Source organism: Raineya orbicola, assembly GCF_002843425.1.
GTDB lineage: Bacteria > Bacteroidota > Bacteroidia > Cytophagales > Thermonemataceae > Raineya > Raineya orbicola.
On record NZ_NKXO01000014.1, the window covers coordinates 1 to 57,671 of the forward strand.

Sequence of the window (57,671 nt, forward strand, 5' to 3'; positions counted from 1 at the left end):
AGAGGTAATTGACTCATATGATTAAATATTTAAAAAGTACAACTCAAAGTTAATCATTTTTTCAATTACCCTAAGTTTTTTTATTTAAATCCCTTGAAAACAATAAGTTAGACTTATAATTCACGTTAAGGAATTTCTGATATCTCATTTGATTTGTAGATTTTCATTATCTTATTTCCTAATTTTGAACCTTTGAGTATAAAACTATTTTCTCCATTAGGAATAGCCACTAATTCATTTCTGTTTTCATATACAAAAATGTAGCTACCATCTATTGTTTGAGTAATTTCCTTTATTCCATATTTTTCTTTTAACATCAAAGATATTTTTTTATCCATATTTTTTTCTGAACTACTCATATCTGGCTGTATTTCAGATTTGTTACAAGCGATCAGAATCGTTACTAGAAAAATGACAAAAACCAAATTTTTCATTTTTTTGAAATTTTAAGGTGAAACATAAAACTCGAAATTTTGAGCTCAAAAATTTCTTGGTGCAATGATATAGCAAGCCTAAACTTTTTTCAAACTTTTTTCAAACTTTTTTCAAACTTTTTTCAAACTTTTTTCAAACGTTGCACTTTTTTAATAAATGTGTGGTATTTTTCAATGAATTACCATTGCGATTGTGTAAATTTGTCTTTTGCAGAGCATTTTTATTTTGAAAAAGGTTATTTTTGTGCTTAATATCAAGATTTACACAGGTTCAAAACTATATGAAAATAGCTCTTATTGTAGCGGGCGGAAGCGGAAAGCGAATGGGAAGCTCTATTCCGAAACAATTTTTAGAAATAGCAGAAAAGCCTATTTTATTGCACACACTTGCAGTTTTTGAAAAAATTTGTGAGCAAATTGTACTTGTATTGCCCCAAAGTGAGTTTGAGGCTTGGCAGAACATTTGCGAAAAGCATCAGTATAGATTGAAGGGGCATTTGGTAACAGGGGGCGAAACACGCTATCAATCCGTGAAAAACGGATTAAAATTTTTAGTGGAAAATAAGTTTCCGCAGGAAAGTTTAGTAGCCATTCACGATGGGGTGCGTCCATTTGTAAAGCCTGAAGTCATTGAAAAAAGTTTTGAAATAGCACAGAAAAATGGTTCTGCGGTGGCTTCGGTGCCGCTCAAAGACTCTATTCGCAGGCTAAAAAACACATTAGAACAAAGCGAAAGCCTACCTCGTGAGCAGTTCCGACTTATCCAAACGCCCCAAACTTTTGTGCTTGCCAAAATTTGGCAGGCGTTTCAGCAAGTCCCTGATACTTCCTTGATTACAGATGATGCTTCTGTGTTTGAACAAGCAGGGTTTTCGGTTACCCTGATAGAGGGAAACTATGAAAATATAAAAATCACCACCCCCGAAGATTTGCAATGGGCAGAAATTTTAGTAAAAAAGTAAAGTTTTTTTTGGATAATAATTTTCTTTTCCGTATATTTGCACTCCATTTGTAAAAGTGTCTTTTTACGGGTGTAGTTCAAGGGTAGAATAGCGGTCTCCAAAACCGTTGATGGGAGTTCGAATCTCTCCACCCGTGCAAACATAGAAAAAAATGGCAAATTTTGTAGCAAAAGTAAGAAATTTTTTAGCCGAATCGTATGATGAGCTGGTGCATAAAGTTACTTGGCTCAAATATAGCACTTTGCAAAATCAGACGATTTTGGTATTAGTGGCGTCTTTGATTTTTGCCTTGATTATTGGTTTTGTGATAGATAAGGGGCTTGAAGAAGGGCTTAAAATGTGGTACAAGAGTACCAAGTAATTTTAGCAGTTAGGTTCTATAAACTGAATTGGCAATGAGTAGCAAGCTAAATTGGTATGTATTGCGAGCAGTAGCAGGGCAGGAAAAGAAAGTAAAAAGCTATATTGATAACGAAATTGCTCGCCAAAAATTACAGGAATACGTACCACAGGTGCTTATCCCCACTGAAAAAGTGTATGAGGTTCGCAATGGTAAAAAGAGAGTAAGAGAAAAAACTTTCTTTCCCGGATATATTTTAGTGTATGCCGATCTTTCTCACGGAGAGGCTTTGCATACGCTTAAAAATGTTCCCGGTGTTTTAGGATTTTTGGAAGGTACTGCACGCGAAGATGAAACAGATACACAAGGCAAAAAAGGTTATACCAAACTGCCAACCCCTTTGCGTCAGTCGGAAGTAAATAGAATTTTAGGTAGAGTTGATGAAGAAGAGGAAAGTGCAGTAAAAACCGAAGCCTCTTTCATTGTGGGCGAACACGTACGTGTAATAGACGGACCTTTCAGCGGTTTTGATGCCGTAGTAGAGCAAGTTTATGATGAAAGAAAGAAATTAGACGTAATGGTGAAAGTTTTTGGTAGAAGTACCCCTTTGGAGTTGAGTTATACGCAGGTAGAAAAGTTGGATTAGAAAGGGGAAAAATCTTTAATATTCAAAAGCCTCTCGCTTCCATAAATATAAATGTTACGCACAGCTTGTTGAGGTTAGCTTCCAAACCATTTAGCAACAAGCCCGAAACAAAAACAAAAAAATATAAAAACAATGGCAAAAGAAGTAGCAGGATACCTCAAACTGCAAGTAAAAGGCGGACAGGCAAACCCTTCGCCTCCAATCGGACCTGCTTTGGGTTCAAAGGGTATCAATATTATGGAGTTCTGCAAGCAGTTCAACGCCCGTACCCAAGACAAGCAAGGTCAGGTATTACCTGTACTCATTACGTATTATACCGATAAGTCTTTTGATTTTGTCGTAAAAACGCCTCCTACGGCTGTTTTACTCAAAGACTTACTCAAGAAGCAAACAGGTTCGGCAGAGCCTAATCGTAAAAAAATCGGTTCGGTTACTTGGGACCAAATCAAGCAAGTAGCCGAAATTAAAATGCCCGATTTGAATTGCTTCACCATTGAATCGGCTATGCGTATGGTAGCAGGTACAGCCCGCAGTTTAGGAATTACCGTAACAGGCAAAGCTCCTTGGGACAACAACTAAAACCGCAAACACAATGGGAAAACTCACGAAAAATAGAAAGGCGGCACTCGCTAAATACGATAATACTAAAAGCTACTCTTTGGTGGATGCGGCAAAAATCTTAAAAGACATCACTTTCACCAAGTTTGATGCTTCTGTGGATATTGATATTCGCCTTGGCGTAGATCCTCGTAAGTCAGACCAAATGGTGAGAGGGGTTGTTGCCTTGCCTCACGGAGTAGGAAAAGATGTACGCGTACTTGTACTCTGCCCGCCTGATAAGGAAGAAGAAGCCAAAGCCGCTGGTGCCGACTATGTTGGTATGGACGAATATATCACCAAAATTGAAGGTGGTTGGACGGATATTGATGTAATTATCACCACCCCTACGGCTATGGCAAAAGTTGGACGTTTGGGAAAAATCTTAGGTCCTCGCGGACTGATGCCTAATCCCAAGTCTGGTACCGTAACTATGGAGATTGGTAAGGCTGTCAAGGAAGTAAAAGCAGGTAAAATTGATTTCAAAGTGGATAAAACAGGTATCATTCACACTTCCATTGGCAAAATCTCTTTTTCTCCTGAAAAAATTGCTGAAAATGCAATGGAACTCATCAATGTAGTGCAAAAGCTCAAGCCTGCTTCTGCAAAAGGTACTTACATTAAGTCTATATCGCTTTCTTCTACGATGAGTCCGGGTGTTAGTATTGATAAAACTACTGTAATCTAATGACAAGAGAGGAAAAAACAGCTATCATTGAGGAGTTGAAAGAAAAATTTGCTAATACTCCTTATTTCTATATCGTTGATGCCAGCGGATTTTCAGTAGCAAAGGACAACGACTTGCGTAGAGCCTGCTTCAATGCTCAAATTGAGTACCGAGTAGTGAAAAACTCGCTTATCAAGAAAGCATTAGAGGCTTTGGATACAGACTATCAGCCTTTTGTAGATGAAAAAGTTTTGAAAGGTTATTCAGGTGTAATGTTTTCTGATACAGGTAATAAGCCTGCTCGCCTAATCAAGGATTTCAGAAAGAAAAATAACACTGAAAAACCTATCATCAAAGGTGCTTCTATTGATACTTCGCTTTATATCGGCGACCACCAATTAGAGGCTCTTTGCAATGTCAAATCTAAGGCTGAACTTTTGGGAGAAGTTATCGGCTTGTTGCAATCACCTATGGCAAATCTTATTGGGGCTTTGCAAGGTCAGGGCGGCAAAATTGCTGGTATTCTCAAAACATTGGAAGAAAAGAAATCCTAATTTTTTACAAAAACCCTTGTACTTGTTTTTCAAATTAAATTCATACAAATTATGGCAGACGTTAAAGCATTAGCAGAACAACTTGTAAATCTAACTGTAAAAGAAGTTACTGAACTTGCTAAAATTTTGAAAGAAGAATATGGCATTGAACCTGCCGCAGGTGCTCCTGTAATGGTTGCCGCCGCTGCGGGTGGTGATGCTGGTGCCGCCAAAGCAGAAGAGAAAACTTCTTTTGATGTAATCTTGAAAGCCGCTGGTCCTAACAAACTGAATGTAGTGAAACTTGTAAAAGACCTTGCTGGTTTGCCTCTAACAGAAGCTAAAGCTTTGGTAGATGCGGCTCCTAAAGCTATCAAAGAAGGAGTACCCAAAGATGAAGCTGAGGCTCTCAAAACAAAATTAACTGAAGCAGGTGCCGAAGTAGAAATTAAGTAATTCTCTCGGTGATGCGGGGCAATCAGACCTGAAATTTCCGCTATTCGGAAATCAGGTCTATTGCCATTTGTAGCTAATAAAAATTCTTTTTTTACAATAACCGAAGGCTTAAAAGTTCAAATTCCAACTTTAAACTTGTATTTTCAAAACCAAACCTTCAACTTCAAACCTCAAACTTTTAACTTTAACTTATTTCGCTTTACAGCATTTTCCTAACCCAAACTTCTTGAACAATGGCTGAAAGAATTAGTTTTGCTTCTGTTAAGAACCTTGTTGATTATCCCGATTTTCTAGACATCCAGCTACAATCTTTTCGCGACTTTTTCCAACTGGAAACCCCCGCTGAAAACCGTGCCAAAGAAGGGCTTTACAAAGTCTTTATGGAAAATTTCCCAATCAGCGACTCTCGCGAAAATTTTGTATTAGAGTTTATTGATTACACCATAGATCCTCCCAAATATTCTGTTGAGGAGTGTATTGATAGAGGACTCACCTATTCTGTTCCTTTGAAGGCAAAATTAAGGCTTTCTTGCAACGATGAAGACAACGAAGATTTTGAACCCATTGACCAAGAAGTATTTTTGGGTAATATCCCTTATATGACTGAAAAAGGCTCTTTCATCATCAATGGTGCTGAAAGAGTGATTGTTTCGCAGTTGCATCGTTCGCCGGGTGTATTTTTTGCAATGAGCAAACATACCAACGGCACCAAACTCTATTCAGCTCGTATTATTCCTTTCAAAGGCTCTTGGATTGAGTTTGCGACTGATGTCAATAATGTAATGTATGCTTACATTGATAGAAAAAAGAAATTTCCCGTTACTACGCTTTTGCGTGCTATTGGTTATGGAACGGATAAAGAAATTTTAGATATTTTTGGACTTTCCGAAGAAATACAAGTTAATAACAAAACCCTTAAAAAAGCTGTTGGCAGACGCCTTGCCGCTCGTGTATTACGTTCTTGGACAGAAGACTTTGTAGATGAGGATACAGGAGAAGTTGTTTCTATTGACCGCAATGAGGTGCTTTTGGAGCGTGATTCCGTAATTCGCGAGGAAGATATTGATGTAATTATGAGTTCGGGAGCGACTTCCATTATCTTGCATCGCGAAGAAATCAATATTGCAGACTATCAAATTATTTACAATACACTACAAAAAGATAATTGTAACTCTGAAAAAGAGGCTGTTGAGCAAATTTATCGTCAGTTGCGTAATACAGAAGCTCCTGATGAGCAAACTGCTCGCGAAATTATACATAATTTGTTCTTTTCGGATAAACGTTATGATTTGGGTGATGTGGGTAGATACCGAATGAACAAAAAACTTTCATTAGATATTCCTATGGAGACTCGCGTGCTTACACGCGAAGATATTATCAGTATTGTGAAATATCTCATTGGGCTTATCAACTCCAAAGCCGTAGTTGATGATATTGACCACCTTTCTAATCGTCGTGTGCGTACCGTAGGTGAGCAATTGTATGCTCAATTTGGGGTAGGACTTGCCCGTATGGCTCGTACTATCAAAGAAAGAATGAACGTAAGAGATAATGAAGACTTTAAGCCTGTGGATTTAATCAATGCACGTACTTTGTCTTCGGTTATCAATTCTTTCTTTGGAACAAACCAACTTTCTCAATTTATGGACCAAACCAACCCGTTGGCAGAAATTACACACAAACGCAGAATGTCTGCTTTGGGTCCAGGTGGTCTTTCCCGAGAAAGAGCAGGATTTGAAGTCCGCGACGTACATTACACACACTACGGAAGGCTTTGTACCATTGAAACCCCTGAAGGTCCAAACATTGGTCTGATTTCCTCGCTTTGCGTACACGCCAAAGTCAATTCAATGGGCTTTATTGAAACGCCCTATTTCAGAGTAAAAGGAGGCAAATTAGATATTAAAGATGTTGTATTCCTTTCAGCAGAAGAAGAAGATGGACAGCACATTGCCCAAGCCAATGCCAAAATAGATGATGAAGGTAATTTCTTGGTGGATGCTGTAAAAGTTCGTTATGAGGGTGATTTCCCTATGGTTGCTCCCGAAGAAGTAGCTTATATGGACGTTGCTCCTAACCAAATTGTTTCGGTTGCCGCTTCGCTTATTCCTTTCCTTGAGCACGATGATGCCAACCGTGCCTTGATGGGTTCTAATATGCAACGTCAGGCAGTGCCTTTACTCAAACCCCAAGCTCCTATCGTAGGAACGGGTTTAGAAAAGCGTGTAGCTTTGGATTCGCGTACGCTTATTCTTGCCGAAAAAGATGGTGTGGTAGAATATGTTGATGCCACTAAAATTGTTATTCGCTACGAATTTACCGAAGATGAATTGCTTACATCTTTCGATGGCGATACAAGAACTTACTATCTGACTAAATTCAGACGCACTAACCAAGATACTTGTATCAATCTCGTACCTACCGTGCGTGTAGGCGAAAAAGTAACCAAAGGACAACCTCTCTGCGAAGGATATGCTACACAAGGCGGGGAATTGGCTTTGGGTAGAAACCTCAAAGTGGCTTTTATGCCTTGGCAAGGGTACAACTTTGAGGACGCTATTGTGATTTCTGAAAAAGTAGTAAAAGAAGATTGGTTTACTTCTATCCATATCGAAGAGTTTGAAATGGAGGTACGCGATACCAAACGTGGCGAAGAAGAACTTACTTCTGAAATTCCGAATGTAAGCGAAGATGCGATTCGCCACCTTGATGAAAACGGTATCGTAGCAGTAGGTACAGAAGTGCGTGAGGGTGATATTCTAGTAGGAAAAATCACTCCCAAAGGTGAAACTGACCCTACTCCCGAAGAGAAACTTTTGCGTGCTATTTTCGGTGATAAAGCAGGAGATGTAAAAGATGCTTCTTTGCGTGTTCCTCCTTCGGTAAAAGGTGTTGTAATTGATACCAAACTCTTTTCACGCCCTCGCAAAGATAAAGACTTACGCAAGCGTTCCAAAGATGATGTCAAAACGCTTATGCAAAACTATGGCAAAGAGTTGAAAAAATTGCGTGAGGAAATGATTAACAAACTTGCCACTATTTTGGAAGGTAAAACTTCGCAAGGGGTAAAACATAAATTTGGTGATGAACTAATATCCAAAGGTACAAAGTTCAACAGAACTAACATTGAAAAAAACTTATTCCCCGATAATAACCCTTATCGCGACGAGAGCAGTTACAACGTTCCTGAAGAAGTAAACCTGATTGCTGATGTAGTAATTGAAAATTGGACAAATGATGCCAAAATAAATGCTTTAGTGGCAGATTTGGTGAAAAATTACCTCAAAAAACGCAATGAAATTTCGGGCAACTTCAAGCGTGAGCGTTTTGCAATGGAGGTCGGCGATGAATTGCCAGCGGGTATTGTGAAACTTGCCAAAGTGTATATTGCCAAAAAACGCAAACTGAAAGTAGGGGATAAAATGGCAGGTCGCCACGGAAATAAAGGGGTGGTGGCTAAAATCGTTGCCGAAGAAGATATGCCTTTCTTGGAAGATGGTACGCCTGTGGATATTGTACTCAATCCTTTGGGAGTACCTTCGCGTATGAACATTGGACAAATCTATGAAACCATTTTGGGCTGGGCAGGTGAAAAACTTGGTGTAAAATACGCAACCCCTATTTTTGACGGAGCAAAAGAAGAAAATGTTTTGAATGAGCTTAAAAAAGCAGGCTTACCCGAGTATGGTAGAACATACCTTTACGATGGCTTAACGGGTGAAAGATTTACCCAGCCTGTAACCGTAGGAGTGATTTATATGCTCAAACTCGGACACCTTGTTGATGATAAGATGCACGCTCGTTCTATTGGACCTTATTCACTCATTACCCAACAGCCTTTGGGCGGTAAGGCTCAATTTGGTGGTCAGCGTTTCGGTGAAATGGAGGTTTGGGCAATTGAGGCATTTGGTGCTTCGCACATATTGCAAGAAATCCTTACCGTGAAGTCCGATGATGTAATTGGTAGAGCAAAAACTTATGAAGCTATTGTAAAAGGAGAACTCTTACCCAAACCCAACATTCCTGAATCTTTCAATGTGCTTGTTCACGAATTGCGTGGTTTGGCATTAGAAATTACTTTGAACTAATCAGGGTTTGAGGCTTTCATTAAACCTCAAACCTTCAAATCTTGAACCCTTGAACTTCTAAAAGCATACATCTATGTCTTTGAAAAAAAACAAAAAACTTTCCAGTGATTTCAATTCAATCACTATCAGTTTGGCTTCGCCAGAGTCTATTTTGGAAAGTTCTTATGGGGAAGTTACCCAACCCGAAACTATCAATTACAGAAGCTATAAACCCGAAATGGGAGGGCTTTTCTGTGAGCGTATTTTCGGACCCGTGAAGGACTATGAGTGTCATTGTGGTAAATATAAGCGTATTCGTTACAAGGGAATTATTTGCGACCGCTGTGGTGTAGAAGTAACAGAAAAGAAAGTTCGCCGTGAGCGTATGGGACATATTGAGTTGGTAGTACCTGTGGCTCACATCTGGTATTTTCGCTCATTACCCAATAAAATAGGTTATCTTTTAGGGCTTCCTGCCAAAAAACTTGACCAAATCATTTACTACGAGCGTTATGTAGTGGTTCAGCCCGGTATTGTTGCCGAGGAAAATAGAAATGGTAGCAATTATTTAGACTTCCTTACCGAGGACGAATATCTGGATATTTTAGATAAATTGCCCCGCGAAAATCAGCTTTTGCCTGATGAAGACCCTAATAAGTTTATTGCCAAAATGGGAGCAGAGGCTTTGGAAATGCTTCTGAAGCGTCTTTCTGAAAGAGAAAAAGATGCACAAGGCAATGAAATACCCGGTAGCCCTACGGGTTTAGATAAACTTGCTTACGAACTTCGTCATCAAGCCGCTACTGATAACTCTCAACAACGCAAAGCAGAGGCTTTGAAGCGTTTGAAAGTAGTACGTGCTTTTCAAGAATCTAAAATTGAAAACAAGCCCGAATGGATGATTATTCGTATGGTGCCTGTGATTCCACCCGAATTACGTCCATTAGTGCCTTTGGATGGCGGTCGCTTTGCTACCTCTGACCTCAACGACCTCTACCGCCGAGTGATTATTCGTAACAATCGTTTGAAGCGTTTAATGGAGATTAAAGCTCCTGAGGTGATTCTTCGCAACGAAAAGCGTATGCTCCAAGAAGCCGTAGATAGCCTCTTTGATAACTCTCGTAAAGTGAATGCGGTACGTGCTGATGGAAACCGTGCTTTGAAATCGCTTTCAGATATGCTCAAAGGAAAGCAAGGGCGTTTCCGTCAGAACCTTTTGGGTAAGCGTGTGGATTATTCAGGACGTTCTGTAATTGTGGTAGGTCCTGAGCTAAAACTTCACGAGTGCGGGCTTCCCAAAGATATGGCGGCAGAGCTATTCAAACCCTTTATTATTCGCAAGCTCATTGAAAGAGGTATCGTAAAGACCGTTAAGTCGGCTAAAAAAATTGTTGATAGAAAAGACCCCGTTATTTGGGATATTTTAGAAAATGTTCTCAAAGGACACCCCGTTCTTTTGAACCGTGCTCCTACGCTTCACCGCTTGGGTATTCAGGCTTTCCAGCCCAAACTTATAGAGGGTAAAGCTATTCAGTTGCACCCTTTGGTTTGTACGGCATTCAACGCTGACTTTGATGGAGACCAAATGGCGGTACACGTTCCATTGGGGCAAGAAGCTATTTTGGAAGCCTCTTTACTTATGCTTGCTTCGCATAACATCTTGAACCCTGCCAATGGGGCTCCTATTACCGTACCTTCACAAGATATGGTTTTGGGACTATACTACATAACCAAAGGTAGAAAAGGCGATAAAGGTGAAGGTAAAGTGTTTTATAGTGCCGAAGAAGTTGTAATTGCCGTTGATGAAGGACAACTATCGCCTCACGCTTTCATCAAGGTGAAAACCAAAGTACGTGAAGGTGATGAACTAGTGGAAAAAATCATTGATACCGTAGCAGGTAGAGTGCTTTTCAATCATTGGTGCGTACCCGAAGAAGTAGGTTTTATCAACGAATTGCTCACCAAAAAGAAAATCCAGCAAGCTATTGGCTTGGTATTCAAAATCGCAGGAATGGCAAAAACTGCGAAATTCCTTGACGATATTAAAGACTTGGGCTTCCGTTCGGCTTTCAAAGGTGGGCTTTCTATCGGTTTGAACGATATTCTTATCCCCAAAGATAAAGATAAACTCATTGCCAAAGCCAAAGGCGAAATTGAGGAAATTCGCAATAACTATATGATGGGCTTCATTACGGACAATGAACGCTATAACCAAGTGATTGATACTTGGACGCGTGTCAATAATGAACTCACTCGCAAGCTCATTGAAGATATGACCAACGACAAAGAGGGTTTCAACTCTGTGTTTATGATGATGGATTCAGGAGCGAGAGGTTCAAAAGAGCAAATCCGTCAGCTTGGTGGTATGCGGGGACTTATGGCAAAGCCTCAAAAAAACGTACAAGGTTCAGCAGGAGAAATTATTGAAAACCCTATTCTTTCTAATTTCAAAGAAGGTCTGGACGTTCTGGAATACTTTATTTCAACACACGGTGCAAGAAAAGGTCTGGCAGATACTGCTCTTAAAACCGCTGATGCGGGTTACCTCACTCGTCGTTTGGTAGATGTTGCCCAAGACGTGATTATTACCGAAGAGGATTGCGGTACTTTGAGAGGCATTACGGTTTCAGCACTCAAAGATAACGAGGATATTGTAGAACCTCTTGCAGAGCGTATTTTGGGAAGGGTATCGCTTCACGATGTCTATGACCCGCTTACCGATGAACTCATTGTAGCATCGGGAGAGGAAATTACCGAAGCCATTGCAGAGCGTATCTCTCAAACCAGTATTGAAGAAGTAGAAATTCGTTCAGTGCTTACTTGTGAAACACGTAAAGGGGTTTGTCAGAAATGTTATGGTAGAAATCTTGCCACAGGACGCTTGGTAGATAATGGTGAAGCCGTAGGGGTTATTGCCGCTCAATCTATCGGTGAGCCCGGAACACAGCTTACTTTGCGTACTTTCCACGTGGGGGGTGCGGCATCTAATATTGCGGTTGATGCTTCTGTAAAAGCTAAGTTTGCAGGTGAAATAGATTTTGAGAACCTACGTACCGTGAAATCTACTGATAACGACGGTAATCCTATTGAAATCGTTATTACACGTTCATCAGAGGTGAAGGTGATTGAACCTAAATCGGGCAAAGTGCTTATTTCTAACCATATGCCTTATGGAGCAGTGCTGAAAGTGAAAAAAGGGGATATGGTAGAAAAAGGGCAGGTACTTTGCGAATGGGATCCTTACAATGCGGTAATAATTTCGGAAGTAGCGGGTACCGTAGAGTATGAAGCTATTGAAGAAGGCATTACGTACAAAGAAGAAGCTGATGAGCAAACAGGTTTCCGTGAAAAGGTTATTATTGAAACCAAAGATAAAACCAAAAACCCTGCTTTGGTGATTAAGCCAAGCAAAGGTGAGCCCAAAACTTACAATATTCCCGTAGGTGCAAGACTTGCCGTAGAAGAAGGAAAAACTATCAAGGCAGGACAGGTGCTTGCTAAAATTCCAAGAGCAATTGGTAAAACACGTGATATTACAGGTGGTTTGCCACGTGTAACAGAACTCTTTGAAGCTCGCAATCCTTCTAATCCTGCTATTGTAAGTGCTATTGATGGAGTAGTTACCTATGGAGCAGTGAAACGTGGTAATCGTGAGATTATCATTGAGTCCAAAGATGGGGTCATTAAGAAATATATGGTGCCTCTTTCAAAGCATATTTTAGTTCAAGATGGCGATTTTGTGCGTGCAGGTATGCCTCTCTCTGATGGGGCTATCACGCCAAGCGATATTTTGGCTATCAAAGGACCTACCGCAGTGCAAGAATATTTGGTAAACGAAATTCAAGAAGTGTATCGTTTGCAAGGGGTGAAAATCAATGATAAGCATATTGAAGTGATTGTAAGGCAAATGATGCAAAAAGTAGAAGTCATTGACCCCGGAGATACTGATTTCTTGCCCGGACAAGTGGTAGATAAATGGGCTTTCCGTGAAGAAAACGACAGAATTATGGATCTGAAAATTGTAGAAGATGCAGGAGCATCGGCTAAATTCCGTCCTGGACAACCTATTACGGCTCGTGAATTGCGAGACGAAAATTCCATACTTCGCCGTCAGGATAAAAAACTTGTAAAAGTTCGTGATGCCCAACCTGCGGTATCGCAACCTACACTACAAGGTATTACACAAGCCTCTTTGGATACTGATAGCTTCATTTCTGCGGCTTCATTCCAAGAAACTACCAAAGTGCTTAGCGAAGCGGCTATCCGTGGTAAAAAAGATGATTTACTTGGTTTGAAAGAAAATGTGATAGTAGGTCATCTGATTCCTGCGGGTACGGGCTTTAGAAAGTATCAAAAACTAATGGTAGGGTTGAAAGAAGAAATGGAAGAAAATAACAACAATAGCCGTAAAAAAACCAAAAAGGAAAAAGAGAAAGTTAAATAAAAATTCTCATAAAGGCGGGTTTTTGCTCGCCTTTATGTTTGTTTGATTACATTTGCATAAAGTTTCTGTATCAATGTCGAAAAAACTTATTCGTTTTGATTGGGCAATTAAACGCTTGCTACGCAACAAAGCCAATTTTGTTGTGCTGGAAGGTTTTTTATCCGAACTTCTGTTTGAAGACATCAAAATCAAAGAAATTTTAGAAAGCGAGGGTAATCAGGAAAGTTGGGAGGATAAATACAACCGAGTGGATATTCTTACAGAAAACTCTAAAAACGAACTCATTATCATTGAAATTCAGAACACTTACGAAATTGACTACTTCCACCGAATGGTCTATGGCACAAGCAAAGCTGTTGCCGAGCATTTACGTTTGGGGCAAGCCTACTGGGAAGTCAAAAAAGTGATTTCTATAAATATCGTCTATTTTGATTTAGGGCAGGGGCAAGATTACATCTACAAAGGCACTACTACATTTCAAGGTTTGCACTTCAACGATACTTTGCAACTTTCCGAAAAACAAAGAAATACTTTTGCCAAAACTTTGGTTTCCGATATTTTTCCCGAGTATTATCTTATCAAGGTCAATCAGTTCAATGATGTAGCCAAAGATACACTTGATGAGTGGATTTATTTCTTAAAAAATAGTGAAGTGAAAGATGAATTTCGGGCAAAAGGCTTGAAAGAAGCAAGAGAAGCCTTGGATATTATGCGTTTGGATAAAGAAAATCAGTACAGCTATAACCGATATTTAGATTATTTACACTGGAAAGCCAGCGAAGCGATGAATGCCCAATTAGCGATAGAAGAAAAAGCCCTGCAAATGGAGAACGAAATTAGATTGGACGAGAAAATGAAAAATATGGTGGAAATTGCTAAAAGTGCTATCAGAGAGGGTTTGACCGATGATTTGATTATGAAACTTACTAATTTGACCATTGAGCATATCCAACAAATTCGTAAAGAATTGTCAAAATGATACAAATTGCCAGCTTTGTATTCAGTCCTTTTGCTGAAAATACTTTTGTGCTTTATGATGAAACCCGAGAGGCTGTAATTATAGACCCCGGTTGCTACAATAGTGTTGAAAGAAAAACTTTGCAAGATTTTATACAAGAAAATAACTTGCAGGTTGTTAAACTTTTGAATACACATTGCCATTTAGACCACGTTTTTGGGAATGAGTTTGTAAAGCAAACTTTTGCAGTGCAGTCATACGCACACGCAAGCGAGGATTTTAATTTGGGTATATTAGAGGCATCGGCACGAATGTTCGGCATAGCTCGTGTAGAAAGCACTCGTACCGATGTTTATTTGCAGGAAAATGAAATTATTGAATTCGGAAATTCTGCCCTGAAAGTTCTTTTTACACCTGGACATTCACCAGGGCACGTGGTTTTTTACAACGAAAAGCAGGGCTTTTGCATCAATGGTGATGTGTTATTTAGAACCAGTATTGGTAGAACTGATTTGCCCGGTGGCAACTATCAAACTCTTATCCATTCCATACGAAATGTGATGTTCGCTTTACCTGATGATACCACTATTTTCACAGGACACGGCGAACCTACTACCATTGCTTTTGAAAAAAAGCATAATCCATTTTTATGAAAATTACTTTGTATATTTGAATAAATCTTGTTCTTTGAATTTTACTTTTTGCAAGGCTCTTGTCATAAAGCCTTCTATTTCATAAGGGAAAAAAGAGGCTCGCCAAGAACCTGTATTGGTAATGACTACCCAAGCGTATCCATCATTTCGGCGTGAAAGTGAAATATTACTACTTGCCAAATTGCCTGTTCGCCACCATTTTTCAGGAGAAATACGTTTCCAGCCCAAAGCCCGCTGAATTTGCGTACTATCGGCATCTTGCAAAGTCATTTCGTTGATGCTTTCTTTGGAGAGAAAGTCTTTGGGGGTGTCCCAATTATCAATGTAGCTTAAAAAGCGAAGCATATCTACCGAGCTGGCAATCCAACCGCCTGCCGCTCCTAAACCTTGTATGTATGTGCCTTCATAGGCTCGCGAGGCTGAATCGTGAGGAGGATAAATAGAAAGATTTTGAGGAGTATTGTCGGCTACGTAATATTTTACTTCATTGGAGAAACGCTCCTCATAACGACTTTTCCCTATACGCATACGCCTAATTCCCATAGGAGCTAAAATATTTTCTCGCATAAATGTTTCATAGTCTTTGCCTGAAACTTCCTCAATCACTTTCCCCAAAACACAATACCCAAAATTGGAATAATCATAGAAAGAACCGGGCGTAAAAACCTTTTTTTGCGAAAGCATAAAACGCATTACACTATCAAAAGGCGGTGGAGAAGGAGTTTGCATAATTTGGGCTATTTGTACAGGCACAAACATAGGGTCGGTGAGCAGATAGTTCCACCAGCCCGCCGTATGCGTGAGCAAGTGCCGAATGGTGATGCCATACATAGTTTTATCGGCAATCCAAGCATTGTAACGCTTCAAAATCCCATTTTCGCCAAAAACTTTGCTATCCAAAGTGAATTTGCCTTGCTCAATAAGGTGCATAATGCCCACGGCTGTAACGAGCTTTGAAGCACTTGCTATGCGAAAAAGATGATGCGGTTTGACAGGAATTTTACGCTCTTCATCTGCCCAACCAAAACCTTTGGCATAAACAAGTTTGCCATAGTACGAAACGGCTATACTCATACCTTTAATTTCCCACTGGCGAATAAAGTCTTTCGCCATACTATCCAGCAAGGCTGTTTCAGGGGTAGAGGAAAGCACAGCGAGTGTATCGTAATTTATGCCTTCGGCTTGGTCTTTATCGGGAATGATTTTAGAAAAGTCTAACTTTAATTCGGATTTATCTGATTGGCTTTCGCAAGAAAGTAAGATAAAAAGAAACGCAAATAGCAAAAGCGAACTCTTTTTTTTCATAAATTTACCCTTGTAAAAGCTACAAAAATAAAAAAGATTTATGTTAAAACGTTATTTTAACCTGCTGAAAAATATTCGGAACTGGCAAGTATATTTCAAAGTAAAACGTAATCCTGACGTTTTTTTCTTGATGAAAGGTAAAAATAAAATACAATTTTGGTTAGTAGAGGAAATTATACCGATTTTCAAGGAGATTTATATGCAAGATATCTACCAAATAAAATTCTTGCGAAAGGAACTATCTACTCAAGAGCCAATTATTGTTGATATTGGTGCTAATGCAGGATACGCTGCTACTTTCTTTTTTCAGTTTTTTCCAAAAGCCCGCATTTTATCTTTTGAGCCTTTACCTACTAATTTTGAATTATTAAGTAAGAATCAACAAGAAAACGCCCATTTGCATTGGGAAATTATACCCAAAGCCGTAGGTGATTGTACTGGTAGTACACAAATTTTTTATTGTAAGAGTAAAGAAATTACCCCCGTTGCAAGCATCTTACAAAACTTTGATGCTCAAAACACGGATAATTTATCAGTTGAAATGATTTCTCTGCAAGACATATTTCAAGAATATGCTTTACCTCATATTGACTTGCTGAAAGTAGATTGCGAAGGGGCAGAGTATGATATTTTATATGCTACACCCAAGCAGATACTTGATAAAGTTCGCTGCATTGTGATGGAAACACATTTTTGCAATAAAGTAAATGCTAATCAAGATGCGATGAAGAACTTTTTGCAGAAACAAGGTTTTGAGGTTAAAACTCAAAAAGAGATGCTTTGGGCGTGGAATGCTTAGAATATGGAAAAGATATTTGAGAGAAATTCGTCATCTTGGTACGTGAAGCACCGTTCTTTTGAACTAAAATGGTTTTATTTTTTCTTAAATAGTTGTTTTATAGGTTTTAACATTTTGATTAAAGCTATTTGAGCTTTTTTGATAATCAGTTGCAGTTTTTCAAATGTTGAAATAAAAAAAGTACCTTTTTTTACGAAAATAGTATCGCTATCATCTTTATACCATTCTACATAGTTATTTTTCTTTGCCCAATCCATAATTTGTTTGATATTGGGATTGGTGTAATATTTGCCGTGTGTTTCTATTGAAAGAATGTTGGGCTGGCTAATCATATGTTTGATTACATACCATTCTGCCCCTTCAATATCAATGCTAACTAAATCAAAGTCGCCTCTATCTATTTCGCTGAACATAACACAATTCACAGTAATCTTAGAAGAATCCTCTTTTTTGCAATTATCATTCACAATAGCGGGGCTTTTTTCCAAAACACTTACAAAGGTAGAAGCCTCTCTTTTGCATAGCTCTATTGTTCCGTTGAAGTCAAAAATAGCAGTTTCAATAACTTTTACATTGGGATATTCTGAAAAAAAATATTCAATTTTACGAACATATTCGGGGTCTGCTTCAATGAGTGAAGTGGAAACCCCTTCTTTGATAAAGCTAATTACATTAGACTCTTCGGGTAGATACACCCCCACCTCACAAATATTTTTGGGTGAATAGCCTTTTTCTTTCAGTTTTCTGTATAAACGAATAGCTCCTTTATTCATAATTCAAATTATTAAATTCTGAAACTTGTTTATGTTTTCTTTTACATACTTTGGAAAAAGTATGTTTGTATTGAAAATATCTGTCTTCTGAAAGACTTCGTTTTCGTTAAATAATGATTTTCCCGAAGCAATCAGACTTTTTATTTTTTGCACGTCTTTATAAGAACCAATGTTAAATTCTGGGTGAGCTAAAGACTCAAGTTTTTTAATGATTCTTTCAATTCCTCCCATATAACTAAAATGCCAGCCTCCTTCACGTATAATTTTTACTTGAGGTTCTGATAAATCACGTTGTAAGCGTGTTTTTTCAATGGTTTTAGTAATTGTTCTGAGTTCTTTGAAAGAAAGCATCACACTTCCTTGCCACCAACCAAAGCCATTTTCATTGATTTGAGCTTTAGCCTTTCCGCCGTAATCGTTTATTTTTATACAAATATAGTTTAAAAAGTAATTGGCAAAGTATTGTCGGAAAACTTTTATGCCTTCGGTGTAAGCATACTCTTTAATTTTTTCTGCTCTTGGTATTTCATCTAAATCGGAAACAATAATTATATCATCATCTTTGCAGTTTTTTAGCCCTAATAAAATATGCTCTTTCTGGTGGTCATCGTAGTCCCAAGGGGTAGGTACTCTAAATTTTTTCCAAAAACTGGGATATTTATCTACAACAATATGAGTAATTTTATGTTCAAAAGCCTTGAAAAGATGTTTGTTTTCTTGGAAATACAAAGGTTTAGGTTGTTTTTGGAAAGTACGAGTAGCCTCTACAAGTACAAATTTATCAACTACTTCGTCAAGTTCATTTAAGCGAATTTCCAACAACTCCAACTCATTGAAAAAGGCAAAACAATCGTAAATCATACATCAAACAATTTTGGTTTCTATTGTCGGAGTAAGGTCTTCAATAATTTCTGCACTTCGGTAAAGTTTAGCATAAAGACTATGGGGAGTACTCAAAAGCTCTTGATGTGTGCCTCTTTCTACTATTTCGCCTTTATCCATTACTAAGATTTCATCAGCCTTTTGAATGGTGCTTAAACGATGAGCAATAACTAGGGCAGTACGCTCTTGCATAAGTTCGTTGAGAGCTTCTTGTACAATTTTTTCAGATTCATTATCCAAAGCCGAAGTAGCTTCGTCCAAAATTAGGATAGGCGGGTTTTTGAGTACAGCTCTGGCGATACTGATACGTTGGCGTTGCCCGCCTGAAAGTTGAGAACCTCTTTCACCGATGTTGGTATGGTAACCTTGTGGTAATTTTTCAATGAATTCGTGAGCGTGAGCAATTTTAGCCGCCTGTATCACTTCTTCCATTGTAGCTTCTTTTCCAAAGGCAATGTTATTGAAAACCGTGTCATTAAATAGTATTGCTTCTTGGCTTACTATACCCATTTGTTTGCGAAGTGAGTGCATAGTGATTTCTTTGATGTCGTAGCCATCAATTAAAATTCTGCCTTTTTGTACTTCATAAAAACGACAAAGCAAATCGGCGATAGTAGATTTCCCACTGCCCGAAGCTCCTACAAGAGCTATCATTTTTCCTTTGGTAATGGAAAGATTTATGTTTTTGAGTACCCACTGCTCATTCCTATAGGCAAAACTTACATTTTCAAACGTGATTCTTTCATTGAAAGTAGGTAAATCTTTCGCATTAGGTCTATCCTGAATTTCAGGTTTTATATCAATCAGTTCAAAAATTCTTTCAGCAGAAGCCACACCTCTCTGAATATGGCTAAACATAGTGATAATCTCTTTGATAGGTTGTGTAACTTGTGAGAGTATTCCTAAAAAGCCAAAAAATTGGGATGCCGTCAGAGATTTATCTCCTTGTAAAATAAGGTTGCCTCCATAAAGCACAACACCAATTACCAAAGCCACCCCCATAAACTCCGAAAAAGGTGAGGATAACTCTCGCTTGTAGCCTATGCTTTTTACTAAATAGGTATATTTTTCATTTTCTGTTTTGAATTTCTGTTTTACAAATTTTTCAGCATTAAAAGCCTTGACAATCCGAATACCGCTGAAAGTTTCGTCCATTATACTTAAAACCGTGCCAATAGTTTCCTGCACTTGTTTGGATTGCTTGCGAAGTTTATTGATAAGCAAGCCAACAAAACCACCCGTAAGAGGAATATAAACCAGCACAAAAAGTGTTAGGGAAGGAGAGATGTAAAAAAGAGCGACAAAGTACAAAATCAGCAAAATGGGTTCTCTAAATAGAGCCTTGAAAGAGGTAGTCAGGATAAATTCTACTTCTGCTACGTCAGAGGTCATTCGCGAAAGAATATTACCTTTTCGCTGTTCGGTGAAATAGCCTAAATGCAAGTCAAGCGTTTTTTCGAAAACTCTTTGACGTATTCTTCCTACTAAATTGGCTTTTAATTTTTCCAAAACCCTGATAGTCAAATATTTAAATAAATTCGCCAAAAAAACCGAAATTACAACAAACAAACACACATTCCATAGCAGACTGACCGCCCCCTTCTCATAATAAATTTTTGCTTGCCAATACTGAAAAGTTTGTACAAAGTACTCAACTGAAAATTGAAAATTAGGAGGCTGTGCGACTGCTTGGGGCTTATTTTGGAACAGAATTTCCAAAACAGGAATGATCATAGTAAAATTCACAAGTCCAAACAGAGAAGCCAACAGCGAGGTAGCAAGAAAAGCAAATATGAATTTGTAAATGGAATCAACAAGTGTAAATATGCGTAGATAGGTTTTCACAGCAAGAAATTGACTTTTTCTTTTTAGGTTGATTTGTATTTTCTTTTAGACCTGCAAGGCATTCAAAATCCTTACAGGTCAGAATAAATTACTTCTGGAGCAACCCAAGTACAAAATCGGGGAAAAGCCCTAATGCAATCGTGAGAATGGTAGTTATGAGAAACACCCAAATATAAGGTGCGGTTACTTCTACTTTTACAGCTCCTTCACGATTATGAGGTTCTTTTAGATACATAGCAATAATGACACGGAAATAATAATACAAACCTACTGCTGACATCAAAGCGGCAAGAACCATCACTTCATACAAGCCTCTTTCATAAGCACTTACAAAAACCCACAATTTGCCAAAAAATCCTGCTGTAAGCGGTAGGCCTGCCAGCGAAAGCATTGCAATAGTCATTACCAAAGCTAAAAAAGGATTAGTTTTGGCTAAACCATTAAAACTTGTGTATTCTTCGTTATGCGTTTTTTCTGAAACCAACAAAAGTACCCCAAAAGCTGAAATCGTAGCCAAAGAATAAGCCAAAGAATAAAAAACAATAGCCGAAAGACTTCTTTCATTAAAAGCCGTTACTGCCAAAAGCAAATAACCTGCGTGAGAAACGCTTGAAAAAGCCATCATTCGCTTGAAACTTTGCTGATAAACTGCCGTAATGTTGGCAACAACTAAAGTAAGACCTGCCAAAATGGTAAAACTCAATTGCCAATAGTTGTAGGTAGGTACAAAAGCCGATGAGAGCAGTTTGTAAATAGCGGCAAAGCCTGCGGTTTTCACGATAGTTGCCATAAAAGCCGTGAAAAATGTAGGTGAGCCTTCATAGACATCGGCAGTCCAGAAATGAAAAGGAGCGATAGAAACTTTGAAAAACATTCCTACCATAACCAGCATTAACCCCAAATAAAGCATTGGCGAAAGATTGGCACTGCTTTGGGTATATTTTTGTAATTCTGCAAGCGAAAAGCCACCCGAAGCTCCATAAAGCATTGCAACTCCAAATAGAAAAATTCCTGTGGCAAATGCACCTTGTAAGAAATACTTCATCGCTGCTTCATTGGAACGTAAATTACGTTTCTCTGAGCCTGCAAGTACGTACATTACAATAGAAACAATTTCTATACCTACAAAAAGCATCAAAAGATTTTCATAGCTTACCATCATAACAGCACCCACCAAAGAAAAAAGCATAAGGGCGTAATATTCAGCAGGTTGAGCTTCTTTGTTTTGAATGTAATGCTGTGAAAGAGGAATAATCAGTGAGGCGGTAAGCAGTAAAATAAGCGAAAACATTACGGCACTTGGCGAGGTTGCCATCATTGTATTGTTGATGACTTTGCCCAAGTCCAAAGGGGTATTCCACTCGGTAAAAGTTGCTATAAAAGTAAGTACCGCAAATAAAACCGCCGCACCAAAAAGCACTTGACGATTTTTTAGAAAGCCTAAAAACAAATTCACTATGCCAAAGACTGAAAGTAAAATAATAGGTAGCATTGCTATTGGGGTTTATTTTTAGGTAAAAATATTTTATTTGCCCAAAATAATAGAATTTTGGGCGAGTAATCAAATTTTTTGAAAGAAATTTACATACAAAAACCTTTGCTTACCTTGTAGCCTAACTAACTTACTTCAATCTTTCTTGAAATTTAGATAAGTAGAAAAGCCCAGACTGAAATAGCTAAACTCTCTGAAAGGTCTTTCTAAATCCATACCTGCGAGTACATCAAACTGATAGCGATTATCAAAGATGTAAATAGAACCCACATTTAAGCCGTGGATATGGTTGGCATCATTGATAGGAAACAGGGAAGAGCCAAAGTATTCTGCAAAAACATACGTTCCACCTTCTATTTTTCTACCGATGCCCAAAGTATATGCTCCCAAAAGTTCGTTTTGGCTATTAAAATTACGAACGAGGTCTAAACCAATATTTGAGAAAGCGTAGAATTCATCAGTAATATTGTACTGCATTAGAAGTTTAGTGTAATGCCTTTGAGCAATATTTTCCAGACTACTTGGCAGAGGGATACGGCTTACCCACATAGCACTCATTGAAAATTTGGTGTTTTCTAAATCATTGAGGCGATATTTCACGCCAAGGTGCATTGGTTGCCAAAATGTATTTTTATTTTGGAGTGAATTGTTTTCAAAAAAACGAGTAATTTCTAATTCTTGCCCTAAACGCAGTTCTAACCTTTTGGTAAGCCCGTAACGTATGAAAATATTAGGCAGTTGTGTGGTAATTTTTTGGTTAAAAACCCGCCAAATGCTTCTTAAATAGCTGCTTTCTATGATTAGCTTGTGTTGAGGGGCAGTAGTCGCCGAAAAACTCGCCGTAGGGCGGTCGGTAGCAATTTCATAATCCTCATTTTGTGCTGAAACACTATGAGTAAATAATCCGAGGACGAGTATAAATAAATATTTTTTCATATAATTTCGCTTTTCAAAGGCAATTTTAAGATTTTCAAAGTAAGGTATAGATTTTGTCAAACTTATCGTTTTTTTTTATGAAACTAAAAGTAAATTTTACAAAAGGTTGGAGCGTGTTTTTGGGAAATTCAAGAAAAAATCTTACCTTTGGAAATAATTTGAATTGAAAAAAAGCGGTGTTTATAGAACTTATTGTAGAGGCAAATCCAGAAGCCTTTGAAATTTTTATTGCAGAGCTTGCCGATTTGGGCTACGACTCGTTTATGGAGGAGCAAGATATTCTGAAAGCCTATATCTTGGCTGAAAATTTTGATGAAGAGGCTATCAAGATGTTAGAAATTGAGTATGCGAAAGTTTATCCTTTTCGCTACACTTTTTCAAAATTGGAAAAAGTAAATTGGAATGAAACTTGGGAGAAAAATTACGAACCTGTGGAAATAGCTGATAAGGTACGTATTAGAGCAATTTTCCACGAGCCTAAACCCAAAAACTTTAATTATGAAATTATCATCACACCCAAAATGTCTTTTGGTACAGGGCATCACGCTACTACCAGCCTTATGATTGAAAACCAATTGGAAATCAATCATCAAGGGAAAGATGTTTTGGACGCAGGTACTGGCACAGGTATTTTGGCAATAATGGCAAAACTTTTAGGAGCAAGCTACATAGAAGCCTTTGATACAGACGAATGGGCTGTCGAAAATAGCCGTGAAAACACCTTGCTCAATGATTGTTCGGAAATAGTTATTTATCAAGGCGATATTTCGGCAGTTGATACTCAAAAGCGTTTTGATATTGTGTTGGCAAATATTAACAAAAATGTTTTGCTTGCCGATATACCCGCTTATAGCCAACTCTTGAAAATTGGAGGCTTTTTACTTTTGAGCGGCTTTTATGAAGAAGATTTGACAGATATTCAGCAAAAATGTAAGGAAAATAGTTTGCAGTTTGTCAAAGAAAAAAATAGAAATAAGTGGGTTTCGGCTGTATTTGAAAAGGTTTAAAGTTTGAAGCTGAAAAATCAAATTTTGAAGATTTAAGAAGTGCAGTATTTAGAATTAACCGTGCTGTATTTACAGAATATTCTATGAAAAGGTTTTTGTTTATTTTTGGGGTGTTTGTATGGGTTATACCAAGTTTTGCCCAACGTTTTTCGGCAAATCCTGATGAGTTTATCTCTCAATTAGATAAAGAACTGCGTTTGGCTCGTCAAGAAAAATTTGCAGAGCAGTTTCGTTCTACTTGGACACGAGGCAGTTTTACTGCTACGCAACAAGAAAAAATTATCAATTTGGTGAAAATCATTGTAAGTAAAGGCGGAGGCGTAGGTTCTCACGTAAAAATCTTTCTTTCTGCTTTGGAAAATGGACTTGATAACCAAACCGTAAGTAGCTCGCAGATAGATAACATACTTTCGGTAGCAGAAAAATATTTTACAAAAAACAATTCAGGGCAGATTTTTAGCTTTGCTAATACGCTACATAGCTTGCTTACTTACAGAGCTTTATATTTTTCTGCAATGCATCGTTTATATGTAGATGGCAATTTTGAAATAGTATATGCTGACTCAACTCTTAGCAAACAACATACTTGGTTTCAAGGCTGGAAAGAAGCTCAACCAGAACCAGATTCATTAGGAAATATTAAACCTTATCCGCACCCACTTGTAGCAGGTGCTGTGGTGTTATTTCCTAAAACTAATTTATACTTTGTTTCTCCCCACGATTCGGTAAGCATCAATCAAACTAAACTTGCTTTTCTTTTTGAAAACAATCATATTGTAGGCGATGGAGGGCGTTTTTCTTGGGAAAGTTTGTACAACAAAGGTAATGTAGATTCAGTAGCTTTGGGTAGTATTGCTCGTACTCAGATTTATGCCGATTTCAGTCGTTATAGCCATCAAGTAAGCGATTTACATTTTGATGCCGATAATGTTACACTTTCTTACCCTACCAAACTCAAAACCCCTGAAGTAGGTAGATTTGAGTTTTTCAGCGAACAACGAAAAAAAAATCAATCTATTCGCTATCCCAAGTTTGTTTCTTATGATGACAAAGCCGACCTTATCAATATTGGCGAGAATATGGAGTATTTGGGAGGTATGAAGTTAGAAGGCTTTACACTTTATGGATATTCTCCTACTAATCGTCCTGTTTGTAGGCTCTTGGTCTATAAAGATGGGCAAGTGAAGTTTCACGCCAATTCCAAGCAATTTTACTTAGGTGAAGATCGTATTTACTCTAAAAGTGTTTCGTTTGGATACTATGTAAGTGGCACCGATTCGCTTACTCACAATAACGTTGCTTTAAGCTACAACAAAGTAAAAATAGCAGGAGATAGTACGCCTGTGGGCATTTTCAAACTTTACAAAGATAAAATCAATGATGATATTCCTTTCATAGACGAATATCACAAAATGTATATCACAGCCGATTTGGCATTGTATAATCCTGCTAAAAACACTATTGATTTTTACATTGTAGGGGCAAAAGATAAAGTACCTGCTTTATTTGAATCTTTCAAATACTACGATGAAGATCGCTACGAAGAACTGCGAGCTGAATATAGCTTTCACCCTTTGCGTATGGTAGATTACTATGCTAAAAAATACGGCACAATCAATTCGCAAGGAGTGCGTGAATTTAATATTGAAGGAGCTTTTGCAATGGAATCGGAAGAGAATCAGGATAAGAAAAAAGCGAAAAATAACTCTTTTGCCAACATCAAATTAGATATTATTAAACGAGCACTTACGAGGCTGGCACGTGAAGGCTATGTAGATTATGATGAATATACAGGCAGGGTAGCAGTTCTGAATAGAACTACTCATACCATTGATGCCTATGAGTATAAGCGTGCTATGGATTTTATAGAAAAAAATCCTAAGAAAAAGTTACCTAAATATATGGAGCCTTATGCTAATAAGGACTTTGATGATATGCTTATTCAATCTATTTCGCCCCGCGATGCAAGGAGAGATAGTCTTGTTCGTGATACTACAAAGTTCCATTTTACCAATGGTAGAATTCTATTCAAGAAATTAGAAGGTAAAAATATCCTCATCACCAAGCGTGTATTTCGCCCTAAACCCGATACTTCGTCTGTTGAAAACTCCGAATTTCCCAAAGATACCCTAATTACTCTTACGGATACTTTCAAAATTGATAAGTTTGAAGAAATCAAAAAAGTAGCACTTACAGAAGAGTTAGAACTCAATAAACTCAACCCTGATAAGTTTTTTCTTTGGGAGCTTGAAGGGTATTTTTCAAAGGCTGAACGTAAGAAAGGCCCTGCTATGCCTAATGCCTCTGTATTGCCCGATGGGGGAGGAATGATAATTAGAGGCGTAGATAAGTTTGCAATTAGCAAGAAACTCAACGTGTATTTTATACCCAAAAATAAGGAAATCAAAATTTACGGGGCAAGTAACTTCTTTATGGAAGAGGGAGAGGTTACAGTAGGTAATTTCCGATTTATTGGAAAAAACTTTATGCTTCCTTATGATGAGTTTAAGCTCACTATGGAAACTTTGGATAGTGTTGCGTTTATTGTATCAGACCCCAAAAACCCTGACATAAAACACGAACTTGGGGGTGAAATCAAATTCAATGCAGGAGATTTACTCATTTCGCACCCTAATAATATATCGGGTTTGAAAAAAGGGCAAATCCCCGGTGGTAAAAAGGGAGAAGTGTATGAATCTTATCCGAAACTAAAAATTGAAACAGGAGGGAAAATTTACTTTGATGCCTTCTACAGGCAAAAATACGCTTATCACAAACATTTAGCTTATTTTGAAATTCCCAATGTAGAGTTGGATAGTCTTACCACTAAAATGCCTAAATTTGAAGGTACTTTTCATTCCAACATATTTCCGCCCATAAAAGAAGTGCTTGTACCAGTTTATGACCCTAAATACACAGGTGTAGAATCTCGTTATGCCTTAGGTTTTGTGCATAAACCTAAAAAGCCTCTTAAATTATACCATACGCAAGGTGAGTTAATCGCAGACTCTATTGTAATGTACAAAACAGGACTAATTGCTACAGGGAAAAAACTTGAAATCAAAAATCATAGTTACAGCGTAAAAGCACCTTATTTTTTGCTTACTCCCGACTCGGTGGTTACGGAAAAGGCAAATATCGCAGTAAAGCAACAGAAGGTTAAAAACACATCTTATCCCGAAGCGGTGGGCGAAGATATGAAGCTCACTTGGCATACTTCTCGCTATGTAGGAACAGATACCTTGAAAATTGATAGTCTTACTTTACGTACTGCTCCTGATAAACTTGCTCGGGTATTTGATGAAAAAAATCCTGCAAGTCTGAAAGGAACGCTTGCTCTCACCCCTGAATCTCTTTGGGCAATTGGTGAGTTGAAACGTAAAGACTTTTTTATGTTAGCCCCCAAAGGAGCATCTATCTCCCCCCAAAAAATTTACACTCTGCAAAACCCCGAAAATATTGTAGATTTCAAAGTATATTCTACCGAAACAGATCCTTTTGCCAAAGAGCAAAACGACATTTACAAACCTATTATTGATGCCAACGCCGTTTTTGTAGAGTATGATTTGAAAAATAATATTTGTAAAATCAATCATAATCCTGCTATTGCCCAACAAGACCCTAATTATGAGTTCATTAGTTTCCCTTATGCTCAATTCAAAACTTCTATTCGTGAGGTTACTTGGAATGTGGGCAAAAAAGAGGTTACTATGGTGGGTGATGAAAATACTATTTTCCGCTCTACTCATTACGAGGAAGAAGAAAATGCACCTAACAAAGACCTTCTGCTCAAAGCCTCCAAAGGTAAATACGATATGCAGGACCTTAGCAATCCTATTTTAGACCTTGAAAATGTGGCTTATATCTCTTCTGCCGATGCTCGTATCATTCCTGACAAAAATAAAGTAACTATCCTGAAAGGGGCTAATATTCAGGAGTTAAAAAATGCTACAATTGTACTGGATACTATTAGTTTTCATCATACACTTATCAATGGAAACATAAAAATTCATCACCGAGAGGAGTTTGAGGGCGACGCTACCTATCGCTACGTAAATGCCGCACAAGATACCTTTAAGCTCAAATTTGATAGGTTTGAGCTGGTAGGTAGCGAGCAAATTTCCGAAGCGGGTAAAACAAAAATTAAACGAAAAAGAAAAAAAGGAGAGAATGAAGATACTCTGCAAATCCCGAAGCGGTACACTCAATCGCGTGGTGAGGTGCGTGAAGAGGATAATTTCTTTATCAAACCACGTATTAAGTTCAAAGGTACAGCTGAAATGCTCGCCTACAAAAAAGACCTCATATTAGATGGATTTATTCAAATTCAGCTCAAAAGCAAAGACTACGGCAATTACTGGATACCCTATCAACGCGATGCGGGCGATGTGTATGTAGAATTAGACGAAAAAACTTCCTCCGAAGCCGACCTCATTACTACGGGATTGCACTATACTTATGAGGAAAACGGAAAACTTTACACGACTTTCCTTTCAGGTAAAAAGGGAGATAATGATAGCGATATGTATCTTGCCAAAGGGGTTCTTACATATATTCCTGAACTCAATGAATTCAAAATAACGGACAAAGCTCGTTTGGAAAAAGAAAGCTATGAAGGTACTTTGCTCACGCTTGATGACGGCAAAGGGGTTTGCGATATGCAAGGCAAGTTTAAGCTCGTTGATGAAAAACTTCAAAAATTTGTACTTTCCGCAGGTTCGGCAAAAGTAAATCTCAAAAAGGACGAGTATGAATTTACCCAAATGTTTGTTTTTGACCTTTCCAAAGCTAAATCGCCACTTTCGGGAGTTGCTGATTTGTTCAAATATGCTAAAATGGACGGCTCCGCAGGCGACCAAGCCTATAATTCCGATGATGCCTCGCTGATGAGCCGCCTTGCCGAAATTATTGGAAACGATAAAGCCAAAAAGTACGAAAACCAAGCAAGAACCAAATATCACCCACTTCTGCAAGCCGATAAAAAAGTTTTGGGCAAAGGCTTAGTGCTTTCGCAAGTAAATCTGAAATGGTCGGATACAACGAATAGCTTTTATAGCGTTGGTAAAATTGGTTTAGCAAATATTTTAGATAAAGACGTAAATGCAATGGTAGAAGGGTATATGGAAATTCAAAAGTTGGAGGAAGGTGATATTATCAATCTTTATTTGGAACTTACCCCCGAACAATGGATTTTTCTTTCGCTTACACAAAATATTCTTTCGGGCGACTGCTCTATTCCAAAAGTGAATAATGCTTTTGAAAAAGGTAAGAAAGCTAAATCAGAAAAAGATTTGAGTTACGAACTAGCTGATGAAATTGCAGTAGAAACTTTCAAAAGACGTTTCAAGCAGTACTACTTGGATAAAAAATTCGGAGCTGTGCCCGAAGTAGAACGCCAACAAAAAGATGAAACAGAGGAGGAAACCGATAAAAAGTCTAAGAAAAAATCTAAAAAGAAAAAGCAAGAAACCATAGAGGAAGAGACCGAAGAGCCTGCTCAAGAAACACCACAAGTAGAAGAAAAACCTAAAAAAGAGAAAAAGTCTAAAAAGAAAAAACAACAAGAGGAAACTGAGGAAGAAAATCTTGATGAAAAGCCTAATCAGGTAGAAGAAAAAACAGAAACTAAACCCGAACCTAAAAAAGAGGAGAAAAAAGACGAAAAGAAAGAGGAGAAAAAAGATAAAGATAAGCCCAAAGAAGAAAAGAAACCCAAAGAGGAAAAACCTAAAAAAGAGAAAAAAGGCAAAAAGAAAAAAGGCGAAGAAGAGGAAGAAGAACCCGTGGAGGAAGAGCCACAAGAAGAAAAGAAAAAAGACAAAAAGAAAGACGATAAAGATGGCTTTTAGCAATAGGTGCGGTATTTCGGTACCGCATTTTTGTTAGCTTCGGGGGTGATATTGCAGAATGGTTTGGCGGAGGTAGTCTTTATCCAGATGAGTATAAATTTCAGTGGTAGTGATTGATTCGTGTCCGAGAATTTCCTGAATAGTACGAAGGTCTGCACCGCCTTCCAATAAATGAGTAGCACAACTATGCCGAAAAGTATGCGGGCTAATGTTTTTTTTCAAACCTATTTTTTGAGCTAACTCTTTGATAATCATAAACACATATACGCGTGTAAGTTTTTTACCGCGTCTGTTCAGGAAAACAAAATTTTCGTGTCCTTTGGCAATGTTTGAGTGTTTGCGGATATGCTCTAAATAAATTTTAGTGTATTTCATTGCTTCTGTGCCAATAGGCACAAACCGTTCTTTATTGCCTTTTCCCACTACCTTGATAAACTCAATATCAAAGTAGAGGTTAGAAATTTTCAGTTCTACAAGTTCGCTTACTCGCAAGCCACAACTATACAAAACCTCTAACATAGCACGGTTACGAGTACCTTCGGGGGTAGAGTGGTCAATAGCTTCTAAAAGGGCTTCAATTTCGTGATATTCTAATGTATCAGGCAATTTGCGTTTGAGCTTGGGGGCTTCAATGAGATAAGCAGGGTCGGTAGAAATGACTTCCTCTGCAAACAAAAACTTATAAAAAGCCTTTATGCCTGAAAGAATACGAGCTTGTGAGGCTTCCGCTATGCCAAGTTCGTTGAGGTGTAAAATAAAGGTTTGAATTTGATTTGTATTGACTTTTTCAGGGTTTTGCCAATCGTTTCTCAAAGCAAATTCCTGAAATTTGCTAACATCTCGCAAATAGGCTTCAATAGAGTTTTCCGAAAAACCACGCTCCAGTTTCAAATAATTTTTGAACTGCTCTATGTATATTTTCCATTGCATAATGCTACTTTTTGCAATAATACAAAATCTTGATTATTGAGATAATTTTTTACAAATTTATTTGCATACTGATTTTTTTCTTGCTACATTTGCGAGCCTAAATTCTTGGGGCATTAGCTCAGCTGGCTAGAGCGCTACAATGGCATTGTAGAGGTCATCGGTTCGACTCCGATATGCTCCACATCATACACAATTAAATGCTTGAAAATGAACAATTTGTCAAGCATTTTTTATTTTCTTTTAGCAGTTTTTCTCATAAAATATTTTTCCGATACTATCAATGTGTTTGAGCAGGTCGGGGTTTTTGATTTGTTTGTACAACGAAATATCTATTTTGTAGGGTAAAAGCAAATCGTCTAATTCATTTTCTATATTTTGCAGAATATCAAAAGAGAGCTTATCACCCAGTAGGGTTAGGTCAATATCGGAGCCCAAGCGATAATTCCCTTTTGCCCTTGAGCCATAGAGAATAGCTTTTTCTACTTCTTGATATTTGGCGAGTACTTGTTGAATGGCAAGAATAGTTTCTACTTTCAGTCCATAGTTCATTGTAAATCTTTTTTGTGTATATCAGATAGCTCTTCCATACGTTTTTTGAACTGCAAAAATTCAGAATAGTATTGTTGAACAATTTTGAAAAATATCTCTTCTGCAGTATCTTCGTTGTAAGTGTGCGAAGTTTTATTTCTGCTGATAATCATATCCATCCAAACTTCACCATTACTAATAAGCCCTGTGGCAAACGCTTCACGGGTAGCATCTTTTGAGCCAAAAATATTGATATTTCCTGCTTCCTTGAAAAAGTCCTTCATCACATTCCACGCCAACTCGTGTGTATATTCAAAGCGTTGGATAAGTCCTTCCTTTATGATATTTTCTAGGAAATTATCGGTTTTTTCTTTTTTGCTGTTGTTTTTTAGGTACTCCTCTGCTTTTAGCACTGCTTCTTGCAGTTTTTGAAACGCCTTTACGAAATTATTAAATCGTTGTTGCCAACGTTTATCGTCGGTACTCATAGTTTTTTAGGTTTTGTTTTACAATGACTTTTTGCAGTATGTGAGTAAGTGCAAAAGCATCAGAGTTTTGCAATAATAGCGTTTTTAAGGGATTTTTCATAGAAAATGTAACTTTTGTTACAGGCGAAATGAAGTATTTTTCAAATGAAAATCATACAATTGCAAATTATTGATTTTTACTTGGAACTTTGCAAAAATTATCCTACTTTTAAGCAAAGTTTAATTTACGTAAAATGCGTTTTAGGGTATTGGTGTGGATTTTTTGCTTGCCATTTTATCTTTTTGCTCAAACTACCATTCAAGCAGATTTAAGCCAGATTTTTACGCGTTACAAGCTAATGGGTATGTCGGTGGTAGGCATTTGCAATGGAGAGGTATCTTTTAGCCATTATCAAGGGCTTGCTGATTTTCAGCGAAATATTCCCATTGATAACAACACCAAATATCGCATTGCCTCTGTTTCCAAAGCTATCACGGCAATGGCACTAATGAAACTTTGGGAACAAGGTTATTTCCAACTTGATGATGATGTAAATACTTATCTTAATTTTTCTTTGCGAAACCCTAATTTCCCAAGCAAAGCCATCACTTTCCGAATGTTACTTTCACATACAGCTTCGCTCAATGACGGCTCGGGCTATGAAAATTTTTTAAGTGCTACTTACAACAATAACCCGCCCCCTAATCTATCGCAGTTGCTTACTCCTTCGGGGAGCTATTACACTGCCAATATGTTTTTGAACAAAGAACCGGGTACTTATTTTACTTATGCCAACATTACTTACGGCGTTATCGGTACGCTTATTGAGCGAATTTCAGGCAAGCGTTTTGATATTTTTTGCAAAGAAAATATCTTTCAGCCACTTGGTTTAGATGCCTCTTTCAATATTCAAGATTTAAGCAATATCAATCAGGTAGCGGTTTTGTACCGAAAAAGTGGTGGTAGTTGGGTGCCGCAGATTGATAACTACAATGGCGTAATGCCTCCGCCAAGAGATTTGAGCGGTTATACTATTGGTAATAACGGACTTATTTTTTCTCCACAAGGAGGGCTTCGTATTTCTGCCAAAGATTTGGGCGTTTTGGCAATGCTAATGATAAACAAAGGAATTTACAACAATGTTCGTATTCTCAATGCCGCTACCGTAAATACAATGCTTGAACCACAATGGACATATAACGGCACAAACGGCAATAATTACTACTGCCTTTTCAATGAATGGACTTTGGGGCTTCATAGCATTACGAATCGTACTCGTTGTGATGTAGTGCTTGGTAAAAAAATGGTAGGACACGCAGGCGAAGCCTATGGCTTAATCAGCGATTGGTATTTCAATGTTTCAACGAAAGAAGCGGTAATTTTTGCTACAAATGGTTCGGAAACTGCTTATGCTACTACTTCGCAGTCAGCTTTTTACGCCGTAGAACACGAAATTTTTCAGGCGGTAAAAAAAGAATTGGATAGAGCTTGTGGGAGTGGTACGAGTAATCCCCCTTCGGTAACAGCTTTGGAAAGTAACGAATATTTCCAAGTATTCCCTAATCCTGTTCGTGAAAGTTTGGAAATACGTTTTTTGCAGAATGAAAATGCTCAAATTCGTCTTTTTAACCCGCAAGGCAAACTCATCATAGAAGGAAATTCCAAAGGAAAAGCACAATTTAGCATCACAACGCAAAATTTGCCCAAAGGCGTTTATTTCTTACACATTCGCAATTCTTATCTTTCAAAGCATATCAAAGTTGTTTTGGAGTAAGCGTTTTTCTTTGTAATTTTACGCTTGCTACGTAAAAAAGCTACCCCTATTTTTCCCTTAAAGTGAGGGAAAGGGTTAAAACTAAATGCGTATAACCTTCAACCCTTGATTTTGAACTATATGTGGCTGAGCTTTCTGCTTTTTATTCCGTTAATGGCTTTTTTGATAGTTGTATTTTTGCCCCAAAAATATGAAATTTACTCTAAAACAATCACCTTTACAGCTCATTCTTTGCTTTTGCTTTTGGCGGTGTATATTTACTTTTTTTTGCCCAAAAGCTACGCCGAGACGCTTTGGCTTTTAGAAAAATATGAATGGATAAAATTAGACTGGGGCAGTTGGAAATTCAAAATAGATTATTTTCTTGGGCTTGATGGATTAAATGCCAGTATTATTTTGCTCGCCGCCATAGTGCTTTGGATAGGGGCTTGGGCTTCGTGGCATATTCATCAGAAAGTAAAGAGTTATTTTGCTTTGTACTTGCTTTTGGCTACCTCTGTAATGGGTACATTTCTTGCAATGGATTTTTTCTTATTTTTTGTGTTTTTTGAATTTATGCTCTTGCCAATGTATTTTTTGATAGGCATTTGGGGTGGAGAAAGGCGTGAATATGCTTCCATTAAGTTTTTTCTTTACACACTTGTAGGTTCTATCTTGATACTTATTGCAATGATTGCTTTGTATCTTTCAGTGAAGGAAGGTGAAATGCACACTTTTAACCTGCTTGCAATGCAGAAAAAAGAAAATTTTGAGGCAGATAGTTATTTAGCTTTACAAAATAAAGATGTAATCTGGGGAGAATCCTATCGGTTTTGGGTATTTTGGCTGTTAGTGATTGGTTTTTTGATAAAATTGCCTGCGGTGCCTTTTCATACGTGGTTGCCTGATGCACACGTAGAAGCTCCTACGCCTATTTCGGTTGTACTTGCGGGTATTTTGCTAAAAATTGGGGGTTATGGTATTTTGCGAATAGCTTATCCTATTTTTCCCGAAGTGGCAATAGAAAGTTCACAAGTTTTGGGTTTTTTAGGAATGTTTGCTATTTTGTACGGGGCTTTGAATGCCCTTGCACAGCAAGACCTCAAAAAAATGGTGGCTTACTCTTCGGTTTCGCATATGGGTTTTGTACTGATGGGTATTGCTTCGCTTACTTCCGAAGGTTTGAATGGTGCAGTTTTTCAGATGTTTAGCCACGGATTGCTTTCGGCTTTGCTGTTTGTGATAGTGGGTATTTTGTATGATAAAGCCCATAGCCGTCAAATTGATGATTTCAGCGGACTTTTCAAGCTGATGCCTTCGTATAGTACTTTGGTTACGCTTACTTTTTTTGCTTCTTTGGGTTTGCCTTTGTTTTCGGGGTTTATTGGGGAACTTTTTACGTTATTAGGGGGCTTTCGGTCGGCGGTTTTACCTATTTACATTCCTCTTTTGGGTGCTTTGGGTGTAGTATTAGGGGCGGGTTACTTTCTTTGGACACTCCAAAGAATGTTTTTGGGTAAAACTTGGCTTAAAAATCCCTCACTTGCTTTGCAGGATATTTCTTGGAAAGAAAAAATTGTATTAGCTTGCGTAGTGCTTGTAAGTCTGATTTTAGGAATTTACCCTCAAATTATTTTTCAAAGCACCGAAACAACCATTGCGGCACTATTGCAAAAGTTTTTACAATGAAATCTGTATTTATGACAAAATTTGATGACACTATCAAGGCTCAAATTTTAGATTTAGAGGGCTTTTACTCGCCTGATGATTTGTTGATTTTCTTGCAAAAAAATTTCTTTTCTGCTTCCAAATGGATTATTCGCACAGATAAAGCAAAATTTGTGAGTAATTCGCTTTTAGAGTGGATTATTGCTAATGTTCAAAATCAGCAAAAAACGGCTCTGGTGCTTTCCAAAGAATTTTTCAGCAATGAAAAACTTCAAAACTATAATACCCAAAAGCCACAATCGGTGCGTTTTTTCAATAATCTTTTAGAAGCAAGAGCTTGGATTTTCAATGCTTAAACCTTTTGGCTATGAATTTCATTCTTTTTGATGCCCCCCAAGACCACGCTAATCTTCTACCGCTTACTTTTGTAAGACCTATCAGCGAAATTCGTATAGGTATTCTTACGATTCGCGAAAAGTGGGAAAAATACCTTCAAACGTCTTGTTCTTACCAAACAGAAAGCTATCTTTCAGAAAAATATTCTATGCATTGGGGTACAGAAAATATTTTTATCAATGCTTCGGTGCTTCCTAGTGAGCATTTGGCTGAAAAAATAAAAACACTTTCCAACAAGCAGGCTCTTTACGCAGAAAATACACTCATTGCTTACCGAAATGAAGCACAAGAGAAAATTTTTTGGAATGAACCTATCCGTAAAATTTCCTATCCATTTGATATATTTTCTTTCAATGGGTCAGAAATTCAAGCTGATTTTCAAATTATTACAAGAGGCAGAAAAAGCCAACCCATTGAAGATAAGCACACAATTATTTACAAACCTGAAAACATTTTCATAGAGGAGGGAGCAGATTTGAAGGCTTGTGTCTTAAATGCTGAAAAGGGTGTGATTTATATCGGCAAAAATGCACAAGTGCAAGAAATGAGTGTTATTCAGGGGAATTTTGCTTTGTGTGAGGGGGCGGTCATCAATATTGGCGGAAAAATGCGAGGAGATACAACTATCGGTAATTATTGCAAAGTAGGGGGGGAGATTAGTAATTCGGTGATTTTTGGCTATTCCAACAAAGCCCACGATGGTTTTTTGGGCAATTCTGTCATTGCCGAATGGTGTAATTTAGGAGCCGATACCAATACTTCCAACCTGAAAAATAATTACAGCAACGTAAAAATTTGGAATTTTCTCAAAGGTGATTTTATTGATACTCAAAAGCAATTTTGCGGGCTTATTATGGGCGATTATTGCAAAGCGGGCATCAATACAATGTTCAACACGGGTACGGTAGCGGGGATTTCTTGTAATATTTTTGGAGGTGATTTTCCGCCGAAGTTTATTCCTTCTTTTTCTTGGGGCGGAGCCAAAGGCTTTGAAATTTACGAGCTTACTAAATTCTTTGGAGATATTGAAAAAATGATGGCAAGACGTGGAAAAACACTTTCAGAGCAAGAAAAAGCTATTATTCGGCATTGCTACCATAACAACAAACCCTCACTTTGAGCGAGGGTTTGGGGAGTTAGTTGTGTTGTAAAACTGCTTCTGCTTTTTGGTATATTTTTCGTTTCTTGTAGTTATACCAAAAATGAGGAGCGGTTTTTTTCATTAGCGTATCAACATATCTCATTCCAAACAAATTCCAAACACCTTTGATTTTTACTCGCAAAGAAGGGTGTAAAGCTCGCAAGCTCAAAGCAAAGCCACTTTCCAAATATTCCATATGATGCCAATAACCCGAAGGCATAAAGAGTGTATCGCCGTGTTCTAAAATGATTTCATAGCCTTGTGCGAGTTTAGTGGCAGGGAAATCGTTGTAATTGAATTTTTCATAGTAATTGGTAAAATCTGCAAGGCTCAGTACTTCCCAAGGTTTGCGATAGAGTTTGTGTTGTTCATTGAAGGGAAAAAGCAAAACCCGTTTTCTTCCTACAAATTGTGTGTGTAGAATATGCGAAAGGTCTATATCAAAGTGCATATGCGTAATAGAACCTCCACCACCCACAAAAAGCATCGGATAGCCTTTTACAAAGCCTTTCATTAAATGTTCGGGAAAGGTAAAATCTTGGGTAAGTTCGGGGCAATGCTCTAAAATGTTAAATAAAAAAATACGCAAAGCTAAATTGCCTTTTTTTACTTCACGCAAATAATCTCCAAAAAGCATATAATCATCAGCTTTATTTATAGGCGTGTAGGCATCGCTTTTTACATTGTTATACACTCCTACCTTATGATGACCTGCTTTTTCAATAAAATAATCCCAGTTCCACTTTTGTAAAGCCGCCCAATCTGCTGATAGTTTCTTGATAACCAAAGGTTTTTCAGGAAAATAATATTTTTCTTTGAATTCTTGGGGGCTTATATTTTCAACTACATCAACTTGTTGCAGTTTCATAATCAGTGTGTTTTTAATGTAAAGTGAATGTTAATAAATCCGCACAAAATTAGTAATTTTTTTCTATGTTACAACACTTTACTTACTTGCAATCACTAATTTACATAGGAAAAATTAACATCTCCACTGCTTTGCTGAGGTTTTTGATGTATTACTGGGGTATTAGTTTCGTAATCGGTTTTCTCGGCGGGCATAGCCCAAAAGGTTTCCGTAGGCGTAACCAATGCATAACGATAGTCGTCTTTTTCAAAGTTAGCAATACCGGGACGTCTTATGTTGGGAATTACCTGCACCGAATAAATTTCTTCAACACTCGTTTCATACTTAATATAGCCCACAATACTTCCGTGAGGCAGGTACATAATGGCTACCCCTGCAAAAACAGATTCCTTTGAAATGGGCAAGTTTTGGAAAGTTTTGCTGGAAGTACGAAGTTTAGAAAGACCAATAAAGGCATAGTCTTCGTAAATTCCCATACCTCTCACAAATCCGGGGAATTTGTAGATTACACGTTTTTCGCCATTTTTAGGATTAACTTCAATGAGTTCGCCTGTTCCCGACTGCAAAATAAGCACTTTATCTTTGTAAATTTTGGGCGTATGAGGCATACAAAGCCCTGTGGTAATGATTTCATTGGTATCTACGTCCATCAGAATGCCCCCATTTACCTTGAATTCTCGCCATTTCATAGGTTCATCGGTAGCGGCAAGAGCCGTAACGTATTTAGGCTTGCCATTTTGCATAGCCATACCGTTGAGGTGGCAGCGGTCGCCGGGTTCAAGAGACGTAATAAAATGGGGTTTCCATTTGGGTTCAAAACTGAATTTATCATTGATAAGGGCAAGGCAAGAAAATTGCGTATTGACCGCCCAAAGTCCTTCGTTTCCCCACTCCAAATCGTGTAAATCTACAAAACCTGTGTAGTAAGTAGCTCGCGGTACATATAAAGTTTCATAAGTATTGGGTTTAGCGGGGTAGCGGGGGGCAAGGCTTCTATCGTGAGAAAATACTACTACTGTATCGGCGGTAGCTATGGCAAGGTAGTTATCTTTGAGAGCAATGCCCATTGCTTTTTTGAAATTACGAGGAAGTTGCACCAAACGCTCCGTATCGGTAGCACTCAAAAATACAAGTTTTCCTGCTTGATAGGTGCTTAAAACAATCGTTGCGTTGAGTTGCCACAAAAATTCAGGAATATTGGGCGAATAGGTACAAGTAAAGGGTGGGTGTGGTTTGTTTGTCATTCTTTTGTATGTTTAATGAAAGTTTAATGCCGAAAGTTAATTTTTCAATCAAAGTGTTTTTTTACGATGCCATCAAAGCCTGCTTTTCGGATAGCGTCTAATTGTTTTTTCCCAGTTTCTTCATCAGTAAAAGCACCTACGAGTACTCTATAAATGCGTTTTTCGCTCCAACCGACTTGAATGTAAGTCTCTTGGATACCTGCTTTTTGGAGGTCTTTACAGAGGTCTTTGGCATTTTCTAAATCGCCGTATGAGCCTACTTGTATGCCCATACCTTTGGGATTTTTCTTGGTACCCCAAAGGCTGTAAGTATTTCCTGTGAGGAAAGTAGTATCGGTGGGAGTGGGTTTAGAAGGATTTTGAGCAACACTTGTAGTGTCTTTTTTAGGTTGTTCTTTGGGAGTTTCGGTTTCAAAGAGTTTGCCATTTTCGCCGACTACTTCAATACGTACTTGGGCAGTGCCTGTTTTCAGCATACCGATTTCTTGGGCGGCGGCTTGAGATAAATCTATAATTCGGCTATGAGCAAAAGGTCCTCGGTCATTTACTTTTACAATCACTGAAAGGTTATTTTTAAGATTGGTAACTTTGACCATTGTCCCAAATTTAAGAGTACGATGGGCGGCGGTGAGTTTTTTGGAATCATAAATTTCACCACTGGAAGTTTTTCTGCCGTGAAACCTCCCTGCGTAGTACGAGGCAACACCTGTTTGGGTAAATTTTTGTCCTTGTGCAAAGTTTTCGGATATTTGCAGGCAAAGTAAAACTATCAGAATATAAGTTTTCATCTTACTTGGTATTTTGCCAAATGCAAAAATAATCTTTTATGTAAAGTTTGCCAAATTTTTTTCAAAAATGCAGAAAATTAGTGAATTAACCTGTTCAAATATTACAGAACTGCCTCAAATTGCCCAAGAGATTGTAAGATTAGGGCAAAACTGGAATTTTTGGATATTGGAAGGTGCAATGGGAGCGGGAAAAACCACGCTCATCAGGGCTATTTGCAAGGAGTTGGGGACAAAAAATGAGGTGCAAAGTCCAACGTTCAGCATAGTGAATGAATATGAAGCGAAAGATAGAAAAATCTATCATTTTGATTTTTATCGCATACGTTCCGAACAAGAAGTCTTTGATATAGGTTACGAGGAATATTTTTACGATGAAAAGTCTTTATGCTTGGTAGAATGGGCTTTTCAGATACCGAATTTGCTACCTTCGCATTATTTAATGATAAAAATTTTGATTACGGGGGAGCAGGCAAGATTATTTGAATTTTGGGTGAAATAAAAAACCTTGCTTTTGAGGGCAAGGTTTTTTAGTAAGCCGCAAGAAAAATTACTTCTTCTCAGCAGGTTTTTCTTCAGCTTTAGGAGCTTCTTTTTTAGCATCAGCAGGAGCTTCAGCTTTTTTAGCAGAGTCAGCAGCAGGCTGTTGTTGAGTTTGCTCAGGAGCAGGTTGTTGCTGTTGTTCAGCAGGTTTTTGCTCTTCTGCTTTTTGTTCAGTTTTGTTTTCAGTGTTAACTTCTTCTTTTTTCTCACCACCACAAGCGGCAAAAGTAAGCATACCAGCTACTGCGAACATTAAAAATAACTTTTTCATTGTTTTTTAGGGTTTTAAAGGTTAAAAACTAAGTTTTATTTTGAAATTTGCTTTTTATACCAAGTTACTGAAAAGGTAACCCAAAAATTTTGAAAATTTTTTATTAAGGTTTTTCAGTTTTACCGCCTTCGGGTTTTTTCTCATCTTTTTTATTCATATCTTTTTTGGCTTCATCGCCTTTTTTCTCATCTTTTACTTCTACTTGTTTTTTAGAAGTATCTGCGGGAGTAGTAGCAGAGGCATCGTCTTTTTTCTTTTCAATAGGATTGCCTTGTTCATCAAATTCAGGCATTTCACCAGCCTCTTGTTGCACTTTGGCGGGGTCGTTAGCTTCTTGTTGTTTTTTCTGGGTTTCTTCATCGGCTTTGCAAGCACCAAAAGCCACCATTCCAGCAATAGCGAGCATTAAAAATAGCTTTTTCATAAGCATAAAACGGGTTTAGGGTTAAGAAAAATTTAACTCTGATAGATTTACAGAAACCTATCAGAGTTAAAAGCGAATTGTTAGTTTTTCTTGGTAGTGTCTTTTTTCTCTTCTACAATTTCAGGCTTTTTCTCTTCTTTTTGCTCAGTTTTTTGTTCAGAGCCAGTGTTTTCAGTTTTGGTTTCTTCTTTCTTTTCTTCTTTTTTGTCGCAAGCGGCAAAAGTCATAACGCCTGCAAGGGTGAGAAGCATCAAAATCTTTTTCATACGAGTAGGGGGTTTAAGTTAAAACACGCTTTTAATACCAAACTTTTGAAAAGGTAACCCAAAAAGTAAAAAAAAACAGCAATTAAAAAGTTGGCACAAAGCTATATTTTTTTCGTATGTTTGCAAAAAATCTAAAACAATTTGTTATGGGAGCAATTTCACAATTTATAGAGCATCATTACAGGCACTTCAACGCTGCTGCACTCAAAGATGCGGCACAAGGCTATGTAAAACATCTGAATGAAGGTGGCAAAATGATGATTACGCTCGCAGGGGCTATGAGTACAGCCGAACTCGGCGTTTCACTTGCCGAAATGATACGCCAAGATAAGGTGCATATTATTTCTTGCACAGGGGCAAATTTGGAAGAGGATTTGATGAATTTGGTTGCTCATTCGCATTACAAACGCATACCTAACTACCGCGACCTCACGCCTGAACAGGAGTGGGAACTTTTGGAACAGGGGCTAAATCGTGTAACAGATACCTGCATACCTGAAGAGGAGGCTTTTCGCAAGTTGCAAAAGCATATTTTTCAGCTTTGGAAAAAAGCTGATGAGGCAGGAGAACGCTATTTCCCTCACGAATTTATGTATCAGATGATTTTGAGCGGAGTCTTAGAACCTTATTACGAAATAGACCCCAAAGATAGTTGGATGGTAGCGGCGGCTCAAAAAAACTTGCCTATTGTAGTAGGAGGTTGGGAGGATAGCACAATGGGCAATATTTTTGCAAGCTATGTGATAAAAGGTGATGTAAAAGCCAGCACAATGAAAAGTGGCATTGAGTATATGGTTTGGCTTGCTGATTGGTACAGAAAAAATAGCGGAGGTAAAGGTGTTGGATTTTTCCAGATTGGCGGTGGCATAGCAGGCGATTTCCCGATTTGCGTTGTGCCAATGATGTATCAGGATTTAGAATGGCACGATGTTCCTTTTTGGAGTTATTTCTGTCAGATTAGCGATTCTACTACTTCTTATGGTTCATATTCGGGGGCTATTCCGAATGAGAAAATTACTTGGGGAAAATTAGACATCAAAACCCCTAAATATGTCGTTGAGAGCGATGCAACCATTGTTGCTCCACTGATTTTTGCCTATGTCTTGGGCTGGTAGAAATATTGCTTACTTTACGTTTTCTTTTTTTTCGGTAGAAACGCAAATTTTTGCGTTTCTACGCCTATTTAGGGGTTTTCTTGGCTTATCTTTGCTTCTTACCCAAAATATTTTTGCCCAAATACAACTCTTGAAACAAATTCCAATAGCTGAGCCACAAGCCGTTTCAATGGATATTTACGGCAATATTTTTCTTGCCGATTTGCAAGGAAATATTACGCATTACAATGAAAATGGTGATAGTATCAGGCGATTTGCCCCTGAACAGCCTGCAACTATTCACATTTTGGAGGCTTGGAAAGGGCTAAAAATATTAGCTTTCTATAAAGATTTACAGCGTTTTACTTGGCTCAATCGCTTTCTAACTCCTACTGAAACTTACACATTGCACTCCGAACAAATAGGATTTGCTCGCCTGCTCAATTACAGCAACGATGGCTATGTATGGATTTTTGATGACCAAGATTTTAGCCTCAAAAAATACGACTTTCGCAATCAGCAGGTTCTTGTGCGTACCCCTTGCGATTTGCTTTTTCCTGCTCAAAACTATCAGATAACCTTTCTGCGTGAATACCAAAATCAGGTTTTTTTAGTAGATAAAAATTTTGGCATTTTTTTCTTTGATAATTTTGGAAATTTCAAAAAAAATTTGCAAATTCGTAACATAAATTTTATCAATTTTTGGGGTGAGCATATTGCGTATTTACAAGAAAAAACGCTATATTTGCAACATCTTTATAAAAGGAATGTAGAACGTAAAATAAGTTTGCCTATTGAACACAACTACAAAGATTTTTTTCTACTGACTTCAACTCGCATTTATCTTTTTACTACGAACCGAATGTTCATTTACACTTTTCAGTAAAAAAATCGTAGTATTTGTGTCATTTGGCAAGAGATTTGCAGTAACTTGTTTACGAAAAAGTGTGTTTTGAAAACCTTGAACCAAATGAAAACAAAACTTTACATTATTGTACTTTCCTGCTTACTTTTAGGCTTTGAAGTGTGGGCAAAAGAAACTATGAACTTTGAGCCTGAACAAGAAACTTTTGTCAATCCTAAAAATATTGATTTTGAAGTTCGTTTGACTGCCCCACGCCGTTTTGCAGTGTTTTTTGAAAATCCTGACGGAAATCCTATCTATGTAAAAGTATATGATATGGTTGGCAATCAGGTTGCTCAAGATGTTTCTAATCAGAAAGGTCGTTATATGCGAGAATTTGATATGAGTAATAATCGTTCCGAAGTGTTTTTGGTTGAGGTGGGCAATGCTCGTAACAATAGTACCAAACGAATTTTCTTGCAAAAATAAATGTTCTATAAAAAATTTGGCAAACCTTTGTTAGATAAAATTCTGACGTTATTATTCGTACCTGTTTTACTGCCCTTGTTTGTGGCAGTTTTTTTTCTGCTTTTGCTTACACAAAGAGGAAAAGTTTTTTTTGTTCAGGTACGTCCGGGTTATCAGTGCAAGCCCTTCAAAATCTACAAGTTTCGCACTCTCAAAGATACAGAAGGCACAGACGAGGAGCGAGCAACTTCATTGGGTAGATTTTTACGTAAAACCAATCTTGATGAATTGCCTCAAATGCTCAATATTTTGAAAGGTGAAATGAGTTGGGTAGGTCCCCGACCATTACTTATGGAATATGTACCGCATTACAACACTTACCAGCAAAAACGCCACAATGTTTTGCCCGGTATCACAGGAATTGCTCAACTCCAATTGCCCAAAGATGCTCCTTTCACCGAAAAAGCTAATTTAGACGCTTATTATGCCGAAAATGTATCTTTCATTTTAGATTTGAAAATCATTTTACAAACTTTTAGGTATTTTTTGGGCAAAAGAAATTTTGCCAAGATTTAATGACAATTTTGCAACTAATTCAAGTTTTTTATGGAAGCACTTTTAGAAACCAGTAAATTTTTAGAAAATAAACTCAAATTTAAGCCTAAAATTGCCATTATACTTGGAACAGGGTTGGGAGAGTTGGTAAATCACGTAGAAATAGAGCAAACCATTCCTTATGGTAGTATCCCTAATTTTCCTGTTTCCACCGTAGAAAGCCATAAAGGCAAACTTATTATCGGCAGGCTTTCAGGCAAAGAAGTGATGATAATGCAAGGAAGGTTTCATTATTACGAGGGCTATTCTATGGAACAAGTAACTTTCCCTGTGCGTGTGATGAAACTTTTGGGAGTAGAAACTCTGCTTGTTTCTAATGCTTCGGGAGGCTTGCACGAATATATGGAAGTAAGTGATTTATTTATCATTACCGACCATATCAATCTTTTGCCTGAAAATCCTTTGCGAGGAAACCCTTACCCCAAACTGGGACCAATGTTTCCTGATATGAGCGAAGCCTATGATAAAAAATTGATTGAAGAGGCTGAAAAAATTGCTCAAAAGGAAGGCATACGCTATCATAAAGGCGTATATGTGAGCGTGCAAGGTCCTAATTTGGAAACCAAAGCCGAATACAAGTTTCTTCGTATTATTGGAGGCGATGTAGTAGGTATGAGTACGGTTCCCGAAGTAATTGTAGCCAATCATCAAGGAATGCGTTGCTTTGCTATATCAGTAATTACTGACGTAGGACACGAAAGTAAAATCAGAAAAGTAGGAATATCAGATGTAATCGCCGCCGCACAAAAGGCACAACCCGCAATGATAAAAATTTTCAGCGAGCTTGTGAAAGTGTGTTGAATATTTGGAGATTGAGGCTGAAAGTTAAGTTTTTGCCTCAATCTCGTATTTTTATCTGCCAATGCTTACATAATAGAAACCCATTTCTTGCATTTCTTTGGGTTCATAAAGATTTCTACCATCAAAAATCGCCTTGTTTTTGAGCAGAGAAGCTACCACTTCAAAATCAGGGGTACGGAATACGGGCCACTCGGTCATTATTAAAAGTGCATCAGAATTCAGTAAAGCACCATAAGGGCTTTCAGCATATTCAATTTTATCGCCGAGCAGTTGTTTTACATTGTTCATAGCTTCGGGGTCATAGGCACGCACTTTTGCCCCAAGTTCTAATAAAATACGAATATTATCCAAGGCAGGAGCTTCACGAATATCATCAGTATAAGGTTTGAAAGCAAGTCCCCAAACAGCAATTTGCTTATCTTTCAAATTTCCGCTAAAGTAGTTTTTGAGTGGCTCAATGAGTTTGGTTTTTTGTGAGGTATTGACCGCCATTACAGATTTTAGGATTTTGAAATCATACTGGTTATCTTCGGCGGTTTTGGCAAGTGCCTGCACATCTTTGGGAAAACAACTTCCTCCATAGCCTACGCCTGCAAACAAAAATCGCTTTCCTATACGCGAGTCTGCTCCTATGCCTCTGCGAATATCATCTACATTTGCTCCTACTTTTTCGCAAAGATTAGCGATTTCATTCATAAAAGTAATTTTGGTAGCTAAAAAGGCATTGGCGGCGTATTTGGTCATTTCTGCAGAGCGTTCCGACATAAAAATAATGGGATTACCTTGCCTTACAAATGGCAAATACAACTGCTCCATAATTTTTTTAGCTTTTTCGGAACTTGTCCCAATAACAATTCTATCGGGTTTCATAAAATCTTCTACGGCTACGCCTTCACGCAAAAATTCAGGGTTTGAAACTACATCAAACTCGCAAGTAGCATTTTTGGCAATTCTTTCACGTACCATTTCAGCAGTGCCTACGGGTACGGTACTTTTATCCACCACTACTACATAATTTTTGATAAGTTTGCCTAAGTCATCGGCTACGCCCAAAATATATTTCAAATCCGCAGAGCCATCTTCATCGGGAGGTGTTGGCAAAGCCAAGAAAATAATCTTTGCTTCTTCAATGCCTTCGGCAAGGCTGGTAGTAAATTTGAGCCTTCCTTGAGCTGTATTTCGGTTGAAAAGTATATCCAGACCGGGTTCGTAAATAGGTATAACGCCCGATTGCAACTTTTTGACTTTTTCTTCGTTGATATCTACACAAGTAACGGTATTACCTGTTTCTGCAAGGCAGGTACCCGTAACTAAACCTACATAACCCGTTCCGACTACGGCTATTTTCATAATTTTCTCGCTTTTTTGATGATTTTTTTTGTAAAATTGTCGCAAAAATAGGTAACTTTCCTAAAAAGCCAAAAATGATAGTAGAAAGTTTCTTGTATTTTGTTTCATATTTGGGTTTGGTGCTTGTTTTGGTGCTTGTGGCATTTTACGCTGAACGCAAAATAGCGGCTTTTGTGCAAGACCGAATGGGACCTACCGAAGTAGGAAAATTTGGCACTTTGCAACCTATTGCAGATTTGCTAAAATTACTACAAAAAGAGGATATTGTGCCTTTGAGTGTTGATAAAAAACTATTTCTGCTTGCCCCTATAATCATTTTTCCTGCGGTATTTGCAGGAATGGCGGTTTTACCACTTACGGCTACTTGGCAGGCTTCGGCTTTGAACGTAGGAGTGTTTTTCTTGCTTGCAGTGGTTTCGCTTGATGTAGTGGGCTTACTGATGGCGGGCTGGGCTTCCAACAATAAATTTTCACTTTTGGGGGCTATGCGTTCTGTGGCTCAAATTGTTTCATACGAAGTGCCTTTGGTGCTTTCGGTTTTGTGTGTGGTAGTGCTTTCGCAAAGTTTAGATGTAAGGGAAATTGTTCGTTTGCAAAGTACGGCAAGTCCTGAAAAAATATACTTATTTGGAATTTCGGCTTTGGGGATAGAGGTTACTGATGTGGGTGGAGTTCTCACTTGGAACATATTTAAAATGCCCTTACTTTTTTTGGTGTATGTTATTTTTTTCATTGCTACGCTTGCTGAATGCAACCGTGCTCCTTTCGATTTGCCCGAAGGCGAATCTGAAATTATTGGTGGGTTTCATACCGAGTACTCAGGCTTTCGGTTTGCGATTTTCTTTTTAGCAGAATACACAATGATGATACTTGTCAGTATGCTTGGTGTGATGCTTTTTTGGGGTGGTTGGCTCAGTCCTTTGCCTAATTTACCTCGTTTGCCTCTTGCTGAATGGACAAATAGCAGTGCCTTTTGGGCAATTTTTTGGCTTTGCTCCAAGACGCTTGTAGTGATTTTTCTGCAAATCATTGCTCGCTGGACTTACCCGCGTTTGCGTATAGACCAACTCACCTATCTGGCTTGGAAAGTGCTAACTCCTTTTGCTCTTATTTTATTGCTTCTTTGTGCTATCTGGCGTATTTTTTCTTTCTGAAAAAATGCTTTTGGGTTTGTTTTTTGCTTTTTCTGCTTCGTAGGCTTTCATTTCTTCAATTTCTTCGGGGGTAGTGTAGGCTACTCGTAAGCCCATAGAAAGTATGCCTTTGAGCGGGTTTTGTCGCATATATTGTTTGAAAACATATTTATATTTGCCTTTTTGAGAGAATTTGAAATTCCGAAAAGCAGGTAATTGATGCTCACGAATACCGCCCGTTCCTTCGCCGTAAGGTTCGCCTGTTTTAGGATTAAAAAGCGTAATATCCATTAGCAAGGAATCTATTTTTTTGCCATCGGGGTAGTGCATATAATAGGTTACGAATAGGTTGTAATAGGCATAATTTACTTCATTGCGAACATTGTAATAAAGCGTGTAACTTTTGGTAGTATCTTGAATTTCAAATTCAAAAGCAAGAGGATTTTCGTAAAACCATTCGCCATTTTTAAGGCTTTGGTTGGCTTCAAAAAGGGTGTTGGGGTCTTTGCAAGAAAAGAAAACCAGAGCAAGTATAAAAATTATGATAAAATTTTTGAGCATTGGTGTAATAATTTAAGGCAAAAAGAAAAAAGCACTTACATCAATTTTTTGTAAGTGCTATTTTTTTGAGCCCCCTGCCGGGATCGAACCAGCGACCTACTGATTACAAGTCAGTTGCTCTACCAGCTGAGCTAAGGAGGCTTCAAAAGTGTTGCAAAGGTACTGCTTTTTTCTGTATCTGCAAATTTTTTTCAAAAAAAATTTATGATTTTCTCAAAAAAATTTGGAAATGCTTAATTTTGAGGCTCAAATTTAGCAGTTATGAAACAAACCATTAAAGATTTGTTGCAAATTCCTATCCAAAACCAAGAAGTAAGCGTAAAAGGGTGGGTAAGAAACGAAAGAGATAGCGGCGAAGTTGCTTTTATTGTGATGAACGATGGCTCTACGCCTAAAACGTTGCAAATTGTTGTAGATTTCAATAAAATTCCTCGTGAGCAAGTAGCACCCATCAAGGTAGGAGCTTGCCTGCACGTAAAAGGAAAGCTCGTAGCTTCAGCAGGTAAAGGACAAGACCGAGAGGTACTTGCTGAAAGTATCGAAATTTACGGCTTGGCAAACCCCAACGAATATCCTTTTCAACCTAAAAAACATAGCTTGGAATTTGTGCGTGAAAATGCTCATTTGCGTAGTCGTACAGCAACTTTTGGAGCGGTGTTTCGTATCAGGCACACTTTGGCATATGCTATTCACAAGTATTTCAACGATAATGGCTTTTATTATGTCCATTCGCCTATCATTACTGCCTCCGATGCCGAAGGAGCAGGTGAAATGTTTCAGGTAACTACTTTACCTTTGCAAAACATTCCTAAAAATGAGCAAGGAGAAGTAGATTTCAAGCAAGATTTCTTTGGCAGAAGTACAAATCTGACCGTTTCGGGGCAGTTGGAAGCAGAACTTATGGCTTTGGGATTGGGCAAAGTTTATACGTTTGGTCCTACGTTTCGTGCTGAAAATTCTAACACCACTCGCCATCTTGCCGAATTTTGGATGATTGAACCCGAAATGGCTTTTTACGAATTACAAGACAATATGGATTTGGCAGAAGATTTTGTCAAGTATGTTATTGGTTATGCTTTGGAGCATTGTGCTGAAGACTTGGACATTTTAGAAAAAAGGCTTTTAGACGAAGAAAAAAGCAAAAAACAAGAGGAAAGAAGCCCAATGCCACTTCTGGAAAAGTTGAAATTTGTAACACAAAATCCTTTTGAGCGTCTTACTTATACCGAAGCGATTGAGATTTTGCTTGCCTCGCCTTATCACAAGAAAAAGAAATTTCAGTTTGAAGTAAAATGGGGCATAGATTTACAAAGCGAGCACGAAAGATATTTGGTAGAAAAACATTTCCAAAAGCCTGTAATTCTTACAAATTACCCCAAGGAAATTAAGGCTTTTTATATGAAGCAAAATGAAGATGGTAAAACCGTGAGGGCTATGGACGTGCTTTTCCCAGGTATAGGCGAAATCATTGGAGGCTCGCAAAGAGAGGAAAACTATGAAAAGCTCAAAAACCGAATGGAAGAGTTGGGTATTTCTACGCAAGAACTTTGGTGGTACTTGGATACACGCAAATTTGGAACTGCACCGCATAGCGGTTTTGGATTAGGTTTTGAGCGTCTTGTGCAGTTTGTTACAGGAATGGGCAATATTCGTGATGTAATTCCGTTTCCTCGCTATCCCAAAGGGGCAGAGTTTTAATTTTTTAGTGAAACACGTAAGAATTTTGCTTTTGAATGTTTATTCAACATCTTTTACGCCCTCATATTGCAAAATTAGAGCCTTACTCTTCGGCTCGTGATGAGTATAGCGGAGAGGAAGGAATCTTTTTAGATGCGAATGAAAATCCTATTGGGTCGGTTACGGCGGCTATGTATAACCGCTATCCCGACCCGTACCAGAAAAAAATTAAAGAAAAATTAGCCGTCATCAAGGGAGTAAAACCTGAAAATATTTTCTTGGGTAATGGTAGTGATGAAGCGATTGATTTGCTGATTCGGGCTTTTTGCGAGCCTTACAGAGAAAGTATCCTGATTATGCCTCCCACTTATGGAATGTATGAAGTAAGTGCCAATATCAATGCCGTAGCTGTGCAAAAAGTGCCTTTGGATACTAATTTTCATATTGATTTAGAAGCAGTAAAAAAAGCAATTACGCCACAGACTAAAATTATATTTATCTGTTCGCCTAATAATCCGAGTGGCAATTTGCTTTCGCAAGAGGCAATTACTGAAATTTTAGAAACTTTCAAAGGAATTACACTCATAGATGAAGCATACATAGATTTTTCTCCACAGGCTTCGTGGCTACCAATGCTTGAAAAATACCCTCGTATGGTGCTTATTCAAACTTTTTCGAAGGCTTGGGGACTGGCGGCTTTACGTTTGGGAATGGCTTTTGCTCACTCTGAAATTATTGCCGTACTCAATAAAATCAAACCGCCTTACAATATCAGCAAAACTACGCAAGATTTAGTTTGGGATAGCTTGCAATATGAACGCTTCAAAAATGAAATGGTAGAGCGAATTTTAGAACAAAGAAAGTTTTTGGAAAAAAAACTTACCGCATTTGATTTCGTTGAAAAAATTTATCCCTCTGATGCCAATTTCTTGCTTGTAAAAATGCGAAATGCACAAAATATATTTGAGTATTTGCTTTCGCAGAAAATTATTGTTCGCAATAGGGTAAAAGTTGCGGCGGGGTGTTTGCGTATCAGCGTAGGAACAAAAGAAGAAAATCAGCAATTGCTTCAAACTTTACAAGAGTATGTGAATATAAATTCTAAAAAAATTCGTTTGTGGTAAAGATTGTATGATATTTTAGTAAAAGACAAAGAGGGCGTATTTTTGTAATATGTGCGAAGTATTCATTCACAAAAGTAAACTGCCCTCATTGTCAATACAAGGGTAGTGAAAAATGATCATAAAAAAAGAAGCAAAACAAAATTTTTTTGTGTAAATTTTGTGGTAAGCAGTTTCAACAGGCTTATCGGTACGAGGAGCAGACCCTAAAATTAAACATTTGATAGTGAGTGTGTTACTAATAAATAGTGGCACACGAGATATTGCAAAGGTCTTACAAGTCAGTCGTGTTGCTTTTAATATTACTACAATGGTAGATTTTATCAATTCAGAATGGCAAGAAGCACAAAAAGTGCTTAAAGATTTTTTTCAGAATGAAAAGAATTTGCAGGCTATTGCTCAAACCGCTCAAGTAATGATAAATACCATTCAGCAAGGAGGGAAAATAATAGCTTGTGGTAATGGGGGGTCGCATTGCGATGCAATGCACTTTGCAGAAGAATTGAGCGGAAAGTATCGTGAGAATCGTCCTGCTTTGCCTGCACTGGCTATTTCGGATAGCGGACACATCACTTGCGTAGGCAATGATTACGGCTTTGAGCAAGTGTATGCACGCTTTATAGAAGCCTTAGGAAAAGAAGGCGATGTTTTGGTGGCAATTAGCACAAGTGGTAATTCGCCTAATGTACTGAAAGCTGTTGAGGTGGCTCGTCAAAGAGGCATTATCAGCATAGCCCTTACGGGCAAAGATGGCGGAAAATTAGCTCAAATGGCTGATTACGTTATTTGTGTGCCGCATTTTGGCTATGCCGACCGTATCCAAGAAATTCATATCAAAATCATTCACATTTGGATAGGCTTGATAGAGCAAGGAATTTTCGGCAAAAAATAATTTTTTGTTGAAAATGAGTGAGTTCAGAGATAAAGTTCAGTTGGTTCATAGCGGCAAAGAATATTTTGAAACGCTCAAAAATATACTTCAAGCGGCTCGCTATTGCATACATCTGCAAACCTACATCTTTGAAGAAGACGAAACAGGCAAAGAAATTGCCGAAATTCTTATCCAAAAAGCCCAAGAAGGCGTAAAAGTATGTGTATTGGTAGATGATTTTGGCTCAAAAGAGCTTAGTAAAAAGTTCAAAAAAAATTTACTTTCGCAAGGGGTACAAATTCGCACTTTTTCTCCTTTTCAGATTTTCAGACTGCGTTTCGGCAGAAGGTTACATCAGAAAATAGTGGTTTCTGATATGAAGTTTGCCCTCATTGGAGGTATCAACATTGCCAACAAATATGCAGGAGTAGGTAGAAAAGAGTGGTTGGACTTTGCCGTACTTTTGGAAGGAGAAATCGTGAGACAATGTTTTTGGATTTGTCAGCAGTTTTGGAATAAAAAATATCAACGAGATGTTTTTATTCAAAACAATTACATTTTTCTTTTACAACAAGATTTTATCAGAGGTAAAAAAGAAATCGCCCGAGCTTACCGAGAGGCTATTGCCAAAGCTCAAAATGAAATTTGGATAGTAGCCAGTTACTTTTTGCCCAATAAATCTTTACGTCGATTGTTTATTCGCAAGGCAAAGGAAGGCGTAAAGATAAAAATTTTACTTTCAGCGATTTCAGATGTGCAGTTTTTCAAAAAAGCCACGGAGTATTTGTATGCAGAACTTGAAAAAGCAGGCATACAAATTTATGAATATTTGCCCAGTGTAGTTCACGGCAAAGTGATGCTTGTAGATGATACTTGGGCTACCGTTGGCTCGTATAATCTGAATGCTATTAGCGAGTATATGAGTGTAGAAATGAATGTAGCCACTACGGAGCCTAACTTTATTCAGCTTTTACGAAAAGATTTGCAAAAAACATTTACTGCTGAAAGTGTTTTGGTGCAATATGCCTACAAGAGGCGTAATATTTTTACACGCTTTTATTTTTGGCTTATTCGTTTTGTTTTGAAAGTGGCTATTCGTTTTTTACGAAAAAATAGGCAGAGCTATTTGCGTGAATAGTCGTTAATTGACACTGAAAGAAGTTTTGCCGAGTAGTTGCCCCTCACAATACAACTCAACAAGGTGAGTGCCTTTCTGAAACTGATTGCCTTTTCGGAAGATTACTTCGGTATTACGGCTTCCTTCGTTATTGAAATTAAAAGTATGAAGTGTAGTATAATTCATTTCTTTTCCATTGGCATCGGCAAATCTACCGCCATCGGCACCAACCATTACTGCACCCGAAGGCTCAATGATACGAACGTAAATATTTCTACTACCTGCCTTAGCGGCATTATTTTCCATAATTTTCACATTGATTTTCAGTTTGGCAAGTCTTTTTGCTTTGAAATTGCCGTCATCATCAGATTTCCCTTTTTCATCTAAACCTTCTAATTTAATGCTTTCAGCACGCAATATAGCGGCTTTGGCAAGGGTAGCCTCTAAATCCTTTTTTTGTTTTTGTATGTTACTCATTGAGTCAGCTAAACGTTTTTTTTCAGTTTCGCTTTGAGTAACTTTTTTAGAAAGTTCGTTTTTTTCACCTTGTAGGGTCTTTATTTCACCTTCTTTTTGAGCCAAGAGGTTCTCATAATCTCTGATTTTGGCATCATACTGCTCCACAAGTTTATCTACATCAATGTTATTGGACGAACTGCGAGCATTGGCAATATCTTTTTTGAGTTGCTCTTGGAGTTCTAGCAGGGCTTGATAATCTCGGTTCATCTTTTTGGCTTCTGCAATACGGATATCCAATTCTCTACTTACAGAATCCAGTTTTGAACTTTTGTCTTCAAGTTCTGCTTTTTGCTTTTCAATGAAAATATCTTTTTCAATGCTTTCTTGCTTGCTCTGCATCATCAGATATACCAAGATGATATTAACAATAGCCAGAACCACCAAAGCAACAATAAAGAAAGTAGTTCTTTTATCACTTCTTGAAATTTCAATGGTCATAAGAGTAAGTTTTGGGCATAGTATCAAAAAAGCAAAAATGTTGTTTTGACAAAAATAAATTTTTTATCAGATTTTTGCAAAAAAAACAAAAAATTTTGAACAAGAACTTTAATCGCTTGCTAAATAGCATTTAACTGAAACTTAAAGTAGCTTTTGAGCAGAAGTGTAAATTTATGTAAATCGGGTACGCGTATGCGTTTTTGCATAATAGTTTCGGCAGGTTGGGCTTTGATTTTCTTGAAAAGCGTAGTGTAATACACATAAGCCAAATATACTCCCATTTTGGCTCCTTTGGGCAGTTGTACAATGCCCTTATAGGCTTCGTCAAAATCTTTTTGTATATCGGCTTCTATGAGTTTTTTGGCTTTTTCATCAAATTTTTCAAAATTGACTTCGGGGAAATAAGTTCTACCTCTTTCGTAATAATCGCTACGCAAATCGCGTAAAAAGTTGATTTTCTGAAATGCCGAACCCAAACTGCGAGCAGGCTCTTTGAGTTTTTCATACATTTCGTTATTTCCCTCACAGAAAACACGCAGGCACATAAGCCCTACCGCTTCGGCAGAGCCGTAAATGTATTCTTTGTATTTGGAATCGTTGTATTCTTTGAAGTACAAATCCATTTCCATACTATGCAAAAACGCTTCAATGAGTTCTTGTTCTATTTGGTACTGATTTACAACGAGTTGAAAAGAATGTAAAACGGGATTGAGGCTAATTTTTTCTGCAATAGCATCAAAAGTATCTTTACGAAAACGCTCTAAAAGTTCTTTTTTGTTGTGCTGGTGAAAGGTATCAACAATTTCATCGGCATAGCGTACAAAGCCATAAATAGCATAAATAGGCAAATGAAAACGTTTAGCGAGTGTTTTTATGCCCAAAGTAAAAGAAGTGCTATAATGTTGGGTAATAAGTTTGCTACATTTGAGTGTAGTAGTATTGTATAATTCAAGCATAAGGGTATGCTTTTAGGTTAAAAAATTGAGTTTTTCGTATAACTTTCAATCATAGTTTTTTGTTTCGGTGCTGAGCAGCGATTTTTCATAATTGATTAAGTCTAAAAGTAAATCAGTTAGGTTGCTATTTCTAAACTCATTAAAACTTGCAAATTTACAATACAAAACTGCCTCATCACCTTGCTGAAAAGCAATATCGCCATAGAGTTCGTTGGAGTAATTATCATAAAAAAGTATATTGAAAATAGCATTACCTTCGGGGCTTACATAATTGCATCGTATTTGCCAACGCATACGCTTACGTATGTTGCAAAGTTTGGTAAGCAAGTTCAATATGGTGATGGATAAGTCCATTTTTTTCAGTTACTTACAATTTTTTTTCAACCAATTTTGCATTTCTTCATCATTTTCACCCATCTGCATTGCTTTTTTGTAATCGGCACAAGCGAGTTTATTATCTTTTAGCATTTTGTAGCAATCGCCTCGGTTTTTGAGCTTGCGGGCAGTGATAAATTCATCGCCCATTGCGAAAAGTGTATTGTAATCAGCAATTGCTCCCTTGAAATCGTTTATGTTTTTCTTACTAAAAGCCATTTCGGCAAGAATTTCAGGGTCTTTTTTAATTTTATAGCCTTTTTGGGCGTATTCAAGAGCTTTGGTATAATTTTGAGTTTCGTTTTCAAGCCAAGCCAGTTCGTAAAGCAGATTAAAGTTTTCAGGTTCTATGCTGATAGCTTTTGTAAGGTATTCTTTGGCTTCTAACCATTTTTCAACTTCTATCAGTAATTCTGCTTTCCAAATAAAAATTTTTATTTTATCTTGTGGAGGGAGCGTTTCTATTTTGCTGTAAGTCTTATCCAGAATTCTCTTGTAGTTTTCATAGATGTAAGGGTTATCGCGTAATTTGCTTCCTTCTTGCACATAGGTTTTTTTTTCTTTTTCCATCAAATCCAATATTTTGGGGATAACGGAGGTGAGTTGATAGTCTTGGTCGAGGCAGATTTCACCGAAAGAATAAGCATCAGTATAGTAAGAGATATTTACATAAAATTCAAATAACTCAAAAGCTAACGGAGGGTCTGGAGGCTGATTGTTAGAAAGTGCGTAAGCTCTTTGAAAGAGATTATGAGCTTTGGTAGTATCGCCTGTGGCTTTATGAGCCATTCCTGCATAATAAAGTGTTTCAGCATCTTCCACATCAAGCAAGTTCAGTTTTTCAATGATGCTTAGTAAACTTGAATATTCCTTTTTTTCCCAATAGTTTTTCAGCATTTCTTTGTATTGTTCTATTGAATATTTAGCGTGCTTTTTGAGAATATTTTGTAAGGCAATGGTTTGCGGCGAAGTAAAATCTATCAGATACCAACGCTTTTTATGTTTATAGGCTTCTAAAAAAATAGTATCAATGGTATTTTGCAAAGATACTTGGACAGGAATTTGGTAATAGTTGGGAGCAACAAGGTATAGCTCTTCAGGCTTGCCAATTTTTTGGAGGGCTATTTGTTCATTATTTATTTCTAAAACGGAAAAATGTTGAAAAATTTTTTGTAATTTGTTTGGTAAGCTATTTTTATCGTTGGCTAAAATACCTTGAATTTCTTCTTGGGTTTTATCTTTGAAAATCTCAACAAATAGCGGATAGAGTTCAGTAGGGGCAGAAATAGCTCGCAAATCTTGCTGATTTCGGGTTTGAAGTATTTTAAGAAAACTTTGGGCAAGTTCCTTTTCGTTCTTTGCTCCGTTTTGGGCAAAAAGAATAGACGAAAAAAGCAAAAATACAAGGCAAAAGAGAGTTTTCATAAGAAATGTTTTCAACAAACATACAAATCTTGCCGAAAACATACAAGTTTTAGAAGCGATTTTTATACCTGAATACCCATTACAAGAATATCATCTGTTTGAGCATATTTCCCCTTCCACTCTTGAAAGGCACTGATAAAATGCTTTTTTTGCTCTGCAAATGGAAGTGAATGAATGTTGGCAAGTAAATTTTTTAATCTTTTATTACTGAATTTTCTGTATTTCTCACCTCCGAGTAGGTCTTGGAAGCCATCAGTAATAAGGTAAAAAGTGCTTTCTGTATCAGCAAGAGTGATTGCTTGATTGTGAAAGGCTACGCTAATATTCCACTCGGTATTTCTGCCACCTAAATAAAATTTATCAGATTGGTATTCAATAAGATTTTTATTTTCAGAAAGATACAGGCTTATCATTGAACCTGCATAGGTGATAGAGCGTTTTTGCGTATTGATGCGGCAAATGGCAATTTCCATTCCGTCTATATTTTGGGTAATATCTTTGTTGAGTACTTGGTTGAGGGCGAGATTGAGTTCTGTGAGTATTTGAGCAGGGTCATAAATACTTTTCTGAATGATGAGGCTATCCAAAAGGTCATTACCAATCATACTCATAAAGCCCCCGGGCACGCCGTGTCCTGTACAATCGGCTACTGCTATGATTTTTTCACCATTTAATTCACTGGTATTATCTTTTATTTCGTAAAACCAATAAAAATCACCGCTCACAATATCTTTGGGCTGATACCATATAAAGCAATCTTTGAAAGCCTCTTGCAAGTTTGTTTCAGGCGGTAGAATAGCTTCTTGAATTCGTTTAGCATATAAAATACTTGCTGTAATATTGCGATTTTGTAACTCAATTTCTTGTTTTTGTTCAAAAAGTAACTTGTTTTTGGCAGTTTTTTCCAAGTTGTTTCGCCAAAGAGCTACTGCCAATAAGGCAAGCAAGATAGCCACAATAGACGAAGCCAAAATAATAATATCTCGCAAACGAATTTGGGTGGCTTGTATTTTCTTTTCTCTTTCGGATTCAGCTTGGCGTTTTTCATCATCAAAAATAGATTGCAAAACGCCAATTCTATCATTAGATTTTTGATTGTAGAGTGAATCTTTGTAGGCATTTGCTAGTTTTTCATAATGAAAGGCTTTGTGGAAATCTTGTTTTTGCTCATACAAATCAGCTAAATACTCATAAGCTCGTTTGATAGCCACTTTGATATTATTTTTCTTGGCTATTTCAATAGAACGCAGATAAATCTCTTCAGCTTGGGCAAGATTGCCTTTTTTATATTCAATTCTGCCAATTCCATTCAGAAGGCGAGGTATAGTGTATAAATCGTTGGTTTTGAGACGTAGCTGATAGGCTTTTTGGTAATA

The 57,671-nt window shown here is 37.6% G+C and carries 52 protein-coding genes and 3 tRNA genes (1 of these 55 running past the window's edge); 31 read left to right on the forward strand and 24 right to left on the reverse strand.

Annotation, left to right across the window (positions count from 1 at the left end; genetic code table 11):
• Positions 1–125: 125 nt before the first annotated feature.
• On the reverse strand, positions 126–434 hold the full coding sequence (locus Rain11_RS05335) for a hypothetical protein (protein ID WP_101358314.1): 309 nt from the start codon (positions 432–434) through the stop codon (positions 126–128).
• Between the two features lie 281 nt (positions 435–715).
• Between Rain11_RS05335 and Rain11_RS05345 the strand changes: the two genes are divergently transcribed.
• From Rain11_RS05345 to Rain11_RS05400, 12 genes are all read left to right on the forward strand, one after another.
• Positions 716–1,396 (forward strand): 2-C-methyl-D-erythritol 4-phosphate cytidylyltransferase, encoded by a 681-nt coding sequence (locus tag Rain11_RS05345; RefSeq protein WP_101358316.1) that lies wholly within the window; start codon positions 716–718, stop codon positions 1,394–1,396.
• Positions 1,397–1,461: 65 nt separating this feature from the next.
• Positions 1,462–1,532: transfer RNA gene (locus Rain11_RS05350), tRNA-Trp, on the forward strand.
• A 15-nt stretch (positions 1,533–1,547) separates the two neighbouring features.
• Positions 1,548–1,757, forward strand: a complete 210-nt coding sequence (secE, locus tag Rain11_RS05355; protein ID WP_101358317.1) for a preprotein translocase subunit SecE — start codon at positions 1,548–1,550, stop codon at positions 1,755–1,757.
• A 34-nt stretch (positions 1,758–1,791) separates the two neighbouring features.
• On the forward strand, positions 1,792–2,382 hold the full coding sequence (gene nusG / locus Rain11_RS05360; protein ID WP_101358318.1) for a transcription termination/antitermination protein NusG: 591 nt from the start codon (positions 1,792–1,794) through the stop codon (positions 2,380–2,382).
• 132 nt (positions 2,383–2,514) lie between these two features.
• Positions 2,515–2,961 carry a 50S ribosomal protein L11 gene (gene rplK / locus Rain11_RS05365; protein WP_101358319.1) on the forward strand — a complete coding sequence of 149 codons (447 nt, stop codon included), beginning with the start codon at positions 2,515–2,517 and terminating at the stop codon, positions 2,959–2,961.
• Between the two features lie 13 nt (positions 2,962–2,974).
• On the forward strand, positions 2,975–3,667 hold the full coding sequence (gene rplA / locus Rain11_RS05370) for a 50S ribosomal protein L1 (RefSeq protein WP_101358320.1): 693 nt from the start codon (positions 2,975–2,977) through the stop codon (positions 3,665–3,667).
• Positions 3,667–4,200, forward strand: a complete 534-nt coding sequence (gene rplJ, locus Rain11_RS05375) for a 50S ribosomal protein L10 (protein WP_101358321.1) — start codon at positions 3,667–3,669, stop codon at positions 4,198–4,200. Before rplA ends, rplJ begins: the two co-directional genes overlap by 1 nt.
• 51 nt (positions 4,201–4,251) lie before the next feature.
• Positions 4,252–4,635, forward strand: a complete 384-nt coding sequence (gene rplL / locus Rain11_RS05380; protein ID WP_101358322.1) for a 50S ribosomal protein L7/L12 — start codon at positions 4,252–4,254, stop codon at positions 4,633–4,635.
• Positions 4,636–4,868: 233 nt separating this feature from the next.
• Positions 4,869–8,723: a DNA-directed RNA polymerase subunit beta gene (rpoB, locus tag Rain11_RS05385; RefSeq protein ID WP_101358323.1), complete on the forward strand. Its 3,855-nt coding sequence runs from the start codon at positions 4,869–4,871 to the stop codon at positions 8,721–8,723.
• A gap of 73 nt (positions 8,724–8,796) precedes the next feature.
• Positions 8,797–13,146 carry a DNA-directed RNA polymerase subunit beta' gene (rpoC, locus tag Rain11_RS05390; RefSeq protein ID WP_101358324.1) on the forward strand — a complete coding sequence of 1,450 codons (4,350 nt, stop codon included), beginning with the start codon at positions 8,797–8,799 and terminating at the stop codon, positions 13,144–13,146.
• A 73-nt stretch (positions 13,147–13,219) separates the two neighbouring features.
• A complete protein-coding gene (locus tag Rain11_RS05395) occupies positions 13,220–14,125 on the forward strand; it encodes an Rpn family recombination-promoting nuclease/putative transposase (protein WP_101358325.1) in 906 nt (301 codons plus the stop codon).
• Positions 14,122–14,757: an MBL fold metallo-hydrolase gene (locus tag Rain11_RS05400; protein WP_101358326.1), complete on the forward strand. Its 636-nt coding sequence runs from the start codon at positions 14,122–14,124 to the stop codon at positions 14,755–14,757. The genes Rain11_RS05395 and Rain11_RS05400 overlap by 4 nt, the downstream gene beginning before the upstream one ends.
• Positions 14,758–14,760: 3 nt before the next feature.
• Here the strand turns inward: Rain11_RS05400 and Rain11_RS05405 are convergent, their stop codons facing one another.
• A complete protein-coding gene (locus Rain11_RS05405; RefSeq protein ID WP_101358327.1) occupies positions 14,761–16,062 on the reverse strand; it encodes a serine hydrolase domain-containing protein in 1,302 nt (433 codons plus the stop codon).
• A 40-nt stretch (positions 16,063–16,102) separates the two neighbouring features.
• On the opposite strand from Rain11_RS05405, the gene Rain11_RS05410 reads away from it, so the two are divergent.
• Positions 16,103–16,861 (forward strand): FkbM family methyltransferase, encoded by a 759-nt coding sequence (locus Rain11_RS05410; protein WP_101358328.1) that lies wholly within the window; start codon positions 16,103–16,105, stop codon positions 16,859–16,861.
• Between the two features lie 74 nt (positions 16,862–16,935).
• On the opposite strand, the gene Rain11_RS05415 is transcribed toward Rain11_RS05410, so the two are convergent.
• From Rain11_RS05415 to Rain11_RS05435, 5 genes are all read right to left on the reverse strand, one after another.
• Positions 16,936–17,634, reverse strand: a complete 699-nt coding sequence (locus Rain11_RS05415; RefSeq protein WP_101358329.1) for an FkbM family methyltransferase — start codon at positions 17,632–17,634, stop codon at positions 16,936–16,938.
• Between the two features lie 3 nt (positions 17,635–17,637).
• Positions 17,638–18,495: a glycosyltransferase family 17 protein gene (locus Rain11_RS05420; RefSeq protein WP_101358330.1), complete on the reverse strand. Its 858-nt coding sequence runs from the start codon at positions 18,493–18,495 to the stop codon at positions 17,638–17,640.
• Between the two features lie 3 nt (positions 18,496–18,498).
• Positions 18,499–20,361 (reverse strand): ABC transporter ATP-binding protein, encoded by a 1,863-nt coding sequence (locus Rain11_RS05425; RefSeq protein WP_101358331.1) that lies wholly within the window; start codon positions 20,359–20,361, stop codon positions 18,499–18,501.
• 88 nt (positions 20,362–20,449) lie between these two features.
• A complete protein-coding gene (locus Rain11_RS05430; protein ID WP_101358332.1) occupies positions 20,450–21,853 on the reverse strand; it encodes an NADH-quinone oxidoreductase subunit N in 1,404 nt (467 codons plus the stop codon).
• Between the two features lie 135 nt (positions 21,854–21,988).
• Positions 21,989–22,849 (reverse strand): transporter family protein, encoded by an 861-nt coding sequence (locus Rain11_RS05435; RefSeq protein WP_101358333.1) that lies wholly within the window; start codon positions 22,847–22,849, stop codon positions 21,989–21,991.
• Positions 22,850–22,965: 116 nt separating this feature from the next.
• Between Rain11_RS05435 and prmA the strand changes: the two genes are divergently transcribed.
• Positions 22,966–23,796, forward strand: a complete 831-nt coding sequence (prmA, locus tag Rain11_RS05440; protein WP_101358334.1) for a 50S ribosomal protein L11 methyltransferase — start codon at positions 22,966–22,968, stop codon at positions 23,794–23,796.
• Positions 23,797–23,879: 83 nt separating this feature from the next.
• A complete protein-coding gene (locus tag Rain11_RS05445) occupies positions 23,880–29,645 on the forward strand; it encodes a hypothetical protein (RefSeq protein ID WP_133121515.1) in 5,766 nt (1,921 codons plus the stop codon).
• Between the two features lie 33 nt (positions 29,646–29,678).
• Here the strand turns inward: Rain11_RS05445 and xerD are convergent, their stop codons facing one another.
• The gene (gene xerD, locus Rain11_RS05450; protein WP_101358336.1) at positions 29,679–30,575 is read right to left on the reverse strand and encodes a site-specific tyrosine recombinase XerD; all 897 of its coding nucleotides are present in this window, start codon (positions 30,573–30,575) and stop codon (positions 29,679–29,681) included.
• Between the two features lie 107 nt (positions 30,576–30,682).
• Between xerD and Rain11_RS05455 the strand changes: the two genes are divergently transcribed.
• A tRNA-Ala gene (locus tag Rain11_RS05455) sits at positions 30,683–30,756 on the forward strand.
• A 59-nt stretch (positions 30,757–30,815) separates the two neighbouring features.
• Here the strand turns inward: Rain11_RS05455 and Rain11_RS05460 are convergent.
• Positions 30,816–31,124, reverse strand: a complete 309-nt coding sequence (locus Rain11_RS05460) for a nucleotidyltransferase domain-containing protein (protein WP_101358337.1) — start codon at positions 31,122–31,124, stop codon at positions 30,816–30,818.
• Positions 31,121–31,591: a nucleotidyltransferase substrate binding protein gene (locus Rain11_RS05465; protein ID WP_101358338.1), complete on the reverse strand. Its 471-nt coding sequence runs from the start codon at positions 31,589–31,591 to the stop codon at positions 31,121–31,123. Before Rain11_RS05465 ends, Rain11_RS05460 begins: the two co-directional genes overlap by 4 nt.
• A gap of 233 nt (positions 31,592–31,824) precedes the next feature.
• On the opposite strand from Rain11_RS05465, the gene Rain11_RS05470 reads away from it, so the two are divergent.
• The 4 genes from Rain11_RS05470 (at position 31,825) to Rain11_RS05485 (ending at position 36,508) form a co-directional block, all read left to right on the forward strand.
• Positions 31,825–33,345, forward strand: coding sequence for a serine hydrolase (locus Rain11_RS05470; RefSeq protein ID WP_101358339.1), 1,521 nt, complete (start codon positions 31,825–31,827; stop codon positions 33,343–33,345).
• A 120-nt stretch (positions 33,346–33,465) separates the two neighbouring features.
• Positions 33,466–35,013, forward strand: coding sequence for a complex I subunit 4 family protein (locus Rain11_RS05475; RefSeq protein ID WP_101358340.1), 1,548 nt, complete (start codon positions 33,466–33,468; stop codon positions 35,011–35,013).
• On the forward strand, positions 35,010–35,348 hold the full coding sequence (locus Rain11_RS05480) for a hypothetical protein (RefSeq protein ID WP_101358341.1): 339 nt from the start codon (positions 35,010–35,012) through the stop codon (positions 35,346–35,348). Before Rain11_RS05475 ends, Rain11_RS05480 begins: the two co-directional genes overlap by 4 nt.
• An 11-nt stretch (positions 35,349–35,359) precedes the next feature.
• Positions 35,360–36,508 carry a GlmU family protein gene (locus Rain11_RS05485; protein ID WP_101358383.1) on the forward strand — a complete coding sequence of 383 codons (1,149 nt, stop codon included), beginning with the start codon at positions 35,360–35,362 and terminating at the stop codon, positions 36,506–36,508.
• 16 nt (positions 36,509–36,524) lie between these two features.
• Here Rain11_RS05485 and Rain11_RS05490 read toward each other — a convergent pair whose 3' ends face one another.
• The 3 genes from Rain11_RS05490 to Rain11_RS05500 form a co-directional block, all read right to left on the reverse strand.
• On the reverse strand, positions 36,525–37,397 hold the full coding sequence (locus tag Rain11_RS05490; RefSeq protein ID WP_101358342.1) for a cupin-like domain-containing protein: 873 nt from the start codon (positions 37,395–37,397) through the stop codon (positions 36,525–36,527).
• Positions 37,398–37,492: 95 nt separating this feature from the next.
• Positions 37,493–38,641 carry a TIGR03032 family protein gene (locus Rain11_RS05495; RefSeq protein WP_101358343.1) on the reverse strand — a complete coding sequence of 383 codons (1,149 nt, stop codon included), beginning with the start codon at positions 38,639–38,641 and terminating at the stop codon, positions 37,493–37,495.
• 44 nt (positions 38,642–38,685) lie between these two features.
• The gene (locus tag Rain11_RS05500; protein WP_101358344.1) at positions 38,686–39,429 is read right to left on the reverse strand and encodes a septal ring lytic transglycosylase RlpA family protein; all 744 of its coding nucleotides are present in this window, start codon (positions 39,427–39,429) and stop codon (positions 38,686–38,688) included.
• Between the two features lie 67 nt (positions 39,430–39,496).
• Here Rain11_RS05500 and tsaE point away from each other — a divergent pair, with 67 nt between their 5' ends.
• Positions 39,497–39,928: a tRNA (adenosine(37)-N6)-threonylcarbamoyltransferase complex ATPase subunit type 1 TsaE gene (gene tsaE, locus Rain11_RS05505; protein ID WP_101358345.1), complete on the forward strand. Its 432-nt coding sequence runs from the start codon at positions 39,497–39,499 to the stop codon at positions 39,926–39,928.
• A 48-nt stretch (positions 39,929–39,976) separates the two neighbouring features.
• Here the strand turns inward: tsaE and Rain11_RS05510 are convergent, their stop codons facing one another.
• The 3 genes from Rain11_RS05510 to Rain11_RS05520 all read right to left on the reverse strand — a co-directional run bounded on the left by Rain11_RS05510 (position 39,977) and on the right by Rain11_RS05520 (position 40,930).
• Complete coding sequence (locus Rain11_RS05510; RefSeq protein ID WP_133121516.1) at positions 39,977–40,240, reverse strand: hypothetical protein; 264 nt, start codon at positions 40,238–40,240, stop codon at positions 39,977–39,979.
• Between the two features lie 103 nt (positions 40,241–40,343).
• Positions 40,344–40,664 (reverse strand): hypothetical protein, encoded by a 321-nt coding sequence (locus tag Rain11_RS05515; protein WP_133121517.1) that lies wholly within the window; start codon positions 40,662–40,664, stop codon positions 40,344–40,346.
• An 80-nt stretch (positions 40,665–40,744) separates the two neighbouring features.
• Entirely contained in the window at positions 40,745–40,930 is a 186-nt protein-coding gene (locus tag Rain11_RS05520) for a hypothetical protein (protein ID WP_101358348.1), read from the reverse strand.
• Positions 40,931–41,076: 146 nt separating this feature from the next.
• Between Rain11_RS05520 and Rain11_RS05525 the strand changes: the two genes are divergently transcribed.
• The 5 genes from Rain11_RS05525 (at position 41,077) to Rain11_RS05545 (ending at position 44,752) form a co-directional block, all read left to right on the forward strand.
• On the forward strand, positions 41,077–42,045 hold the full coding sequence (locus Rain11_RS05525) for a deoxyhypusine synthase family protein (RefSeq protein ID WP_101358349.1): 969 nt from the start codon (positions 41,077–41,079) through the stop codon (positions 42,043–42,045).
• Positions 42,029–42,910, forward strand: coding sequence for a hypothetical protein (locus Rain11_RS05530; RefSeq protein ID WP_101358350.1), 882 nt, complete (start codon positions 42,029–42,031; stop codon positions 42,908–42,910). Before Rain11_RS05525 ends, Rain11_RS05530 begins: the two co-directional genes overlap by 17 nt.
• A gap of 84 nt (positions 42,911–42,994) precedes the next feature.
• Positions 42,995–43,357 (forward strand): hypothetical protein, encoded by a 363-nt coding sequence (locus tag Rain11_RS05535; protein ID WP_101358351.1) that lies wholly within the window; start codon positions 42,995–42,997, stop codon positions 43,355–43,357.
• Positions 43,358–43,912 carry a sugar transferase gene (locus Rain11_RS05540; RefSeq protein WP_101358352.1) on the forward strand — a complete coding sequence of 185 codons (555 nt, stop codon included), beginning with the start codon at positions 43,358–43,360 and terminating at the stop codon, positions 43,910–43,912. It begins immediately after the preceding gene.
• Between the two features lie 30 nt (positions 43,913–43,942).
• The gene (locus Rain11_RS05545; RefSeq protein ID WP_101358353.1) at positions 43,943–44,752 is read left to right on the forward strand and encodes a purine-nucleoside phosphorylase; all 810 of its coding nucleotides are present in this window, start codon (positions 43,943–43,945) and stop codon (positions 44,750–44,752) included.
• Between the two features lie 51 nt (positions 44,753–44,803).
• Here Rain11_RS05545 and Rain11_RS05550 read toward each other — a convergent pair whose 3' ends face one another.
• The gene (locus tag Rain11_RS05550) at positions 44,804–46,102 is read right to left on the reverse strand and encodes a UDP-glucose dehydrogenase family protein (RefSeq protein ID WP_101358354.1); all 1,299 of its coding nucleotides are present in this window, start codon (positions 46,100–46,102) and stop codon (positions 44,804–44,806) included.
• Positions 46,103–46,176: 74 nt separating this feature from the next.
• Between Rain11_RS05550 and Rain11_RS05555 the strand changes: the two genes are divergently transcribed.
• Positions 46,177–47,256 carry a complex I subunit 1/NuoH family protein gene (locus Rain11_RS05555; protein WP_101358355.1) on the forward strand — a complete coding sequence of 360 codons (1,080 nt, stop codon included), beginning with the start codon at positions 46,177–46,179 and terminating at the stop codon, positions 47,254–47,256.
• Here the strand turns inward: Rain11_RS05555 and Rain11_RS05560 are convergent.
• Positions 47,215–47,796, reverse strand: coding sequence for a gliding motility lipoprotein GldH (locus Rain11_RS05560; protein WP_101358356.1), 582 nt, complete (start codon positions 47,794–47,796; stop codon positions 47,215–47,217). The two genes, Rain11_RS05555 and Rain11_RS05560, sit on opposite strands and share 42 nt — an antisense overlap.
• A gap of 68 nt (positions 47,797–47,864) precedes the next feature.
• A tRNA-Thr gene (locus tag Rain11_RS05565) sits at positions 47,865–47,937 on the reverse strand.
• 120 nt (positions 47,938–48,057) lie between these two features.
• Between Rain11_RS05565 and asnS the strand changes: the two genes are divergently transcribed.
• The 4 genes from asnS to Rain11_RS05590 all read left to right on the forward strand — a co-directional run bounded on the left by asnS (position 48,058) and on the right by Rain11_RS05590 (position 52,603).
• On the forward strand, positions 48,058–49,494 hold the full coding sequence (gene asnS, locus Rain11_RS05570; protein ID WP_101358357.1) for an asparagine--tRNA ligase: 1,437 nt from the start codon (positions 48,058–48,060) through the stop codon (positions 49,492–49,494).
• Between the two features lie 35 nt (positions 49,495–49,529).
• Positions 49,530–50,597: a histidinol-phosphate transaminase gene (hisC, locus tag Rain11_RS05575; RefSeq protein WP_101358358.1), complete on the forward strand. Its 1,068-nt coding sequence runs from the start codon at positions 49,530–49,532 to the stop codon at positions 50,595–50,597.
• A gap of 307 nt (positions 50,598–50,904) precedes the next feature.
• Entirely contained in the window at positions 50,905–51,486 is a 582-nt protein-coding gene (gene lpcA / locus Rain11_RS05585) for a D-sedoheptulose 7-phosphate isomerase (protein ID WP_101358360.1), read from the forward strand.
• 13 nt (positions 51,487–51,499) lie between these two features.
• Complete coding sequence (locus Rain11_RS05590) at positions 51,500–52,603, forward strand: phospholipase D-like domain-containing protein (protein WP_101358361.1); 1,104 nt, start codon at positions 51,500–51,502, stop codon at positions 52,601–52,603.
• A gap of 3 nt (positions 52,604–52,606) precedes the next feature.
• On the opposite strand, the gene Rain11_RS05595 is transcribed toward Rain11_RS05590, so the two are convergent.
• The 5 genes from Rain11_RS05595 to Rain11_RS05615 all read right to left on the reverse strand — a co-directional run.
• Positions 52,607–53,539 carry a coiled-coil domain-containing protein gene (locus Rain11_RS05595; RefSeq protein ID WP_101358362.1) on the reverse strand — a complete coding sequence of 311 codons (933 nt, stop codon included), beginning with the start codon at positions 53,537–53,539 and terminating at the stop codon, positions 52,607–52,609.
• Between the two features lie 119 nt (positions 53,540–53,658).
• Positions 53,659–54,495, reverse strand: a complete 837-nt coding sequence (locus tag Rain11_RS05600) for a phytoene/squalene synthase family protein (RefSeq protein WP_101358363.1) — start codon at positions 54,493–54,495, stop codon at positions 53,659–53,661.
• Between the two features lie 45 nt (positions 54,496–54,540).
• The gene (locus Rain11_RS05605) at positions 54,541–54,849 is read right to left on the reverse strand and encodes a hypothetical protein (RefSeq protein WP_101358364.1); all 309 of its coding nucleotides are present in this window, start codon (positions 54,847–54,849) and stop codon (positions 54,541–54,543) included.
• Between the two features lie 9 nt (positions 54,850–54,858).
• On the reverse strand, positions 54,859–56,295 hold the full coding sequence (locus tag Rain11_RS05610) for a tetratricopeptide repeat protein (RefSeq protein WP_133121519.1): 1,437 nt from the start codon (positions 56,293–56,295) through the stop codon (positions 54,859–54,861).
• 62 nt (positions 56,296–56,357) lie between these two features.
• Positions 56,358–57,671, reverse strand: the 3' portion of a protein-coding gene (locus tag Rain11_RS05615) for a tetratricopeptide repeat protein (RefSeq protein WP_101358366.1). It continues 663 nt past the right edge of the window; 1,314 of the gene's 1,977 nt are visible here — the last part of the coding sequence; the start codon falls outside the window, past its right edge; the stop codon is at positions 56,358–56,360.

Coding starts and splice junctions, on each gene's coding strand:
- tsaE (WP_101358345.1), top strand. CDS start 39,497: ATGCAGAAAATTAGTGAATTAACCTGTTCAAATATTACAGAACTGCCT.
- rpoB (WP_101358323.1), top strand. CDS start 4,869: ATGGCTGAAAGAATTAGTTTTGCTTCTGTTAAGAACCTTGTTGATTAT.
- rplA (WP_101358320.1), top strand. CDS start 2,975: ATGGGAAAACTCACGAAAAATAGAAAGGCGGCACTCGCTAAATACGAT.
- Rain11_RS05465 (WP_101358338.1), bottom strand. CDS start 31,591: ATGAGTACCGACGATAAACGTTGGCAACAACGATTTAATAATTTCGTA.
- nusG (WP_101358318.1), top strand. CDS start 1,792: ATGAGTAGCAAGCTAAATTGGTATGTATTGCGAGCAGTAGCAGGGCAG.
- Rain11_RS05495 (WP_101358343.1), bottom strand. CDS start 38,641: ATGACAAACAAACCACACCCACCCTTTACTTGTACCTATTCGCCCAAT.
- rplJ (WP_101358321.1), top strand. CDS start 3,667: ATGACAAGAGAGGAAAAAACAGCTATCATTGAGGAGTTGAAAGAAAAA.
- Rain11_RS05475 (WP_101358340.1), top strand. CDS start 33,466: ATGTGGCTGAGCTTTCTGCTTTTTATTCCGTTAATGGCTTTTTTGATA.
- Rain11_RS05460 (WP_101358337.1), bottom strand. CDS start 31,124: ATGAACTATGGACTGAAAGTAGAAACTATTCTTGCCATTCAACAAGTA.
- Rain11_RS05490 (WP_101358342.1), bottom strand. CDS start 37,397: ATGAAACTGCAACAAGTTGATGTAGTTGAAAATATAAGCCCCCAAGAA.
- Rain11_RS05445 (WP_133121515.1), top strand. CDS start 23,880: ATGAAAAGGTTTTTGTTTATTTTTGGGGTGTTTGTATGGGTTATACCA.
- Rain11_RS05595 (WP_101358362.1), bottom strand. CDS start 53,539: ATGACCATTGAAATTTCAAGAAGTGATAAAAGAACTACTTTCTTTATT.
- rplL (WP_101358322.1), top strand. CDS start 4,252: ATGGCAGACGTTAAAGCATTAGCAGAACAACTTGTAAATCTAACTGTA.
- asnS (WP_101358357.1), top strand. CDS start 48,058: ATGAAACAAACCATTAAAGATTTGTTGCAAATTCCTATCCAAAACCAA.
- Rain11_RS05345 (WP_101358316.1), top strand. CDS start 716: ATGAAAATAGCTCTTATTGTAGCGGGCGGAAGCGGAAAGCGAATGGGA.
- Rain11_RS05400 (WP_101358326.1), top strand. CDS start 14,122: ATGATACAAATTGCCAGCTTTGTATTCAGTCCTTTTGCTGAAAATACT.
- Rain11_RS05535 (WP_101358351.1), top strand. CDS start 42,995: ATGAAAACAAAACTTTACATTATTGTACTTTCCTGCTTACTTTTAGGC.
- Rain11_RS05515 (WP_133121517.1), bottom strand. CDS start 40,664: ATGAAAAAGCTATTTTTAATGCTCGCTATTGCTGGAATGGTGGCTTTT.
- rplK (WP_101358319.1), top strand. CDS start 2,515: ATGGCAAAAGAAGTAGCAGGATACCTCAAACTGCAAGTAAAAGGCGGA.
- Rain11_RS05560 (WP_101358356.1), bottom strand. CDS start 47,796: ATGCTCAAAAATTTTATCATAATTTTTATACTTGCTCTGGTTTTCTTT.
- Rain11_RS05500 (WP_101358344.1), bottom strand. CDS start 39,429: ATGAAAACTTATATTCTGATAGTTTTACTTTGCCTGCAAATATCCGAA.
- Rain11_RS05410 (WP_101358328.1), top strand. CDS start 16,103: ATGTTAAAACGTTATTTTAACCTGCTGAAAAATATTCGGAACTGGCAA.
- lpcA (WP_101358360.1), top strand. CDS start 50,905: ATGGTAGATTTTATCAATTCAGAATGGCAAGAAGCACAAAAAGTGCTT.
- Rain11_RS05485 (WP_101358383.1), top strand. CDS start 35,360: ATGAATTTCATTCTTTTTGATGCCCCCCAAGACCACGCTAATCTTCTA.
- Rain11_RS05525 (WP_101358349.1), top strand. CDS start 41,077: ATGGGAGCAATTTCACAATTTATAGAGCATCATTACAGGCACTTCAAC.
- Rain11_RS05395 (WP_101358325.1), top strand. CDS start 13,220: ATGTCGAAAAAACTTATTCGTTTTGATTGGGCAATTAAACGCTTGCTA.
- xerD (WP_101358336.1), bottom strand. CDS start 30,575: ATGCAATGGAAAATATACATAGAGCAGTTCAAAAATTATTTGAAACTG.
- Rain11_RS05420 (WP_101358330.1), bottom strand. CDS start 18,495: ATGATTTACGATTGTTTTGCCTTTTTCAATGAGTTGGAGTTGTTGGAA.
- Rain11_RS05510 (WP_133121516.1), bottom strand. CDS start 40,240: ATGAAAAAGTTATTTTTAATGTTCGCAGTAGCTGGTATGCTTACTTTT.
- Rain11_RS05335 (WP_101358314.1), bottom strand. CDS start 434: ATGAAAAATTTGGTTTTTGTCATTTTTCTAGTAACGATTCTGATCGCT.
- Rain11_RS05600 (WP_101358363.1), bottom strand. CDS start 54,495: ATGCTTGAATTATACAATACTACTACACTCAAATGTAGCAAACTTATT.
- Rain11_RS05470 (WP_101358339.1), top strand. CDS start 31,825: ATGCGTTTTAGGGTATTGGTGTGGATTTTTTGCTTGCCATTTTATCTT.
- rpoC (WP_101358324.1), top strand. CDS start 8,797: ATGTCTTTGAAAAAAAACAAAAAACTTTCCAGTGATTTCAATTCAATC.
- Rain11_RS05480 (WP_101358341.1), top strand. CDS start 35,010: ATGAAATCTGTATTTATGACAAAATTTGATGACACTATCAAGGCTCAA.
- Rain11_RS05405 (WP_101358327.1), bottom strand. CDS start 16,062: ATGAAAAAAAAGAGTTCGCTTTTGCTATTTGCGTTTCTTTTTATCTTA.
- Rain11_RS05555 (WP_101358355.1), top strand. CDS start 46,177: ATGATAGTAGAAAGTTTCTTGTATTTTGTTTCATATTTGGGTTTGGTG.
- Rain11_RS05590 (WP_101358361.1), top strand. CDS start 51,500: ATGAGTGAGTTCAGAGATAAAGTTCAGTTGGTTCATAGCGGCAAAGAA.
- Rain11_RS05540 (WP_101358352.1), top strand. CDS start 43,358: ATGTTCTATAAAAAATTTGGCAAACCTTTGTTAGATAAAATTCTGACG.
- Rain11_RS05605 (WP_101358364.1), bottom strand. CDS start 54,849: ATGGACTTATCCATCACCATATTGAACTTGCTTACCAAACTTTGCAAC.
- Rain11_RS05545 (WP_101358353.1), top strand. CDS start 43,943: ATGGAAGCACTTTTAGAAACCAGTAAATTTTTAGAAAATAAACTCAAA.
- Rain11_RS05520 (WP_101358348.1), bottom strand. CDS start 40,930: ATGAAAAAGATTTTGATGCTTCTCACCCTTGCAGGCGTTATGACTTTT.
- Rain11_RS05550 (WP_101358354.1), bottom strand. CDS start 46,102: ATGAAAATAGCCGTAGTCGGAACGGGTTATGTAGGTTTAGTTACGGGT.
- Rain11_RS05415 (WP_101358329.1), bottom strand. CDS start 17,634: ATGAATAAAGGAGCTATTCGTTTATACAGAAAACTGAAAGAAAAAGGC.
- Rain11_RS05430 (WP_101358332.1), bottom strand. CDS start 21,853: ATGCTACCTATTATTTTACTTTCAGTCTTTGGCATAGTGAATTTGTTT.
- Rain11_RS05530 (WP_101358350.1), top strand. CDS start 42,029: ATGTCTTGGGCTGGTAGAAATATTGCTTACTTTACGTTTTCTTTTTTT.
- secE (WP_101358317.1), top strand. CDS start 1,548: ATGGCAAATTTTGTAGCAAAAGTAAGAAATTTTTTAGCCGAATCGTAT.
- hisC (WP_101358358.1), top strand. CDS start 49,530: ATGTTTATTCAACATCTTTTACGCCCTCATATTGCAAAATTAGAGCCT.
- Rain11_RS05610 (WP_133121519.1), bottom strand. CDS start 56,295: ATGAAAACTCTCTTTTGCCTTGTATTTTTGCTTTTTTCGTCTATTCTT.